The sequence below is a fragment of the Fulvivirga maritima genome (assembly GCF_021389955.1).
In the GTDB taxonomy this organism is placed as follows: Bacteria; Bacteroidota; Bacteroidia; order Cytophagales; family Cyclobacteriaceae; genus Fulvivirga; species Fulvivirga maritima.
Map to the genome: position 1 here is coordinate 1054901 of NZ_CP089980.1, position 57671 is coordinate 1112571.

Here is a 57671-nt window from a genome sequence, read left to right on the forward strand (position 1 = left end):
TTGCTCTGGAAGTAGTTTAGATGAGAGCTTATTCCTTAGGTTGTTTGAGTTTCAATCCTTATTCATCTGGATGTTGCTCTGGAAGACCCCCCGGTTCCGCCCCTTACATTATCTACATTAAGTTTCAATCCTTATTCATCTGGATGTTGCTCTGGAAGCAAACCGGTTTTTCTTATCGGGCTTTTTCCCTACAGTTTCAATCCTTATTCATCTGGATGTTGCTCTGGAAGTTTGATACATTCCTGAAAAACAATCCTAAGCCATCGTTTCAATCCTTATTCATCTGGATGTTGCTCTGGAAGAAATGATTACGGATCTAAAACAGCCATGGACATATTGTTTCAATCCTTATTCATCTGGATGTTGCTCTGGAAGGGATCATCTAAAGCCCCTAACTCTTCACTTTTCCATTTTTGTTTCAATCCTTATTCATCTGGATGTTGCTCTGGAAGTTATGGAAGCACTTAAGATTGACACATCTAAGCTTGGTTTCAATCCTTATTCATCTGGATGTTGCTCTGGAAGAGCTAGTTTCTGGAATTTACTCCTATTCAATGACTAGTTTCAATCCTTATTCATCTGGATGTTGCTCTGGAAGAATACCTTTAAAAACACTTAAAAAAGAATTGATAAGTTTCAATCCTTATTCATCTGGATGTTGCTCTGGAAGGATTTTGACCAATTCAGAGAACGTAAGAAAATACAAGTTTCAATCCTTATTCATCTGGATGTTGCTCTGGAAGAAGATTATTGGGAAAGAGGGTTGAAACAAAAAGTAGAGTTTCAATCCTTATTCATCTGGATGTTGCTCTGGAAGACCTAATAAGGGAATGTTTAACGTAAAATAAAATTGTTTCAATCCTTATTCATCTGGATGTTGCTCTGGAAGCAACATAGCTTTAATTTCCTCAAATAAATATTCAGGTTTCAATCCTTATTCATCTGGATGTTGCTCTGGAAGCCATCATCTTTTTCTAATATGGTTTTCAGTTTTTCGTTTCAATCCTTATTCATCTGGATGTTGCTCTGGAAGTGACAGAAGCTTAGTTATTACTTACGGAGGGACTGGTTTCAATCCTTATTCATCTGGATGTTGCTCTGGAAGACAAGTACCAAAGGACACTGTTCAGGTTATCGCAAAGTTTCAATCCTTATTCATCTGGATGTTGCTCTGGAAGTTGGCAAGGTCATCCAAAAAACAGTGAATATAATACGTTTCAATCCTTATTCATCTGGATGTTGCTCTGGAAGTATAGTATTCCACGCTAAAATAGGATATTAAATATGTTTCAATCCTTATTCATCTGGATGTTGCTCTGGAAGCTTCTGAGGAATATACTTTTACTTTTTTCATAAGTCGTTTCAATCCTTATTCATCTGGATGTTGCTCTGGAAGTCTTATTTTTTTCATAGTTCAATTTTTGAAGTAATGTTTCAATCCTTATTCATCTGGATGTTGCTCTGGAAGTGTAATCTTTCATGTACTAGCTTTTAACTACCTTTGTTTCAATCCTTATTCATCTGGATGTTGCTCTGGAAGTGACCATGATGTGTATTTTTCAACAACTTTTTTTGGGTTTCAATCCTTATTCATCTGGATGTTGCTCTGGAAGTCAACGAGATTCAACTGTAAGTGTAAGTGTAAGTGGTTTCAATCCTTATTCATCTGGATGTTGCTCTGGAAGCAATATACATTAGCCCCATTAGCCTCCCATGTGTCGTTTCAATCCTTATTCATCTGGATGTTGCTCTGGAAGTCTGAAATATATGAAAGTGATTGGACTCAATTAACTGTTTCAATCCTTATTCATCTGGATGTTGCTCTGGAAGCCATGACCGCGTAGCTAACTTACCTTCAATGTAAATGTTTCAATCCTTATTCATCTGGATGTTGCTCTGGAAGACAAATCCTGACCAAAAAAAATGGACTGATTCCCCGTTTCAATCCTTATTCATCTGGATGTTGCTCTGGAAGAAATTACACACTCTTTACTATCACGATAATAAGTTGTTTCAATCCTTATTCATCTGGATGTTGCTCTGGAAGTTATCTCCCTCTGTAATATTCGTAACCATCTTCAGTGTTTCAATCCTTATTCATCTGGATGTTGCTCTGGAAGTTTCATGAAGCGAGCATGAGAATGAGCGCAGAAGATTGTTTCAATCCTTATTCATCTGGATGTTGCTCTGGAAGTTTGAAAACTTCATATCTTACAGGGGGCAGACTTCGTTTCAATCCTTATTCATCTGGATGTTGCTCTGGAAGTCAGAGTCTAACCTTTTGTATAGAGATATTATTAGTTTCAATCCTTATTCATCTGGATGTTGCTCTGGAAGGCTAACAAAAGCATCGATAACAAAATCAATAAACTCGTTTCAATCCTTATTCATCTGGATGTTGCTCTGGAAGAAAAGGCTGATTTCTGGAAGCAGAATAAATGCGATTATGATAGTTTCAATCCTTATTCATCTGGATGTTGCTCTGGAAGCTTCCGTACCTGGAGCCAGCTTTTTGAGCTGATTATCGTTTCAATCCTTATTCATCTGGATGTTGCTCTGGAAGAGAAAGCAGGTGATAACATACGATACCGACAGGGATGTTTCAATCCTTATTCATCTGGATGTTGCTCTGGAAGCCGCCCTAATCATAAAACACTGTAAATTAGATAAATATAGACCAATTATGTAAATTGTTTTTACACTTTTCATCATTTCAAAGAACGATTTAACATTATTTCCTAAAAATCTCCGCCCTTTTAAAAACCTGACATTCAACAATTTAAACACCATCTCTATCATCATTAGAATAAATTAACAGGCGGATTACTTTATACATATATTCCTATACGTGCAATTTAAGCATCTACGCTTAAATTTTGTAGCTTTCGGATAATAGTTATTATTGATAATTCTCTCTATCTGTTCAATCGTTTCGCTAATTAATAATTTATCCTCACTTTTAATCTGCACTTCTACCAACTTATTTTTTGAACGGGTATAAACTATAAAACCCTTGTGCACTGGCCTTTTAAATTTTTCTTCTATTAATACGGCATAACAAAAGAGCTGTTGCTGATAGGTATTATAAATTTTGTCTTTATACTCTGCAAATTTATAGTCTAAAGGAGCCATTGTGTCATCATTTAAAAGTAACACCTCATCCACTTTTCCTCTAAGCACATCATTAGTTAAATACTGGTCCTGCAACTTTTCTTTAACACCTATTTTCTTTCTCAGATAATCTTTATTTCTTTCCAATTTCTCACTATGAACCTCACGACCCTTTATAGCCTTATAAAATTTCTCTTCATATTGAGGTATGGTAAGTACATATTCAAAATAAGTATATCTAGGGCAAAAAAGATGTTCTATAATATGTGAAGGCGTTATAGACATCATTTTAAAAGAAAAGCGATCTTATTTCATCAGTAACAAATTCCTTATCAAAGGCCTGCCCTAAAAGCACCGTCCTATTTAATTCTTCCTTAGACATGGGAAAAATATATACTGAATCTGTTTCTTCATCTATCAATTCTTCCAGAAGCAAACTCAAAGTATCCTGCTGATTGGCCGTAAGCATTCCGAGAAATACTGAATATTGCACCCTATAGAGTCCCGCATGCAAACAAGCTTTAGCTATTTTACCTCTCGGTTTGTCCTTCTTAATATCATACATTACCCAGGTAATCATTATAATTTTTCTATTAATCGATTAGCAAATTGATGAGCTTCCAACTGTAAAGCATTGGCTCTTGTTTGATTTCTACCTTTATACCTAATAACCTGTACATCAAAAAATTTGGTGAAATTCTCTACTAAAAAGGGCTTACCTTCCGCATTTAGAGTTACCCCTCCCACTATTTCATCAAAAAAAGATTTTTTTACCTTCTTGGTTGAAAACAGCACGAAAACACAGCGCTCAGCGTAAATTCTGTATGGTTCAATAAAATCAAAAACCAGGCTTTTCATATTATAATCATCTCTATGTAGAAACCCCACATATGGATCCAGGCCTGCCAACATCAATGAACGCTCTACCCTACTATATAGAATACCATAACAATAATTTAGCATTGCATTAAATGGATCTTTTGCAGGTCTAAAACTTCTTCCCTGAAAAGCAAATTCAGGGTGAATAGACTTACTCAGTGCTCCAAAATACAACCTGCCTGAATTACCTTCCATTGCCCTTATCATATCTGCATGCTCCTGCACAACACCTCCGTTAAGTTCCTTGATACGTAATCGATAATTAAGTATTTGATCCTGTTGATGTTGTAAATATGGCAGCAACGTTGATCTGTGCTTAGCCAAGTCTTGCAGATAGTCGGCCTGATTCTCCAGTTTTTTCATTATCCATTGCTTCACCCACTCCAATCCCTCCTCTCCTAGACTTGCCTCTAATTGCCGTTTTCTTATTTTCGTAGTACTACCTAATTTACTATGCCAGAACCTGCCCATGGGGTGCCCATCATTTTCCACTACCACAATATCTATATTGTGCTTTAACGCAAGAGCTACAGCATCAGTAGAAATAGCAGACCCTTTACTTACAATAAAGGAGGTAATTTTGTGAGCGGCAATATGATTAATCTTCACTTTCTTTTCTTCTTTATCTTTAACCTTTATCTCGAACATATCATCCTTTACATGAAGATATGTTCCGTAAGTGTTGATAAATATTTGCATAATAATACTAGACAATTAATGAATAGTGCCAAAACCTCTGGAAACAGCTTTTCCTATACCAAGATTCTTAGGCAGGTGAGCATTAATGGTGAATCCTCCCTCAAAAGCCAGCATATGATTATTTTTAAAATGAGTACTTTTCTCTTTTACCTTAACACTGGCCATTAAACGCTGATGTTCAACTAAGTGTACTCCCATATTTTTAAATAATGACAACACATTTCCCACTAAAATCTTATTTAACATATTCTGCTTTTCAGCTGAATTCAGCTGCATGTAAATACCGTAATTCTTCTGATTAAGCGCCATCCATAAGGTATGAAAATTATATTCCAAAAGATAATCGGCATATCCAAGCTCCATTTTTTTACTTTCTATATTCTTTGACCTAATCTCATAATATTGCCCCTCAATCTCCAACTGTTTAATTTTCAAGAACAATTGTACTAGTAACTCTGCCCCCTCTTCGATGGCCACCAGTGTGGGTACGCCATTTAATACTTTATACTGCACCAAAGGATATTGGTACCTTAAAGTACCGTCATTAAAATGATTATGTAAGAGTGGAGAATATTCTTTAAATACGGATCCGAAATATCCTCTAAGCTTGTGGGAATCGCGGGTTTGAAGCTGAATTTCCGGAAACTGGATTTGAGTCAATTGGATAAATTTGTTCCTATGTAAATTTGAAGGCCTCATTTTATTATCTTTTAATAAGTCTGAAAAGAAACATCTACATTCCTTCCATTATTATAAACTAATCCAACTTCAGCATCATATCTATAATTCACATATTTAAAGCCATCTTTATCTACTGTTATTTTTGCATTCTTATATCTACCTTTAGTAATTGATAATTCATACCTCACCTTTTTAGATCTATCAACATCGTCTAATTGTAATTCTTCATAAAAACAAATTGGAATAACGCTCACTGTATCCAACCCATCCCGCGTCATTGCGTCCTCACTTTCTGGAGGACAATCTCCTAAGAAGTAATATGTTGATTGAACCTTATTAAATGCCCCCCACCCTTCTTTAAAGCTTAACTTTTCTATAATGTCTATGTCCTGATATACTTCATCAACAAAGTTTAAAAAGTCTCCTTCTGTTATTCTAGTTTCGTTATGCCTATTAAGAACTTCAAATGTTTTATCTAAAATATCGGCTTCCGTATAAACATATTTTTGAGTAACCTCTGAGTGTAGATGAACAATCACCTTAGAATCCTTCTCTGACTTTCTTTTTCTATTTACCCTTCCAGCACGCTGAATGATGGCATCTATAGGCGCATTTTCTGTAAATAAAATATCAAAATCTATATCTAAAGAAACTTCAACAACTTGTGTAGCAATAAGAACTATAGATTTACCTTCTTCTTCAATATCTAAAATATTGGTCTCAATTTGTTGACGATCTTTCTGAATAAAACGTGAGTGAAAACAAATACAGTCTCTATCATTATTTTTAGCAAATGGCTTTAATTCTTCATATAAATCAATGGCTTGGTTAACAGTATTTACAACAATCAAAACTTTATCATAATTTTTTATAGCTTTTTTAACTTCAACCATATTTTCCTGGATTGGGATGTTTCGAACTTCAAACTGATTCCTGCTTCTTCCAAGTAGTTCAAAATCTTGAATAAGTTTATAGTTGCTCCCTCCCAATGCTTCAGCAAGTAGTTTCTTCAATTTTGTGGGCAGGGTAGCCGACATTATATAAAACTTTGCATTGAATTGCTCCCTTAAATATTTGATGGTCTGTAAAATTAATGCCAGTGTATAAGGAGAATAGAGATGGATTTCATCAATTACAATACGGGCATTCCTACAATGGAAAGTTTTTACTTCCCAAAATCCCAAATTAAATCCTTGGGTAAGTAATTGATCTATCGTGCAAATGGTAATGTTACTAAAAAATGTTTTATCTCTTAGGTATTTTCTAGACTCATAATCTTTGTCAACTTCTTTTTGGTAAAGCAAGGCGGAAGAATGTACAATAGAGCAATTTTCTTTACCAAAATATGCGATCAACCTTTTATATATTGCATTAGAAGTGACCCGCGTGGGCAGACAATAAATGATTTTATCAAACTCTCTCTTTTGTGAAGCCCAAATTAAACTTGCTTCTGTTTTTCCGCTTCCGGTAGGTGCAATTGCTAAAACATTCGATTCAATTTTACTATCTAACTGAAATTTTTTGAAAGCAGGATTATCCACTGTTTTACCTTCTTGTCTTAATTTGTTTTTTAAAGAATCTAATAATGTCTGGTTATCATAGATTAAAGGTTTTGCCAAGTTGAAATGTCCAGAAGCTGACCAGTCTGAAATGTTTAAAACTGCTTTTGCATAAATGTATTTTAGTCGATCTGGTGGCCTCCAATTATTTTTAAAATGATCAAAATACTTATGAAGAAAAAGATTTCTGTAAAGATTCGGTGTCACCAGAGAAAATCTCTCAATATTATCTCTAGAAGGTTTTTTAAACCTTTTCCCTTGCTTGTAGATTTTGGTATCTACAAACTCAAACCATTCCATCAAATCTTCTAAGATAATTTGAGTTTCTGAAGAATTATCTTTATTAATTAATTCTGAATTCAGCGGCTTGTGATGGGAGTATAGTGCAGCTACAAACTTGTCTTTTTTAAAGAAAAATTCTTTAGAAAAAAACCACAATATTATGCCCGAAAATAATTCGTGCCGCATCTTCTCATCTCCAAAATGGTGACCAAGCGAGTTTTGAAAATTCCGAGCAAGTTTCCCTGAATCGTGAAACAAACAGGTGATATATGCTGCTTGCCAAAAATCATCAGGTAAATCAGGTGTTCTTTTTTTCAACTTTATTAATGCTTCAAGTACATATTCCGTGTGTTCTATAAGCGTTTCAGTTTCAATTGCCCCAGTGTATCTGTTGGTTTGATATTTTGCGAAAATTTGGCTTAGCATAGTTACAGTTTGAAAAAGGGGATTTGAATGTCATTATATTTTATTCCTCTTTTTGCAAGTCCTTTTATATATGCTTCTTCACCAATAAATGAGAATTCTTTTCTCTTAACGACTTTTCTAATTCCATAATTTGAGTCGTAATGAAAAGCTACGGGTATTTCATAACTCAATGGGTCAACACTATCCCTCAAAGAAAATTCAAGACCAGTCGGTTGATCTAAAATTTCTTCCATCACATTTCCTTCCACAAGGCAATTACGCAGTTCGGTGCATTCAATAAATTCTGAAGTAATAGAAGTCTTAACCACTTTAGCCATTCCGTCTGAGTTGCCCAATGTCAAAGCAAAAACAGGTTGTTCAAGTGCTTCTTGGAGTTCTTTGATTTTGCTTGAAATTTCTGAGGCAAAGGCAATGTAAAAATGACCTTCAAAGAGAATCTCCCGAGTCAGGATATCCGAGATGTATTCCTTTCCTTTTAGTTTCTGATATTTCCATAAGTCATTTGATTTTCCTTGGTAACTTCCGTTTATTCCAAATTCAAAGTCAACATCAAAATAATCTTGGCTTTCTTTGGGGCTCAGCCCTAATGCCGCTCCGGCCAAACCAATAATTGTAGTTGGAGGTGGCAGTTCGTAACTTTTATGGAAGTTTTGAAACTCGGGGTTTCGGAAGGAACAACTTTGGCAAGCTAATTCTACAATTAAACACTGCATAATTACGCTTTATAATGTTCATGTACCCAGCTTCTTATTTTATCAAAGCCTTCACTAAGGGAATTCATTTCATCACTATTTTGAAAAATAGCAGATTGACCCGCTAATGTGTAATCTTCTACAAAGCGATCATAATCTTTTGCCACTTGTTTTAGTTGATCCAAATTGACTTTATTTCCGTCAGCAATCTGAACAGATTCTAAAAAAATAGGGTTCTTAGCTTTCATATAGGCTGCGGCTACAAACTTGGGCGATATATCTGCTAGAAAACGAGTTTGTCTTCCGCTAGACCATAGGTTCTGGAAAGCGTCAAGAAATCCTAAAACCCGTTTTGTTTTTTCTTCTGGAGCAAGTTCTCCATCTTCCTCAAAACCTTGCCCTGAACCTATTCTGTCTAACTCAATTAAAATAGTTCCTTTATAGAATCCCGAATGAATTTCAGTCTCGAAAATATTTGGCTCAACCCGTTTTCCTTCTTTAGTAAGTATTCCTTCTCCCATAAAATTGGTTCCATAATCCAAATCCCCTTTGTAGGGCGATAAACTAAGTAAACCTTCAACTCTTACAGGCGAAGTTCTATTAGTCCTTCCAGAGGCATCCATAAATCCAAAAAGATCATCATCAATAAATTCTTTAGGATCCAATGAAGTTACCACAGGTGCTTTTGGTGATTTTGGAGGCTCTATTTTTGAAAGTGGCCATCCTGAGGATCCTAATTGATCACGTAGAGCCCTTCTTATTGCCTGAGAAGATACATAAGGGAGTTGTTCTTCATTGGCTAAAGTTACTTTCTTGATTGGATTGATATTGTCAACTTCTTTATCAGCCCCGTTCAAAGAAGCAAAAGACACTTTGCTTAAATAGGTGATAGTGATACTGTTTGTTTTTAGTTCCATGTTTATACAGTTTTTTCAGTTTGTTTGAAAGGATGAATAGCGGGGTTTAAAATGTTCAATGCACCAATAATCAAAAATTGCTTTATTGTGTAATAATTTTGGTCGTTTATCTTATTGGCCAATTCTTCGTTTATTGATAGGCCGTATTTAAAATCCACCCTTATCAGCTCGTCCAAAAATTGTTTGTGGGTTCGGGCTTTTCGAAGTGAAATTAAATCCCCCCGCCCCTTTTTAGCGTTGGCAGCTTCACTTTGTGAAGCATCTTGATGCCGCATTTTTATTCCAATCTGCTTACCCAAATTAATGGCAGCGCTTTGAAGTGTTTCATCCATAGTATTAATTTTTGATTCATATAATTCAGTAAAAAGAAATAACTGTCTGTAATCTTTGTAGCCAATATGTTCATTGGAGCACAAGTAATTGAAGCACCTGAAAAGCAAATCTTCCATAGATGATAAAATACTTTTGTTTTCGAGTATTTCGCTTGCAATATAGTCACGTGCAATCCGCTCTAAGCGGAACTTGTTTTTTGCGTTGCGCTCGGCTGGCTTAATAATTTTCAAACTTGGCAACAGCCGGTTGAAAATGACACCTTTTTTTTCCAAGTCATAAAACAATTTAAAAAGGGGTGTTAAGCGATTTAAATTCTCATATATGGTTGGAAGCATGGTTTTACCATGAGCGTTGGCTTGAAAAGTTTCTAAAGCAAGTGGAGGAAGTTTGGTCATAATTGTTCCAAAAAGATCATCATCAGGAACTTGTTCCTCCGTTAAATTCCCGTATTTTTTTATGACCTTTTTGTAAAGCGAATATGCAAGTGATAAAGCGACTTCAAATTGTTCAGTGTATGTATCTTTTACTATTTCATCAGAAAATTTAATGTTCGATACAAACTCTTGATTCTTTATTTCAAGCCTTGATTTTGTTAAATCAATTTTACTGAGAAGCTCATATTGATGAGTTAGGTTATCTGATGAAATCAGATATATATAAATCGTTTCACGTAATTTATTAGGGTAGTGATAAAACGCATGAACAGGAGAGAACATACTTAAGTACCGAGCTTTCCAACTTATCTTTTTGTCACCTGCAAACATATGCGAGTTAAAATTTTGTAGACCAGAGAAAAATGGAGAAATGTTTGTAATATCAACCAACTCTTTAAATGACTCTCCCGTTAAATAACAATGTTTGTCCCCTGTCTCGATATAGACATTTTTTAATTTTGGTAAACGAGTAATTTTAGTATAGGGCTCATAGTAAAGTTTGCTCATTTTTTTTAGTCCAGATTTTTCGAAAAACATATCAAACTTTTCTAATTCTTCCAAATTACTCTTTGATAGCTTTTGGGAATTCGTCCAGCCATCCTCATTTCGTGTTACACCTTGGGCATTATTGGTCAGTAAGTGTGTTAATCCGTACGTATTCATTCTAGGAAACGGGATGAATTTATCTTGTTCACGACTATAAAAAATATTACAATCTTGAAGCTTATCCGCGTCCTCTTCCTGTTTAAGTGTATAGGTATTATACATGTCTACCCCCATCCAATAATAAAGTTCGTCCAGTAATTCAATGAGGTTCTCAGAATTTATTTCAAGTTGATGCTCTGTAAGGTCAAAACCAAAAAAGAATTCAAACCGGCTTTCTCTTTTTGCTTTTTGGAGATATGTATAAACCCCCAAAATCCCATTATTAAGTAATGTATGACCTGTTCGTTTAAATTGAATTTCTTTCATGGAATTTTTTCTCATCTAGTTACTGTTAAAAAAATAATTTCTTCATCAAGATCGAAGCTTAGAATCTTGTCACTTAATGCAAGCATTGTGATATTCTACATCTCATTCACTGCACTACTAAATAAGCCAACTCTAATTGATGGCACCATTCTGACGTGCATGTCATGACGGGACTCAATTCTAACTTTATTAATTTGCCTACACAGACTGCTTCTCTCTCCTCATGCGGGGCAAAAATGTCTCTTAAAAAATTCAATGAGTTAGTAATTGTAGTTATAATATCTTCAGTATCTATATCAGACAGAGCTGACAGTGAAACATCTCTTTTGGTCATAGGATTACATACTCTGTATAGCTTCCATAAGAGATAAGAAAAATCCCTTATTTCCTCAACACAATATAATTTATTTATAAAAGTCTTCGGGAGCAAATAAGCATCATTCGTAGTCAATTCAAACCTATCAAATCTTCCATTGAAGGGAATGAATTAAAGCCACCCCTCAATTTAAGCAAATACCTAGTGTAAGTGTGGAGCCCTTTATTATTGATATACCTCCTTATTCAATCTATATTTAAATTATGTAACTAATATACTAAAATCAGATATTTTAAACTTCTTTAATTTCCCAACAAAAGGATCTGGTTTCCGAACAATTAAATCAGGCTAAGAAAACACTAAGATTTAGGTCAATATACTTCTGCTACGCTTGCTTTACTCACAGCGCTGTTTAGAGATAGAGATCTAGAGAATAGATGAATGACTTTTAAGGAGCAATTACCCCTCTACCAATTTTAGAAGCTTAGATAGCTTCATTCCAAAATAATCACATAAAGCATGTAAAGTACTCACTGTAACATTTGACTTTGCTGTTTCTATTCTGCCAACATGTATGCCCGTATCATTGTACACTTCTTCTTGGGTAAGCCCCTTAGATTCTCGTATTCTTTTGACCTGAATAGCAATTTCTTTTAAAAGTTTATCATTTCTTATCTGCCCCATGCAGGCAATCTGATAATTAATAATGTTTTTTATAATGACATATTTGTCATTATAAAGATTAAATTGTACCTTGGATACAACTTATGTTACGGTTCAAGGAACTGTGACATTTTTTAATTAAAATCTTAGATTTGCGAATACTTCAAGATATTCGAAGCATTCGCACTTTGTCTCGTATTTGGGAACCTGGGAAATTTTCAATTGGACACGAGAAATAAGTGTAATGCTCACGCCAAAGGCGTGGGCTCGCTTGTTTGTGTCCAAAGGTCTCCCAGGACCTCCAAATACAGTAAGTGAGTCCCACGCCTCTTTTTTTATAGGTTTTTCTTCTTGCTTACTATGGAGACAGTCATTTATAAATAATACTGTTTGCCCATGATTCTGTCTTACTACACCTGGCTACACCGTCATCGCCCTCCTTCCTGAGTTGAAGTGGGAGCTCCGTTAGTTGTTTAGGTAGACCGGGAGGTGGTTATTTACTTAACGCCTTTCGGTCCTGTGCACCTGGCCGCTCCTCTCCTGCCATCTATTCCATTTTTCCTATCCTAAAACCTACAGCATGAAAAAATTGTACTCTTGCTGCCTGGCACAACTATGCCTTTGGTGCAGTAGACTCTTTTCTTTTAATCGCTCTCTGACTCATAAGCCTATCCTAATTCGTAAGTGGCTGTTGGTAAGAACCAGCACGCTTGACCGCATAGGCACTCTGGGAGGCCGACCTCACTCTTCCCTAGGGCCTTATGCCGTGGTGCTGCGCAATGCCCCCATGACTGACCTCATTCGCTACCTTAATGAGTATTATAATGATCAGGGAATCATCATTGAAGATGCTACCTGTTATGCTCAGCCAATTGATATCATTCTCCCCACCCGCCATGATGGGCTGGCTCGGGTGAGGGAGGTGCTACACATCTATGACCTGGACCTGCTGGAGGCTATTCCGCTTCAGCAGGAGGTCGTCTCACACCATAATGAATTTCTTACTTAAACCTATACATATGAAAACACTTTTATCCATTTTGTTTTGTGCTGGTCTTTATCTGGGGAGTGCATCCCTCAGCTTTTGTCAGCAGATGATGACTATTCACGGCAAGGTCATAGCCTCTACCGACAGTCTGCCGCTGCCCGGGGCTTCGGTCACTGTCAAAACCAGCCTCAAAGGCACTATTACGGATAGTAATGGTTCCTTCTCGCTGGAAGTACCTGAAGGCAGTATGTTGGTATTTTCTTATATCGGCTATGAGTCTCAGGAAAGAGCTGCCAGCAGCCATAATATGTTAGTGGCTTTGTCTGAGGATTACATGACGCTTGGTGAGGTGGAGATTTACTCTACCGGTTATGAAGAGGTGCCTGTAGAGCGGGCCACAGGGTCTTATGAGCAGGTCAGTGAGCAGCTGATCAACCGAAGTGTGGGAGCTGATATTATCAGTCGCCTGGACGGAGCCACCAGCGGCCTCTTGTTTGATCGCAGGCTGGTAGGCTCAGGTGCTACCTATGGTGATGATTATCGTAACCTGCGCATCAGAGGCATCAGCAGTATTAACAGCGAAACTAATCCGCTCATAGTGCTGGATGGCTTTCCTTATGAAGGAGACATCAACAGTATTAATCCTAATGACATTGATAATATCACGGTGCTGAAGGATGCGGCGGCAGCTTCTATCTGGGGAGCACGAGCAGCCAATGGGGTTATTGTTATCAGCACTAAAAAAGGGACTTTTCAGGAGCCGCTGCAAATCAATCTGGTAGCTAATGCCCGGATCTCTCAGGCACCGGATCTCTATGACAATCCTAACTATTTGTCTGCTCAGTATTTTATGGAGATAGAAAAGAGCTTGTTTGATCAGGGCTTTTATGACACTGACCTCAATAGTCTGTCTATGCCTGCGCTATCTCCTTTTGTAGAGCTATTAGCAGCACAGCGAGAGGGTGAACTCTCTGAAGAGCAGGTACAGCAGCAGTGGCAGGCATTAGAAACTGCCGATGTGCGCAAAAACGTGGAAAACCTATTTTATCAAAACGGGCTATCACAGCAATATGCGCTCAGCTTGCAGGGAGGGAATACCAAAAGCAGCTATTATTTTTCCGGGGGTTATGATGCTTTGCAAGCCAACGTCATCGGTAATGAAAGCGAACGGGTAACGCTAACGGCCCGCAATACTTTCAAGCCCATCAAGCAGCTACAGTTACAAACGGGCTTATTCCTGAGCAGTCAGCGGCGCCAGAACAATGGGCTGGCCTGGGGTGGTTACGGCTCCCGTTATCCTTATAATCAACTTATTGATGATAATGGTAATGCGCTACCGGTAGTGCGCGATTACCGCCTGCCTTATGTCAATCAGGCTGAAGAGGAAGGGCTACTCAACTGGCAGTACCTGCCGTTGGAAGAGCGTGACCTGATGGATAACACCATCAAGCAACAGCAGCAGCGCATCAACGTGGGCTTGCAATATGAGTTTTTGCCTAACACCAGCTTACAGCTTTCTTATCAGTACCAGCACCAGAGCAGTGAGGACACCGATCTGCGCAGCAAAGAGAGTTATTATGTGCGTAACCTGGTCAACCGTTTTACGGATGATGAGGGGGATCAACTCTTTCCATATAATGACATCTTGCAGGTAGGCCACCGTCAGGAAAAGGCGCATTCGGGAAGGGTACAACTTAGTACTTATCAGGTGTTCAGGGAAGAGCATGAGGTTTCTGCCTTAGCCGGAGCGGAGGTACGGCAGGTGCATATTCAAGGGCAAGGCTTTGAGTATTTTGGCTATGATGATGAGGTGCTCACCACCGTAGATATGATTGATTATATCACCTATCACTACACCCGCCCTAACGGCAGGGCTAGAATAGCGCCTCCTAATACCTCGTTGTCTGATCTTCTGAACCGCTATATTTCTTACTACGGCAATATGGCTTACACTTTTAAGCAGCGATACACGCTCTCAGGCAGTGCCCGCTGGGATGCTTCTAACTTGTTTGGAGTAAAAACCAATCAAAAAGGGGTGCCTTTATGGTCTGTAGGTGCCGCCTGGACGGTATCTAAAGAAAGTTTTATGAACCTCTCCTGGCTGCCTTACCTCAGGTTGAGGGCTACTTATGGTTATAATGGTAACATCAACCGGGAGGCCACGGCTTTTGTGACGGCGCGTTATCTCTCTTCTTATTTGACTGACTTTCAGGTAGCTGACATAGTGAGTCCCGGCAATCCGCAACTTAGATGGGAGAAGGTAGCGGTGTGGAACGCTGGTATTGATTTTAAGGCATTGAACAACAGGGTATCCGGCTCATTTGAATACTTCAGAAAGGAAGGGAAAGACCTGCTGGGCAGGCAGTCATTAGATCCTACCACTGGCTTTTCCAGCTTACAAGTGGAGGGCTTTATGGCCAACTATGCTAATACCAAAACGAAAGGCTGGGATCTCACCCTTAACACGCTTAACCTCAATGGTGCCATCAAATGGCAGACTGATTTTTTGGTCAGCTATGCGAAAACGCGTCTTACCTCTTTTGATGATGAGGCTAACAATAGTTCGATATATTCTTTCTTTAGAAACAGCACGCTGAAGCTAAAAGAGGAGGCACCGATAGATGCGCTATATGCTATTCCCTGGAGCGGTCTCGATCCTAACACCGGAGCTCCTCTGGTTATGGTAGATGGGCAAGAAAGCACGGATTATGAAACCTATTTCAACAACCTCACTTTCGAGGAGCTGAAAGAAGTAGGTCTGGTGGTGCCTCCTTATTTTGGTTCAATAAGGAACACCTGGTCCTACAAGCATTTTAGCCTGAGCGCTAACCTGACCTTTAAGCTCAACTATGTATTCAGGCGCAATAGCATAAGTTATCAGAGTGTATTTGATGGTCAGCAAATGGGGCATCAGGACTTTATGGATCGCTGGCAAAACCCTGGAGATGAAGCACACACCCAAGTACCTTCTATGCCTACGGTGAATGAGGCTTCCAATTTCAGGGATTATGCTTATAACTTCTCAGAGGTACTGGTGGAGAAGGGAGATCATATTCGGTTGCAGGATATCAGGCTGGGATATACTTTTCAACCGCAAGGGCAGCGTGCTTCCTGGTACAGAAGCATAGAATGTTATCTCTATCTCAATAATCTGGGCATACTATGGAGAGCCAATGACAAAGGATTAGACCCTGATTATCCTTATGCTGAGCTACTCCCGGGGCCTGTATATGCTATTGGTACTAATATTAAACTTTAATTTATCATGAAATCAATTTATACTTTTATACTCCTGCTACTGCTCTCTGCCTGTGATCAGGAGGAATGGCTGGAGATACGTAGCGACAAAAAACAGGTGGTGCCTTCTAGTTTAAAGGACTATCAGGCCATTTTAGATAATGCGCTGGATATGAATACCGCCACTCCTTCCCTGGGCGAGGTAAGTGCTGATGATTATTATATCACCCAGCAAGACTGGGAGACCATGACCAGTGGCGCTTCATTAATTCATCGTAAGGCTTACCTCTGGCAGGAAGATATCTATCAGGATGATGATCAGGTACCCAGCTGGAATATGCCTTACGCTACTATTTATTATGCTAATGCCGTTTTGGAAGGCATTAAAAAGGTAGAGGTAGCTCCGGATGAAAAGGCAGATTTCGACCGCATCAGAGGAACGGCCTTATTTCATCGTTCCTGGTGTTTCTTTCAATTGGCTCAGGTGTTTTGTCAGCAGTATGAGGCTGCTTCTGCAGCCAGTCAGTTAGGATTACCCTTGCGCACTGATCCTGATATCAATGTCACTTATCAGCGCAGTTCTTTGGAAGACACTTATCAAAAGATTATTGATGATCTGGAAACAGCATTGCCGCTACTGCCTGGCATCGCACAGGAATCTACACGCGCTTCAAAGGCTTCGGTTCAGGCCTTGCTCGCTAAGGTGTATTTGCAGACCGGAAGGTACTCACAGGCACTGCTGGCAGCAGATGAAAGTTTACAGCTATACCATGAGCTGATGGATTATAATGACCTTGATCCCTCTGCTTCTTATCCCTTTGAGATCCTTAACCCTGAAACGGTCTTTTATAACCGTATGCTTTATGTGAGCGAGGGGCCGTTGTCCAATGATAGAATGAGGATAGCCCCTGAGCTATACAACAGCTATGCTGAGCATGACCTGAGGAAGTCACTCTTCTATCGTGAAGCGGATGGTGATCATTTCTTCAGAGGCTCTTACAACAACGGCAACTTCTTTGCTATGTATTATTTCAGTGGTATAGCTACAGACGAACTCTACCTGATACGCAGTGAATGTTATGCCCGTACCGGAAAAGTGACTGAAGCGCTGCATGATTTGAATACACTTCTGCAGCATCGTTATGAACAGGGACATTTTGTACCAATAGCCATCAGCAATGCTGAACAGGCATTGGAACGGATATTACTGGAGAGACGCAAAGAGCTGGTATTCAGAGGCATCAGATGGCCTGACATCAAGCGTTATATTGCTTATGATGGACGAGACATAACGCTCCAAAGGCAGCTGGGCAACAGCACTTATTCGCTAGCTCCTCATGATCTCAGGTATACCCTGCCCCTTCCCTATAATGTGGTTTCAATTTCAGGAATAGAACAAAATGAAAGATAGCGCAATGAAGGTTATTGATATAGTTTACCTGATCAGTATGTTCGCCTTGCCAGTGCAGGCGCAGCAACAATCGCTTACCGTGGGTGAAGCCATTCCTAACGTCTCTTTGTATCCCTATCTCTCGGAAAAGGACACGGTAGAATTGTATGATTACAAAGGAAAATGGGTGATATTGGATTTTTGGAGTGCCTACTGTGGGGCTTGCATGAAGTCTCTAAAAAGAGTGGAGAAGCTGCAAAATGAATTTGATCAGGACATACAGGTCATACTCATTAACAATAGAGATGATCCTGAGGAGGTCATAGCGCACTTCAAGGATAAAGGCTGGGAAATTCCTGCTAACCTGCTCAGCACTACTCAACCGCTTGCAGATGCTTGGTTCCCGCATAATGGATATCCGCATCAGGTATGGGTCAACCCTCAAGGGGTGATCAAAGCGATTACCTCGGAATTATACGCCACCCCGGAAGTGATGAAAGGCATACTGTCCGGTGGTCCGGCTGCCATGCATTTGAAGCAAGATATCTCCTTAGAGCTGTATGAGCCTATTTTATCGTTGAGGGAAGGCTCTGTAAAGCCCTATTTCTATTCCGCTGTTACGCCTCGCTTACCCGATAATAATTCAAGCATTATTAATTACAGAGGCCATCGCTTGTATCATAACCTATCGGCTTTAAGTTTATTTAAAGAGGCGTATGAAATACCTTCTTTTAACACTAAGAATCATATTATTGTTGAGTTATCTGATTCTACGCGTGCCCGTTTAATAGCCCCCCATTCTGGCAGCACCTTAGATAGCATTAACAGTTATTATCAGTGGCAGCAAGACAATATCTATTGTTACTCATTCTATCTGCCTGCAAAGCTTTCAGAAAAGGAGCGCCTGGCTATTATGCAGCGTGACCTGAATTTGTTTTTTGATCATCACCTGGGTATTACCGCTCATATCGAAAAACGCTCCATGTCGTGTCTGGTATTATCTCAGGAAGATGATAGGAGCGCGCAGAGAGTCGATAGGAAAAATAATTCCTCTCAGAAAGAAATCACTATAGCTCAATTAACGCAGATGCTGGAAAGTAATCTCAGACAGAGCCAATGGAGGGTGGTGAGTGATCTGGAGGAGGAACTTACGGTAAGCATATCGCTTCAGGGAGATCTGAATGATCTGGATAGTGTAAAGCATCAACTCAAGCAGCAGGGGTTTAGGCTGATCAGGGAGGTGAAGGCATTACCTGTGCTGGTGATTTCTGACAAGCAATATCAGTAGAAATAAACAGGGGCTTCTGGCCCCTGTTATAGTACCTGCTAGTCTCGCATGGTTACCTGAAGATACAAGGAAGCAGCTCCCGCCTCTTCTATGTTGCTAATAGGTGGTGTGTCATCGCTCTCCAGCACACTATTATCAAATTCCACAGCACAATACTTATCCCCGGATACGCATCCAGGGTTACCCTGCAAGTGCGGGGTGATAATATTGCCTTGCTGATCGAGCTCAAACCAGGTGGTCTCCGCTTCAGCTTTTTCACTATTGAAGGCAAATACACTCAAAGCAGATAATAACAAAGCCACTACAGACAGTTTTTTAATTAGATTTTTCATAATTTTAATGTTAAGATAAAAACCAATTTTGTTTGCGCTGTCACTTCGGTAGACAGCACCTCCTGAAGCGACGGTCTCCTGGAGATAGTCGCTTCTTGTTTTCTCTTATCAATACTGATATTGAGGCCTTTACCCTACTCATCATCCATAAATATATTTTCCTGTGCTGGGTTCTCCTCTCATTTAAAGCCGTCACTAACCGCTGGATTCTCTCATTAAGCGCCCAATTTTTTTTACTTATGAGTGTAAGCTAATGATGTAAATTTTCCAACATATTATATATCCTGTTGCTAGCTTGTTAAGGTACTTTTCTTTTTTGCCTATGCCTGGTACAGCTATTGACCGACTCATCCTATTGCTGCTCTCTGAGAATGACGGCAGAGCACTGGAAGTGCTGCAGGATACCTATGGTCATGAGCTTTTTAAGATCACCATGAACCTGGTAGAGGTAGTGGCTGATGCCGAAGACATTATGCAAGAGACTTATATCACTTTATGGGAGAAAAGGCATGAAGATATCTCAAAACCAGACTGAGATGGATGTGGGAAGTTACTATCCCACTCTTCACCATTTGCCTGGCTATGGCCATGAAGCTTATCAGCCAAAAACAAAAAGCATGGATATTTTCGGATGTCATTCAGGAGAAGGCGCAATATGTCAAATGCCTATTATTAACCCCCCAGCCCAAAATTCTGATAGTCTGGAGCATGATCCTGCCAACTCCTCTCCTGTAGTGATTTCAGCAAAACCTTAGTTTTTAATGGGTTAGTGTTTTTTTTTAATAGGGTTTCTGCGGCCGCCACCTCTCATGCATAAAGTAATTATTTTTTAATTTATACTTGTATTTAAAATAACAACCATATAAAAAATAATAATATGAAAGAAATACTGTATTATATTACAAGAATATTTATAAGTCTATATAAAGAAGAAATAAAGGACTTTATCGAGAAACTTTTCATCTCTTGTAAAAGGATTATTTTATTCAATAAACAGAGGATGAACCAAAAATTGGCAGTTAATGCGTTTTTTATCTTGCATGGAGCCTTCTTGATTTGCTGTAGTATATGCTCAACAACCTATAGTTTCCATTTAGGAATGGAAGGAGGATTTGGAATGACTCAGTCCCTATTATTAGGCTTTTGCTTTTTGATGATGTTTGCTCCACTAGGTATTATCTCGCTTAAAGCGTCTAAAGTCTTTGGGTAAGGATATCCCCATCTAAATTGTTATTTGGATGGGGATTTCAACCTCTTTATAATGGAAAATAACTTATCATTTACTAATTACATACAATTAAGTAAAGCTCAGATATATCATCTATCACCAGAAGTATTTCCAGTATAGTAGCTCAAGGGAAATACACGAGGTGAAAAGAGGCTTTATAGAATAAAATGATTGACTCTTTTATTAACCTTCATTAAGTAAATCCCTAACTTTTTTCACCTTAGTCTCGTAATTCACTTTTTCAACCTTGAGATAAATAGCAGTACCAATAAGAAGCAAAATGAATAATAGAATAAGCGCACTTGCCCAGTTAATTATGGTAGCACGCTCCCGATCAATTTCAGCTTGTTTAATATCACGATAGTGGATCTCTATTTCTTTATCCAACAAAACCTGTAACCTTTTATAATCTAGTTGATCCACTAATTTAACCCTCAAATCATCTTGCTTTTTTCGTAAATCTTCTACCTTAAAAATCTCATTAATATTCACTCTCCCTCCTTTTGAAACTAAAGCTCTCTGGGATTTAGAAATCAAATTCAAACTTTGTATCAGGGATTCATTAATCACTTCTTTATCTGCTTGGGCTATAGCTCTATTAAAAGTTCTTATCGCTTCTGCGTGTTCACCCTGAAGTTGATAAAGCTCTCCTTCTATATTTAAGCTTAAGATCGAATTTGCTTCATCTAAAGAAATTTGACTCGCTAATTCATGAGCTTTGTCCAACCATTTTCTTGTTTGATTAAACTCTCCTTTTGCATTATAAATGTTGGCAATATTCAAGTAAATTAAGTGCTTTTGACGATCTGAAACATTACTCATTGCCAGAGCCTTTTCACTATATTCTACAGCTTTATCATAATCTTGTTTGTTATAAGCCACATTACCTAACTTATTGCAAAGGTTACTCAACTCCTCACCATACTCTTTCCCTGACTTACTTAGACTATTGATTGACTCATTATAATAAGCAGTGGCTTCATTCCATTCCTCCAATTTATACTTACTCGTGGCTATATTTTTTTGAGCATGTGCAAGGTAATACCAGTCTCCAACCTTTTCATAGAGGGACGCAGCTTTCTGAAAGTAAGGTAAGGCCGAATCATATGCCTTTATACGAAAAAAAATATCTCCAATATTATGAATGGCATCAGCATTTCTTAGATGATCATCTATACTAGCAAATAACTCAGAAGCAGTAAGATAATGATCTATTGCAAGCTTGTAATCGCTATTTAAATTAGCTATAAAGGCTTTAGAATATTCCCCACGAGCCTGATAGTAAATATTACCATGCTTTTGAGATATAGACAATAATTGATCTACGTGCTCTTCGGCCAATGAAAGATCCGTGGACTTATAATCTTTATACAACTCAAAATGTATGGACATACGAGCTTTATCATCCAAACCATTGCCGCTTAGTAATTGCTCTAATCCTTTAGTGTCCTCAGGCAATTCCCTTTTATACATTTCTTCTGGTTCTGTACAAGAAATTATTGCCACTGCTAGAGCAATACAATAATTAAAAAGCTTAAACCTTAAAAGTTTCATTAGATATAGGTTAGGTTGAATTAAGTGTTAAATCTTCGATTATCTTACATAAGTAAAATATACATTAATAGTAAGCTACAACGATTATTCCCTGTTCCCAATGGGTTCAGATTTGTCTCCTCCTGGCTCTGTTGGCAATTCCTTTTTACTGATCTCATCAAAGGGATCATTACATGAAGACAGCAAACCAAAGCTTACCATTATCACCAACAGAAATAATATTTTGAATATTTTCATTGAACTGAAAGCGTTTATACTATGTATTGATTTGTAATATAATTAAATGCTTAGTTTTCTTAATAGGGATAGAATATTAAATGGTGGTTTTGAAGGTAATGACATCAATAAAACCTGTGTTATACCTTCAAATATTAAAAGAAAAGCTCATAAAAGCACATAAAATAGCTCTAGGGGGAACTACATCAGTTAGTCTTATCGAAGGATTACTAAGGAAGTCACTATTGCTTCCATACAGCTTCCTGTTTTATGCTTATAACTTAAAGCTTTTAAGCCTTGAAACCTTCTTCCTTTATTAATTACTACCTAAGCTTCTCCCTCAACCCCGCCATATCTCTACTGATCTTTTGCTTTATCACTTTAGCATAAATTTGTGTGGTACTCAATTTCGTGTGGCCAAGCATTTCACTCACGGTTTCTATGGGGATATCATTTGCTAAGGTTATAGTAGTTGCAAAGGTGTGCCTGGCAGTGTGGAAGGTGAGATTTTTATTAATTCCGCAAAGTACAGCCAGCTCCTTTAAATATTGATTAGTCTTTTGATTGGAATATACTGGCAGGCATTTGCCTTCACCTTTCATAGGCAAATCATTGCGGTGTTTATACTTCTTTAAAATACTTAATGCTTTCGGCAAAAGCGGTACTGAAAATAGCTTATCAGACTTTTGTCGTCTACCTGTAATCCACAATTCATTATCCACTCCTTTAATAATATTATCTGTCGATAAATTCAAGGTATCTATATATGACAACCCGGTATAACAGGCAAAAACAAACACATCTCTTACTAACACCAACCTATCTTTAGTCAGCTTTACACTTTCTATATGCTGCAGTTCATCATGATTTAAGTAACATCTTTCCGTCTTCCTAAATTTCAGTTGGTATTTAATAAACGGGTTTTTAGTTATCCACTCTTCCCGTAAGGCCAGATTCATCATTTTACACAACCTTTCCATATGCTTCATTGTACCATTCTGCGTACAGGGTAAGTTCGATTGCAAAGGATTATTTCTGATATACCTTTCAAAGGATTTAATAAAACCATAATTCAACTCTTCCAGGTAGATATCCTTTACTCTAAGTCTGGATTTAAGAAATTTACGAATATACCTTTCAGTACTCCGATAGTTCTTCATAGTGCCTTCCTTAAGCTCGTAGCCCATTTCCCGATTATGATATTCTACAAGTTGAAGTAAGGTATTACGCTGCTGATCCTGCCCGGTATACCTGTTTTTAATGGCATCTGCTGTAATTATCTTTCGTTCCTTTTCCAGCTCTTCTATACATTCATATAATCTATTACGCAGGGTACCCAAATAGCTATTTAAAATATCGCTCCCTTTGCCAGATTTACGCACTCGGGACTTCACAGCATCCCAATCTTCCAGATGTACCTTGCGCTTGATAGACATATCCACAGAGTGTCCATTAACCGTAATACGCACATAAATAGGCACCTGACCGCTTATTTTCTTATACTTCTTAACATAAAAAGAAAAACCAAATGTTGACTGACTCCTCATATAACATAGTGTTTAATGTAATTTGACTTTATTTGTGCCCTTTTTAAAAAAGGGCACAGAAACGGAGGTCATTTAGAACCAATCGAGTTCATTCAATAAAACTCAACAAATTGATTATCAATACATTAATTCATCATCAACACTAAAAATAGCAATAAAAAAGGGGGCACGAAAAGGGCACATTTTTATTGATTTTCTTTGTGTTTAGTTGGTGGGGTAATAACAAAAAACCCCTTAAAACATATGTTTTAAGGGGTTTTGGTTTTTGTTGTTGTAAAATCGTCGGGATGACTGGATTCGAACCAGCGGCCCCCACGTCCCTAACGTGGTGCGCTAACCGGGCTGCGCCACATCCCGTTCCTTAATGGGCTGCAATTATACTGAAATTTTTATTTTTTATCGCAAAGGATTGACTAATCCTTTTTCTTATTTTTCAAGCCCTTAAAAAACCGAGCCCAATTAAAGGGATTCAGCAGTGGATTGGGCCTGGGGCCGAATCTATCGTTTTGATACATTGCCCAGTTATCCATATAATATCGATAGTTTACGTAGCCATCCATGGGTGTGGTTTGCATCATAAGGGCTAGTAATTCATCATTCAGGTTTTGTGAGTTCACATCTTCGCTCACCGGCAAGTTCAGCGCCAGCACAGCCTCTTTGAAAATCTCCTCTGTGGGGAAAGGCATAATTTCCACCGTCTCCAAAAAGGTGGTATCAGAAATCAACTCTACCAATATCGTAAGGTTATCTCCTTCGGTATCGGGCACTCTATAATATTGCTTTTCGAAGCCTACTGCACTAATTACTATCTCATCTCCTACTAGTGTAGGCATGGAAAAGTAGCCCACCCTATTGGTAGAAGTTCCTCTACCGGCCTTAGGCACATAGACATTTACCCCGGGCACTCCGGCTACACTGTCTTCTCCCAAGATAATTCCTGATAATTGTATCACTCGTTTTTTACCTTGAGCCTGAGTGTTTTGTGATGAAAACAACAGACCTAAACAAAGTATCAACATTAAGAAAATAAGGGATGAATTATTTCTGTGGTGGCTTTTTATAGTCATCAAAACGGGCATTGTGCAAAATTCCGAAGTTATCAATTGAACGGTAAATTTCCTTATAATGTTCACTAATTATTTTTTAAATTTGATAATATACATCTTTTACTCCGTTGTAAATTTATGAGGTTAAAAAATTTCAGCTTGTCGTTTGGTTCCCAAATATTCAAATCCTGTTCTGATGAATCCAGGCTTAGGATACTTTTCCTCATATTTCAAAATAAAGAGATGTGCATCTCTGATTTAGAGCAAATTCTAGACTTCACACAAACTAAAACGTCTCGACATCTTATTTATTTAAAAAACTCAGGTATAGTAAGTACCCGCAAGCATGATCAATGGGTTTTTTATCACCTTAAAGATGAGGTCTATGACATTATCAGTCAGATATTCCAGTTTTTAGAAAAAGACCAACCTTAAAAATTGACCTACAGACTTATAAAACGATGTATTCTAACCGGGAGCTGGCGCTTAACAAGCTGGAAACCAAAAACTGGCAACGTGAATGAACTATAAAGCCATATTCTTCGACCTCGATCATACTTTATGGGATTACCAAAAAAACGCTTCCGAAGCGCTGGAAGAGCTATATAAACAGTTTGACTTATACAGGCTGGGGGGGCTTTAGCAGCAGTGCATTTATAGAACGATTCACCACAGTAAATTACGGCCTTTGGGATCAGTTTAATCATGGCCTCATTGATAAAGACAAACTTAGAGAAGAACGATTTCATAAAATACTTCATCATTTTAAGGTGTTGGATAAGCCGCTGTCACTTAAAATATCAGATGCTTACCTGAAGCTATGCCCCACCAAAACGAACCTTTTCCCTTATACCCATGATGTGCTCACCTACTTGCAAAGTAAGTATCAACTTTATATACTCACCAATGGCTTTAATGATGTACAGCAGATAAAGATCAATAGCAGCAATCTTACTTCTTATTTTAAGGGTGTGATCACCTCTGACAGTATTGGGTATAAGAAGCCTAACAAAGAGATTTTTGATCATGCTTTAGAGGTAGCTGGCATTGCTAATTATGAAGGACTCATGGTGGGAGACAACTTGAATGCTGATATTAGAGGAGCCCGAAATGCTGATATTGCTTCTATTTACTTCAACCCGGAGCGTAACCGCCATAAGGAAAAGCAACTTACGGAAATCAGCTGCCTTAGTGAACTTATGAATATTTTGTAACAATCAGGCGATTAGTTAAGTTATTAAAGTAGATTTACTAGTGAAAAAAATTTTGTAATACTAAATAATTAACTTAAGCAATGCCTAAAGGAATATACAAGATACCTACTCCAACCAATGAACCGGTATTATCATATGCACCGGGAACAGCAGAAAGAGAAACGCTAAAAAAAGCGCTGGAAGAAACGAGAGCAAAGGAAGTAGAGGTACCTATGTACATTGGTAGCGAAGAAGTAACTACCGGAAATAAAATAGCGATGACCCCTCCTCACGATCACAAGCATGTGCTAGGGTATTTTCATGAGGGAGATTCATCTCACGTAGAGCAGGCCATAAATGCAGCATTAGGTGCAAAAGAGGCTTGGGCTTCTCTTAGCTGGGAACACAGAGCCAGCGTTTTCCTTAAAGCTGCTGATCTTATTGCCGGACCTTACAGAAATAAAATAAATGCTGCCACCATGATGGGGCAGTCAAAAAATGCTTTTCAGGCCGAGATCGATTCAGCCTGTGAGATAGTGGACTTTTTAAGGTTCAACGCACATTTCATGCAGCAGATCTATGATGATCAGCCTTCTTCTTCTCCTGGTGTATGGAATAGAACAGAATACAGACCTCTGGAAGGTTTTGTATTTGCCATCACTCCTTTTAACTTCACTGCTATAGCGGGTAACTTACCTGCCTCAGCAGCATTAATGGGTAACACCGTAGTATGGAAGCCAGCATATTCTCAAGTATATTCTGCTAACATAATCATGCAGGTATTTAAAGAAGCAGGTTTACCTGATGGGGTAATCAACCTTATATTTGTAGATGGACCAGTAGCAGGTGATGTAATCTTTAATCACCCTGAATTTGCAGGTCTACACTTTACAGGAAGTACTGCCGTATTCAAACAACTATGGAAAACTATAGGTCAGAATATTGATAAGTACAGAACATACCCTCGCATAGTAGGAGAAACCGGTGGTAAAGACTTTATTATGGCTCATAAATCAGCCGATGCTAAACGTCTGGCCACTGCCATAGTAAGAGGTTCATTCGAATTTCAAGGACAGAAATGTTCTGCTGCCTCAAGAGTGTATGTGCCATCTAACCTATGGGAAGAAGTAAAAGGTTATATAATCGAAGACATAAAAACACTGAAAGTAGGTAGCCCTGAAGACTTCTCTAACTTCGTTAATGCAGTTATTGATGAGAATGCTTTTGATAAGATAGCTGGTTATATAGATAAAGCCAAGGCTAATGATATGAATGAAATCATTGCTGGTGGTGGATATGATAAGTCTAAAGGATACTTCATTGAACCAACAGTTATCGAAACTAAAGATCCTCAGTCACTTACCATGTGTGAGGAAATTTTCGGCCCTGTGGTAACTATATATGTTTACCATGCTGAAAACTTCGAAGATACATTGGAGCTGGTAAACAGCACATCTCCTTACGCACTTACTGGTGCTATTTTCTCTACTGACAGATATGCCATTGATTTAGCCGCGAAAAAACTCGTACACGCTGCTGGTAACTTCTACATCAATGATAAGCCTACAGGCGCAGTAGTAGGTCAGCAACCATTCGGAGGAGCCAGAGGATCAGGCACTAACGATAAAGCAGGATCTGCATTAAACCTATTAAGATGGGTTTCTTCCAGAACTATTAAAGAGACATTTAATGCTCCTACTGATTATCGCTACCCATTTCTTGGAGAATAGTTAAAGCTATTTATATATCAAAATGCCATCTGAACTATTCAGATGGCATTTTTCGTTTATAATCAATTAGTTACCCAAACTAAAAGACGAAATATTTACAAAAAATAAATGTTTTATATTATTTTTGAAGAATACGATATGGCTAGTAAACATTTTCAACCTTAAAGCATTTAATACTTATAACTTTGTACTAACGTCTATGCCTGGCTTTACTTTTAGTAAAGTGGATCATTACAGAACTAAATGGCCACTTACAGATGATATTATTGATTTAAAGTTTCCTTCTGAACTTGAGAGTATGGATGAAAATTTGTTAAAAGATAGCTTACTCATCTTCATTGTAGAAGACGATCCTATGTTTCTTCAAATTTTAAATACTCACTTTAGCAAACTTCAACTCAAATTACCTAATGATACTCTGGTTAAATTCAAAATCAGAAATTTTGCCACTGGCCAAAGTGCGATCAACCACCTGAACCTAAAGCCTGATATTATTTTGCTCAATTATTTCATTAATCACGGCTTGCCTAATGCTCTGAGCGGACATGAGACCCTGCGTGAAATCATGGAAATTAACCCTGAGCAAAAGATAGTAGTATTGAATGACCTGCCGTTTGACATCAGCCATGCCTTTGTAGAAAATGGCTTAAGAGATTACATTATTCAAGACGAAGAAGCTCTGAATCACCTCAACGAAGTACTATTTGATGTCTTAAAAAACGTTAAAAAATCAGCTCAATAGCGAATTTTAAGCCATTTATTAAACATAGGTCATTAATATACGTTTCTCTATATGAATTTTAGCAAAGAGAAACCTGGTGGATAATTCGAAACAAAGCGTAAATCAAATAATACTCACTACATGGCTAATGATTGCGCTGCTTATAATGTTTGGAAGTACGGGCACCTCATTGTACTTTATAATACAATTTATTATTAGTCACCCAGCTCATAATAAAGCTTTTATCTTAGGAGGTCTTTCCTGCTTTCATGAAACGCTGAACATTCAAACTACTGTTAAAAACATTATCATCACTACCACAGAAAATTGGGGGTTGATAGCAAAACATCGCTTCACTACTTCTGTTTGTGGAAATTGTTTTATCCACCACGTTTCTATCCCTGCCCATTTTAAGCTTGCAGGTAGCACAACCATTAAACCTAACTATAATCAACTATTGGTACTCTCATAAAATATGAGAAGCACATACCAATACCCTAGAAAATGAAAAAACACTTTAAACCTGATTGGTTCGATTATTTCCTAAGTGCAGGAGCTTTTACCATCCTATTAATCTTTTGCTACCCTCTGTACAGCGACGACATTAGTTTGCTGCCCGTAGTAGCGGCCTTCTGTCTCATAGCAGCTTACCTATTGTTCTATAGGCTTACCAGAAGTGTAAGAAAACGAAACAAGTTAATAAAGCTGGAATTTTCTCAAGAATGGAGAGATATTCTTAATGATAAAGTGAAATTTTACCGTGGATTAACTGAGAAAGACAAGTCTAAATTTGAAAGGGAAATCAATATATTTATCTCAGAAAAGCTTATCACAGGCATTGAAACCGACATTACCGACACAGACCGATTGTTAGTAGCTAGCAGTGCTATTATCCCCGTATTTGCTTTTCCTAACTGGAACTATGATGACCTTACTGAAGTACTCATATATCCCAACTCTTTCAACCACGAATATCAGCTAGAAGGCAAAGGACGTAATATTTCAGGAATGGTGGGCAATGGTGTAATGAATGGAAAAATGATCCTTTCCAAAAAGGATTTGCACTACGGTTTCGAATATCCGCAAAGCAAATCTAACGTTGGAATTCATGAGTTTGTACACCTTATAGATGACTCTGATGGTAGTATTGATGGAATTCCTGGTCTATTAATGGAGCATAGCTATGCCCAACCCTGGCTGGAGGCATTACAGCGAGAAATTGAAAAAATAAGAAAAAATAAATCTGACATTAACGCCTATGGAGGCACTAGCAAAGAGGAGTTCTTTCCCGTTATTAGTGAATACTTCTTCCAAAGGCCAAGGCTATTCAAGCGTAAACACCCTAAATTATATAAAATGATGAACAAAGTATTTAGGCAGGATCCGGTAAGCAGACTCAAGAAAAAAGTAGCCCTAAAAACAAAATAGTTAATACATGCGCAATATATTCATTTTTTGGAAACCTCGTTCTAGTAAGCCTAACCATTGCTATCTTCTTTATTTGGCCTCCCATCATCTGGACATTAGCTATCATTGGCCCTTTTATTTTATTGGGCATTTATGATCTTCTACAAAAGAAGCATACCATATTAAGAAACTTCCCTGTACTGGGCCACTTCAGGTATTTCTTTGAGTTGATATCTCCTGAGATTCACCAGTACTTTGTAGAGTCAGACACCGATGGTAAGCCTATTGATCGGAATCATCGAGCTTACATTTACCAACGCGCTAAATTACAGACAGCCACACACCCTTTTGGCACTCAGCTAGACCTGAATGAGCCTGGGTATGAATATATGCATCAAAGCATTTATCCAGCAAAAAAACTGGATGATTTCCCTAGAGTTACTGTGGGCGGGCCAGATTGTAAATCTCCTTATTCGGCCAGTATTTTTAATATATCTGCCATGAGCTACGGAGCTTTAAGTAAAAATGCGATCACTGCCCTCAACATTGGGGCAAGGGAAGGTCACTTTTTTCATGACACAGGCGAAGGAAGTATCTCTCCATACCATCTCCAAGGTGGTGACTTGGTATATGAAGTGGGCACAGGCTACTTTGGCTGCAGATCAGAGGATGGTAATTTTTCTCCTGAGAAGTTTAAAGTGCAGGCAGAGCGCCAAGAGGTGAAAATGATAGAAATAAAAATATCTCAAGGAGCCAAACCGGGTCATGGCGGAGTATTACCAGCCTCTAAAAATGATGAAGAGATTGCTGAAATAAGAGGCGTAAAACCACATACTACCGTCCTATCTCCTCCAGGACATTCTGCATTTAATGACGCTCAAGGCTTGTGCTATTTCATTAAAGAATTGCGAGACCTTTCCAAAGGTAAACCCATCGGCTTTAAGCTATGCATAGGTAACAAAGATGAGTTTATAGAAATATGTGAGGCAATGCGTAAGACAGGCATCAAACCTGATTTTATTACTGTAGATGGCGCTGAAGGTGGTACAGGAGCGGCCCCCATTGACTTCTCTAACTATGTAGGCATGCCATGGGAAGAAGCTTTAATATTTGTGGTAGATATGCTCAATGGTTACGATCTCAAAAAAGACATTAAAGTAATAACCGCTACCAAAATATTTACTGCCTTTGATATATACAAAGCCTTAAGCATGGGGGCAGATATCTGCAACTCCGCGAGAGGAATGATGCTGGCACTAGGTTGCATACAAGCTCTAAAGTGCGATACTAATAACTGCCCCACAGGTGTTACTTCTAACAAACCTCACCTAAGAAAAGGATTGGTAGTATCAGAAAAATGGAAGAGAGTGAAAAATTATCACCAAGAAACCTTAAAAGATTTTATTGAACTACTCTCAGCCTCTGGTAATAGCTCCATAGAACAACTCAACAGAACACATATTTATAAGCGTACTTTCAATAACAACTTGCTATCTTTTGAAGAAATATATCCTAGTGTAAAAGAGGGTAAGTTAGCTCGCTAGTATTTACCAAACGTTCTGCTTCTCCTTAAGGTCATCTTTACTTTGGGCTTGTCTCCTACCGGAGCTAATTCTGTCTGCATGAATTTGAGCAACTTATGAATAAGCTCATGACAATTATGAAAGCGATCCTTACATTTAATGGCATCATATTTCGCCAACTGAGCACTGAAAGCCATTTCTTCCTGATGGCTGGCATCTATGTAACGATTAACATTAAAAATCAACTCTCCTTCACCGGAAGACACTTCTACCATAAACTTTAGTGCAGGCTTTTGAATGATAAGTTTATCCATAATAATTAGCGTTTGTTGTATGTAGGTATTAGATACAACCACACTTCAATCGAAAACGTTTGCAAAACTCTAATTATTAATAACTCCCATTTCTCAATTCGTTTTAGGTGACTTTCAGAATCCTTTATAAAAATAAGGGAGAATGCTTCTTAATTGAACATTCGCCCTTATCCATGATTTAAAATAGATACTATTTTTTGTAAGCCTCTTCCTGCTTTTGATAGTAATCCTTTAAGATAAAAAAGGCCTTTTTCTTATCCCCTGTGTTTGATATCAATCCCTTTCTATTCCAGAAGTTTTGATATACTGAATGCGGTCTTCTGGGAGACCTGAAATCGACCAGAATCCAGGGCGTCATACCCCTAAGCTGTTTAATTTCGGTAAGTAATTTTATCTGATTGGTATAAAGGTCTTCCTGATACTCTTCTGACCACCTCACTCTATCTTCGCTGTGAAAACCTCCTAAAGCACCTGCCCCAAATTCAGAGATAAAAACAGGCTTATCAATATCAAATTCAAATTTTATTTTACTCAACTCTGAAGGAGTAAGCCAATACCAACCTGCATATTCATTAAAACTAACTAAATCAATCTTATCTACCAGCGGATCATCACAGGTCCAAACCATCTCACCTTCCTTTTGGGATACCTCTAGCGCAGCGGCCACTAACCTGGAATCATCTAAAGACCTCACCTTATCCGCTAGGCCTCCCATAAATTTCATCCTAGGCTCGCTCACAGGCGTTTCATTTCCTACCGACCAAATCATTATAGATGCTCGATTTTTATCTCTAACTATCATATCTGTAAGTTGAGCCTCCGCATTTTTATAAGTAGCCTCATTCTCCCAAGATATAGTCCAGTAAACAGGTATTTCCGCCCATACCATCAAGCCCATTTCATCGGCCAGCTTCAGCGCTTTTTCATCATGCGGATAATGGGCCAGTCTGATAAAGTTGCAATTGAGTTCTTTAGCCCACTGAAATAACATTCTAATATCTCCCTCTCCCCTAAGTCTTCCTGGTAAGAATGGATTTTCTTCATGCATAGAAATGCCTCTTAAAAACACTGACTTTCCATTTAACAAAATATCAGTCCCCTCTGTGGTAATAGTTCTGAACCCTATTTTATCTAACACCATATCATTAGAAGAACTTATTTGCACCTCATATAACTTAGGGTTTTCAGGGCTCCAGTAAACCACTTTTTTCACAGGAATAGCAAATGAAGCATAGCCATTTCTATCTACAGCAATAGCTTCATCTACTTTCAGCTCAGGAATAGCAACCTTCACTTCACTTTCCTCCCCTTCCACCTTCACAAAACCGCGAATCTCTTTATTATTTGCAGGGTTTAGTTTTAGTTGATAATCCTGAATGTAACTATCAGGAGTATTGATGAGCAAAACATCTCTGGTAACACCTCCGTAATTCCACCAATCAGTATTTACAGTAGGCACTTCGTCTTGATGCCTGGTATTATCAACCTTCAGCACTATGAAGTTATCCCCCTCATGGAGCAGGTCAGTTACTTCAAACTGGAAAGGTGTGAAACCTCCTTTATGTGTGCCCAGCTTCTTACCATTCAGATATACATGAGCTTCATAATTAACGGCACCAAAGTAAAGCCAGTATTTTTTACCTTTCTCGGGGCTTATCTCAAACGCTCTCTGATACCACACCGTACCCTCATAGAGTTCCAGTTTTTCTACCTGAGAATTCCAATCTCCAGGAACATCAAGAGTAGGAGCATGATCAAAATCATACTCTATCAAAGACATAGGATTATTTTGCTTTAGATTATCATAGTAACCACCCTTTTTGTTACCTATCTCGTCAAAGGCTTTTCTTCTATAATTGTAATATCCGTTTTCATAAGGATCAGCAATATAATGCCAAGGCCCATTAAGGCTAATATGATCACGGCTATAAGGGTTTTGTAGTAAAGAACTCTGTGCTCTCACTGCTGTAGAAACAACAAACAAAAGCAGCAGTATATTAAGATATTTCATGAATTGAGGGTTTATTATAAGTGATAATTAAAGATAACAAACATCACTCATTTAACCCTCTTTAAAGATAGTCTTCTGCTCTCTCTACTTCTTGTTTGTAATCTGTTTGCAAGTCGGCATGCAGCTTTCCATAAGCTGCTTTTATTTTCTTCACCTGCGATTGATACATATTCTTGAGCACACTACCCCCATGAATATTTATGTCTCTTTTCTGCACCCCTAAACAAAAATAAAGCAGCAGCTCCAACTCCGTTCTTTTCTCACCAGAATAACGGATATACTTATTAAGCTGCCGTAGTATCTTTCTTATATTCTTCTTGGCATAATAGTAGGAATGAGTATTCACTTCATCCAGGGCATCATCTACATATTCTTTTATCAGATCAATGTAGGCATCCTCATCTGGAGCTTCAAAAATGAGGTAAGTAAGTAGTTCTTTATTATCCTTCTTGAATTTAGCCAGCCTTAGCAACATAGCTGCCATCTGCTCGCTATCCATTTCTCTAAGTTCCTTCTTAATATCTACTAAGCTTGCTGCTTTCATCTATATTTTAATTAATCAACGTATTGGCATGTGCTCGTACATGCTCTTTCACTTCCTCCTGAAATTCCTGCGGAGTTTTAGCGGTATGTTGCTTAAAGAAACGACTAAAATAAGATCGATCATTAAAGCCCAGATTAAACGCTATTTCTTTTATGGTATTCTCACTATGGATTATTTGACGTTTTGCCTCCAGCACCACTCTCTCATGAATGAGATTTGTGCCTGTTTTGTTCAACTTATCTTTGAGAACCTGATTTAACCTTTTCGCACTTATACCTAGCTTATCAGCATAAAAATCAATATTCCTTTGCTCTAAATAATTCATTTCTAATAAAAGCATAAACTCATACACCCGCTTTTCATGAATATCATGCTTGGTAAAATGCTGCTCTTTCAATTGAATAAGTTGCAATAAAAACACCTTGAGCAAGGCCTTGATCATAGTCATATTCATAGCAGAACGCTTATACTCTTCATTCAGCAGGTCAAAAACGGTAATAAGACCTTTTGAGCTTTCTTCATTTACCTGCAAACAAGAAAACTCACCCTGAATATTGAACATACGAAATACATCCAGCAAAAACTCTTTTAGGTCTCCCTCCAAAAGCTCTCTTTTAAAGGAAATTAGCACCCCTTTCTTGCCTGCCTTGTTGAGCTGATGCACCCGGTAAGGAGGAATAAGATAAATCCAATCTCCCCTTAAGGTTTGAAAATCATGCTGAGGAACATGCAGTGCCTCCTCATCATGCAACCATACTATTTCAAAAAACTCTCTTCTTCCAGGATCATCCAGATAAGAAGGAGGACACTGATCCAGATTTCGAATAAATAAAACCTTATCACTTAGCATATTCTCTACTATTTATTATCAACCTAAAATCGACTCATTTCCAAATTGTACCACAATAATAGACAATATCACCACCAACTCTTTCAATATTAGCAAATTGTACTACACATTTATCTGATCGTGTACAAAGGCCCCCTTAAGGCCTCCCTACCTTTGCCCCATTAATAATTAACGGAATTTTCATCAACTCATAAACATGAATACATCCACCACTACTGAAGCTAAGGCTATACAAAATGCACTGGAAATGATTCTTAATGAGCACCAGGAACTATCTAAAAGGCTCACTTTTGAACCAATAACTTCTATAATACCTGCATTAAACGAAGCTAAGAATATTTTCCTGATTGGAGCAGGACGCACAGGCTTTATGATCAACGCAGCGGCTATGCGACTGATGCATTTAGGATATTCTGTTTATGTGGTGGGAGAAACCACTACGCCAGCCATAGGCGAAGGAGATGTGCTTATAGCCGCTTCAGGATCAGGCACTACCTCATCTATAGTAAAGGCAGGAGAAACGGCTAAAAAAGTAGGAGCTACTTTGATATGCTTTACAACTAATGCTACTTCTCCGCTAGCCGAAGCAGCAGATTATACTGTAACCATACCTGCTGCTGGCAAGCAAGACCATAACACCAAAGTGTCTTCTCAATATGCCGGCAGCTTGTTTGAGCAGGGCTTTTTATTACTGTTCGATGCGCTAATCCACGAGCTATGGAATATAGATGGTAGCTCCGCAGAAGAACTATGGACAAGACACGCAAACATGGAGTAAATCTCATTTAACAATAAATATAATTTCGAAATAAAATAACTATATAACATTATGGCCAAATTACAAGTAGCAATTGACTTGCTTACCACAGAAGACGCCATCGCTTTGGCAACTAAAGTAGCACCTTACGTAGACATCATCGAATTAGGAACTCCTCTAATCAAGAGTGAAGGCCTAAGCGTAATCACTGCTATGAAATCAGCTTTCCCTGATAAAATGATCTTTGCTGATTTCAAAACTGCTGATGCTGGTGGTCTTGAAGCTGAAATGGCTTTTAAAGCAGGGGCTGATTACATCACTATCTTGGGAGCTACTGGTAACTCTACCATCTCAGGAGCTGTAGAAGCTGCTAAAAAATATAATAGAGCGGTAGTAGTAGATACTATCGGTGTAAAAGACAGAGTGAAGCGTGCTCAGGAAGTAATTGCTCTCGGAGTAGAATTCGTAGAGCTACATGCTGGGTTAGATGAGCAGGCTGAGCCTGGTTACTCTATTCAGGTTTTAATAGATGAGGCTTCAAGAGCTGGAGTACCTGTATCTATTGCTGGTGGAGTGAACATCAATAACATAGAAGCAGTTAAAAATTCAGGTGCTACTGTAGCTGTAGCCGGAGCTGCTATTTATGGTCAGGAAGATCCTGCTGCTGCCGCTAAAGCTTTAAAAGAAGCCTTAGCTTAAGTTAAGTTACTAAGCATTATGCTTATTTTATTATGGGCCTCATATCTTACGATGTGAGGCTTTTTTTATGTTCCGCCTATAACCGCACCTCTCCTCTAAAACAAAAAAGAAGGCTATGCCACTCTCCCTTCTTAAATCAGTCGTAAATTTGTGAAGTATGGGAAATGCTCACGCTTAGCGTCTTCCATGATCAATTAATATAAAAACAATTCTCGTGACGAAGAAAAAATTAAGCTTTTTAGACCAATACCTAACCCTGTGGATATTTCTGGCGATGATAGTAGGTGTCGGCATCGGCTATCTTTTTCCCTCCTCATCTGCCTTTATAAATTCTTTTAGCAGCGGTAGCACCAATATTCCCATTGCCATTGGTTTAATATTGATGATGTACCCACCTTTAGCTAAGGTAAACTACAAGCTGCTACCACAAGTATTCAGGAACACAAAAATACTGTCTATATCTCTTTTGCTTAACTGGATAATAGGCCCCACTCTAATGTTTGTTTTAGCCCTGATATTCTTACAAGACTATCCTGAATATATGGCTGGGTTAATACTGATAGGCCTGGCGCGCTGTATAGCTATGGTGCTGGTTTGGAATGACCTGGCTGAAGGCAGCAGTGAATATGGAGCTGGTCTGGTAGCTCTAAACAGTATATTTCAGGTCTTTGCTTATAGCTTTTACGCCTGGTTATTCATTACCAAACTGCCTCCTCTTTTTGGTTTTGAAGGTGCCATAGTAGATATATCTATTGCCACTATAGCTGAAAGTGTGGCCATCTACCTGGGTATTCCATTTTTAGCAGGATTGCTGAGCCGGGTAATATTGGTGAAACTCAAAGGTGAAGAATGGTATAAGGCAAAATTTATTCCTACCATTTCACCATTAACGCTGATTGCATTGCTCTTCACTATAGTAACCATGTTTTCCCTCAAAGGAGAACTCATTGTGCAGATTCCTATGGATGTTATCCGCATTGCTATTCCACTATTGATCTACTTCGCACTCATGTTTTTAATCGGCTTTTTTGTAAGCAAAGCGATGGGTGCTGAATATGATAAAAATGCTTCTATAGCCTTCACCGCTGCTGGTAATAACTTTGAGCTGGCAATAGCAGTAGCCATAGCTGTATTTGGCCTCAACTCAGGCCAGGCCTTCACTGGGGTAATAGGACCACTGGTAGAAGTACCCGCACTCATCATACTAGTAAGAGTAGCTTTTTGGCTGAGGAAGAGGTATTATGGAGGGGCAGAGGGTACTCCGGGGAATTGAAAGTATCAATAAATTAAAAAATGTTAGCCTTGCTTTAACTAATAGTTCTAACAAGACTAACATTTTAATTCTTCTAATTACTGGTATAAATGTTAAATTCTGAAATTACCAAGTAATCTCCTATCCACCCATTAACATGAATCCTTAAAAAACGCGCGTCTATAGGTTCATAAAATTTAATGTACTGTAAAGAAGATGATGTAGATAAATCAGCTGTACCAATGCTTTCCCAATTACCTTCCTCTACTCCAGAGGAAACAGTTACGGAGGTTAGAGAATAATTTCTACTGTAAGTATGCAAGCTCAGTTCTGAAATATTAGAATATTCTTGTCCCAGATCAATAGTAATAGTAGCCTCTTGCGGAGGAGTAACATACCAATATGATTGGGCACTCCCATTAAACATATTAGACATAGTTCCATAGCCAATTGGGATGTCTAAACTGGCAGTCCAAAGTGAACGATCATCTACAGCAACTCCTTCAACATCACTTTCCTCCACATTATTATAAAGATTAGTAACTTCAGTATTCACCATTAAATACAATGTATTTCTGTTTTCACTTATAGTGGCATCTCCTGATTGCACTGAGCTTAATGTTAACGGCAAAATGTAATTCGCTTCCGTTAGCTGCACATATGCTTCAACAGGAATTGACACAGTCATTGAATCTGCAGATATAGTTGCTCCACTAGGTATGGTTAATGTATTTTGAACCAACTGTGCCACACCATCTGGAAGGGCACTATACTCAGTTTCATTCACTTCATTATACGCATCTACCAAAGAATTATCAGCTTGTATACTCACTGTAATGGGCGACTCTGAAGGCATGGTGCTTCTTATAGGAAAAGAAGCCTGCACACTACCAATACTTCCTAAAGGAGTATGGATAATAGAAAATGGGAAAGACATATATTCACCAACGGTATAACTTCCTGAATTTAAATATACACGAGTTGTTGACTCCCCTTCTACATCAAAAGACTCATCATCATCACAGGCTTGTAACATTAAAAACCCTATAGCTAAAAGGAAAAAGGCAGCTATTTTTATATTAAGATTATTTTTCATGTTTTTAGATGTTCTGGGTTTAAAATCAATTACTACATCTGTTTTCCTCATCAGAAATCCAGTTTACATACTCGCTTTTATCGTACAGATTGCCATTTTGCCAAGACTCAGACCAATCCATATCATATCCATTACCAGAAACATCGTGAAAAACATGACCTTCACCTTCGTTGAGCTTCCAATAAGCCAAAAGTCCTTCCGATTCCGGGGCTACTCCGCATAATCCTAACTGCAACTCACTAGAAGAAAGTGCTCTATCCCATAAGCGGATTTCGGCAATACGCCCCAAAAAGCGCTGTCTATATGGATAAGAAGACTCAGCAGAACCACTATCAAACCAAGACATGCCTAATTCTAATCGCTGAAACACTGTACCTGTTGTACCTGCAAGCTCTACATCTCTCACCCCATCAACATACATGGCATAAGTACTACCATCAAAAGTTAAAGAGATAGTGTACCACTGACCGGTATTAAATCTGGTATTTGATATAAGACCACCTCCAGGACTTACCCACTGTAATGAATTGATATCCTGTCCATTCTCACCAAATCTCAATAAATTAGTTATTGATTCATCTAAAGGACAGAAATTACTTAACCTGCTAATAGGTTCATTACCAGGATGCCACTCATTTATGTAGCATTTAATTTCATAGGTATAGTTATTTAATTCTACTGGCTCATCAGCATAATAATTACCATAAAAATTCACATTACTCATATCTAATGAGCTAAAGGCTATTATTCTAGATATACGCAAGTATATGGTTCTTGATGACTCTAATACAGCCATACCTCCACCAGAAGTACTTTCGATAGTAATTGGTATGATATAAGTCCTGCCCTCTTCAAAGGCATCAGTAGAGACTACACTTACCTCTACACCTGTAGAAGAAGCCTCTCCTGCCGGAATAACGGCCTGTGTGTTTTCTAAACTAACCGCTGACTCAGGCAGAGCATAATAACTTGTATTATTATCTTCGTTATAGGTATCAATTAATGAATTATCTAACCTAAAGTTTACCGTAACATCTTCAGGCACTAAATCTGTTGCTGAAGCTGTCACTATATACGAAGAAGGAGCATCTTCCACCACAAAACGAACCAGCGGATCACGATCTGTACCGGTAACCAGAATTACATCATCACCAAAATCGAGGTCTCCTTCACAGCCTGCTATTAGAATAAATCCAATAATAAAGCCCAGAGTTATATTAATATGTCTATTTATCTTCATATTGTTTATTTTAATCTTAGGTAAAAGAGCCGTTATCTAATGGCCGGATTAACAATTTGAATGCTCCTTCTAATATGATAATAAGGTATGCCTGTATTATTCTTATAAGAACGACCTATGTAAAAAGCGCCAAAGCCACCCTTTTGACCTTCTACAGGATTCCACCTGGCCATACCTTCTAAAGAATACATTCTGGATCCATCTGTAGTCAAAGTGTTACCATCGGCTTCAATAAAAGGTGATCCTCCATCTTCTGCCCAGCTACCAAAGTTTTCTGTAACAATAAATTTTTCAGGTGCCGTCCAGCTTATTTGATCATAATAACTTTGTAATCTAGCCGCTGAATGCTCTGTAAAACTTTGCGTATAAGCCTGACGAATGTAAAAATCAACATAAGGATCTGTTTCAGGATCAGGATATTGTGAGTAAAAGTCAACAATTAGGAGCTTATCAGGATACTGCCCTTGAGGGCCAAAATACTGACCTACATACTCCACCAGTTTAGTAAATTCTTCACCCTGCAACCAATCGCCTTCTGGCTCATAATCAAGATCAACACCATCAATATCAGAATCTAACACCTGATCTACTAAATATTGACCATATACTGCAATACCTTCATCGGTATGATTAGCCGCAAGGTCATACTCCGTTCCGTCTCTAAGGGTAATAACACCGTTCATTCTGGTAATGGTAGGTGCTACAAATCTGGTTCCCAATGTTTCCTGTGCATAGCGCATATCTTCATAAGCCACAGGTGCATAATCATTACTTTCCGGGTCATTATTCGGAATGCCCATCCATAATGAACAAATATCCAAGCTATCAGGTAGCCCTTTTATACGCTCGCCCCATGAGGCAGGATCTTTGTAGCCTTCTACTCCTTCTAATGGAGCATAAGCGGCATACCACACAAAACTTATTACGTGATCAGATTCCTTATAAGCCCTAAGGTTTTCAAAGTACTGCTCATCGTAAGTTTTCATATTCTGGATACTTAAAGGCTCTACCTCTGTATCACAACCAGCTATGATGAGCAAAGCAAATATTATTGTACAAAAGCCTATCAATTGTAATTTCATGATATCAAATTTTTTGTTCATCCACTTCATTATTTATTATCCCACCATAGTCGTGTACCTCCATTATCAGGACCTCCTAATAAAGAAACACCTACCATAACTCCAGCTTGATTGTTTATATATTCAGATTGAGGATAAATGATCCTACGTACCTGATCCTCGGTATCAATGGTGCCGTTACTATTGTTATTTACCACAGGAATTAGCCTAGGATAACCGGTTCTTCTAAACTCTGCCCACCCTTCAGGTCCATCAGGGTAAATAGCTATCCACTTTTGAGTAATTATTCGTTCAAGATTTTCTTCAAAAGAAGCGGATTGATCCCAGGCAATAGTAATATCACTAGGCGCATTAGCATTAAAGTCTGATCCAACGGCATTATCTTCAAATGCAATTGGTACACTCTCATCATCTGAAATATACTCATCTACTCCACCTGCATTATTTTCTTCAAAAGAAACGCGAATACCTGCTTCATAAAGCTCTTGAGCCGAACCTCCCATATTCCACCCACGTAGAGCCCCTTCAGCTCTCAAAAAATAAGATTCTGCTGCAGTCATCCATACTATTTCGGTACTACTGTTGTTAACATTCAAATTAGAAATCTCATCATTTTTATAGCGCGTCCATGAAGAGGTTTCTATCCCCAACCTCACTCCATGATACTCTCCATCATTAGCTATAGTAAAATATGAGGCCCTCCTCGGGTCATTATAACCATTCATATAAGCATCCATAGATGCACTCATTCGCACCTCGCCTGAATTAAAATTATATGCGATATCATAGAGTGGGTGATAATAGGTCAGGTCAGCAGAATGCTTTAGAGTAGCTCTATCATTAACTTCTGTTAATAGACCTATGGGGTTATTAATTGATTTTTCTGCTTCTTCCTGAGCCAGTGCAGGATTTGCATACACTACACGCATAGCTAGTCGTAAACGCAAAGTATTAGCAAACCTCACCCATTGAGTAACATTACCATCATATATATTATCATAGTCCGCCAAAATGGTAGCATCGGGATTACCAATCACAAAATTGGTAAGATCATCTATCGCATTATCTAACTCTTCAAAAAACCTAATATAGATATCTTCTAAAGCATCATAGTCATTTTGTACTGAACCAGTACCAAAATCGAGATATGGTAAAGGGCCATAAGCATCTGCCACCCTATGCATTCCTTCCACTTTCACCACAGTAGCGAGGGCTGCCACTTCTGAAACCCCTTGTTCTTCAGAAATCCTTACAATATATTCCCAAGTGGGCATCAGATTGATAAAACCTGAAGTAAAAGTAGATTCTACCCAACTAGTTATGAAATAATAAGATCCATTATGCACACCATTATACCAAGATCCTGTAGGAGCCATATAACCTGAATACAAATCGCTTGAAAGACCTTGAGATACCTGATAATCACTACTTAAGTTATCTCCATCATCAAACAAAACCACATTATGTTGCATTTGAGAAAAGAATGCACCTGTTCTCAGGTTATCATGAGACAGCATCTCTTCTGTAGCCTCGTGCGGGTTTACATTTATTTCATCAAAGGAGCTAGTGCAGGACATTACCAATACAACCATAAGACACGTCCAGATATACCTATATTGCTTTAATGTTTTGTATAAACACATATTAATCAAAGATTTAAGTTTATTACAATTTTAAATTAACAGAGAATCCCATACTTCTTAGACTGGGCATCATAAAGTAATCCACTCCTTGATAATATGTACCTGTGTTAGCGGTCATTTCAGGATCAAAAGGAGCTTTATTATAGATCATCAGCAGATTTTTCCCCACAAAAGAAACAGTCATGCCTTTTATCCATTTTTGGAAAGTAACAGGCACCTGATATGAAAAAGTGACCTCACTAAGTCGAACATTTGTAGCACTATAAGTATATTGTGACCCAATACCTCCATTTACTCCCCCTACGGTTTTGTAATATTCCATGGCAGGAATTCGTTTACCATTCACTAATGCTCCGCCGGCTTCTCTAGCCTCAGCTGTTGTAGCCGAGGTTCCAAAGGCATCCATCAATGCTTGAGTATTAGAAACTACAACTCCCCCTACGCGGGCGCTAAACAAAAAGCCTAAAGAAAATCTATTCCAGCTGATATTATTACCCAAACTCATATAATATTTGGGCGCACTATTTCCCGCTCTGATGTAGTTATTGGATTCAGCTTCTACTGCCTGCGTGGAAGGGTCAACGAAAATAGCACCATGCTCATCTGCTCTTAAGGTATTTACATAGATATCGCTAATAGATCCTCCTTCTCGAAGTAACATTTTATAACTACCTGTACCCCCCATATCCAATTCATCGAGCACCACCAAATCACCAGTAATCGGATTTCTCCAACCAGGTAAAAGCTCTATTATTTCATTTCTGTTAAGAGTATAAGTAAGATAAGAATGTAGTGTCACTTCACCTATTGACTTATTGTAGTTAGCCGTCACTTCTATTCCCTTATTATCCACCTGACCAGCATTTACAATTACGCTGGTATAACCGGATGTGGTGGAAAGAGTAGGTTCAAAAAATTGATTGTAAGTACTCGATTGATACAATGTAGCATTAACACTTAAGCTATTATTAAATAATTCTACATTTAATCCTGCTTCCCAAGCCTTTGTTCTTTCAGGTTTCAAATCGGTATTTGGAAGCCTGGTTTGAGTTTCTGGATACCCTCCTGTTAAAGAATAAGTAGGAATAGTAATAAATATATCTGGTTCATTTCCTACCTCAGAATACGACGCTCGCAACTTTATTAGGGAAACAACACTAGAGTTAATATTAAAAATATCAGACATGATACCAGTAACGCCTACAGAAGGGTAGAAAAATGAACTTGTATTGGAACCTGCCAAAGTTGAAGGCCAATCATTTCTTGCAGTGAGATCGAGATACACTAAATTTTGATACCCCAACTGAACACTAGAAAACACGGCTTGTTTTTTAGTTTCATATCCAGATTGTGATCTTTCTGCTGTAGCAGGCATAACATTAGCATAAGTAAATAAATTAGCTACTCCTTGAAGGTTGCCTCCATACATATTTTGATCATAGCTTATATTTTCAAAATTAGTACCGATAGTGGCATTCAGGTTAATATTATTATTAAATACATTTCTATCAATATTCACCAAAAACTCCCCATAGATCTGACGTGTACCTGTTTCGTTTAATGAGTAATAACCATTTTCTGAAGCAAAAAGGGTATTAGTAGAGGCATTAAACTTTTCCTCATAAGTATCTCTACTTCTATCCATTTTTATCCTTGAAGACACATTAACACCTTCGGCAACTTTATATTTCAAGCCCAAATTAGTCATATATCTTTCCTTCTGGTTGTTAAAATTATTGCGTTCAGTAATCCAGTATGGGTTTTGAAGAGATACACCCTGATCTCCATAAGGCCAAAACTGTGTTTGAAAGTTTCTGGAAGCATTATACCTCTCAAAAGTCTTCACCTTTTCAAAATCATCTCCGGGAGGGAACAGATAAACTGCCACTAATGGGTTAAAATATTGCCCTTGGGCTGTCATGTTTTGCTCTTCTACGTAACTAGACATAAAGCCAAGATCCATAGTAAGGTTATTAATCAGCTCAGTGGAGTTACGAACTGAAAAATTATACCGATCATATTCGTTATTATGTACAATACCTTTACCATTAACACTCCCTGCAGAAACATAGGTTTGACTGCGCTCAGAGCCTGTGGATAGACTTACCGAGTTAGTAACATTAACTCCCGTCCTAAAAAAGTCTTCAGGGTCATAAGAAGAAGGAGTCTCCAGACGCTCTCCCCAGCTATCATAACTCTCGCCCCCTCTCTCCGTTACACCATAGGTATTTTGAAATTCGGGAAGAACTAATGGCGAGAGAAATAATGTATTATTAGTAATATTAATGGAAGTATGATCTTTATTTCCCTTTTTGGTAGTAACCAGAACCACTCCATTAGCTGCCGAGCTACCATATAGTGCGGCAGCGGCAGCACCACTTAACACGGAAATACTTTCAATATCTTCAGGGTTTAGATTAGATATACCATCACCTGTTTGTCCCGCTCCAGAATACAAATCTGATGGCTGATCTACTGACAAGTTAGGCATAGGGATACCATCAATTACATACAAGGCATTATTATTACCTGATATGGATTTAGCTCCCCGCATAACCACTCGTGATGAGCCTCCCATTCCGGCTGAAGAACTGTTAATCCTTACTCCGGCAATTTTACCATTAAGGTTATTAACAAAGTTAGCGTCAGCTACCTGGTTAATGGTTTCTCCTGAGAGCTCCTGAACATTATAGGTTAATGATCTTTCCTCCTTTTCAATACCCATGGCAGTTACTACAATCTCATTTAAAGATTCTATACTGGGCACCAAAACTATCATCAGCTCGGTCTGATTGCCTACAATCACTTCCTGTGTTTCATACCCTATAAAGCTAAACACGAGAGTAGCATTCTCATCTTCCACTTCTACAGAGAATTTTCCGTCCAAATCAGTAACAGCTCCTCTAGTGGTACCTTTAATGAGTACGCTCACTCCTGTTAAAGGCAGACCATCATCTTCTGAGATCACCTGCCCCTTAACCACTTCGGCTTTACGATTTACTTCTCCAATTAGCTTAGCGCCAGAAGGAGCTTTTTCGCCGCCCTTCTTTACACTAATATTATTGTTGAGTTTATAAAACTGCAGATTAGTAATATTAGAAATCCTAAGCAATACACTTTCTACAGACACATTTCCGGGAGAAATGCGGATTTTTGGCAAATTCTTAAACTCTAATTCACCATACACAAAAACAAACTCGGTTTGTTTTTCTATTTCATCAAATATTTTTTCAACGTCAGCCTCTTCAAAGTCAATATTAATATAAGTCTCTGAAACACTCTTTGACTGAGCCTCTACAGTTTCAGCTATTAGCGCCGAAAAGCTTGTAAAAACGATGAAAAACGCACAAGTTGATAATTTAATTGTCTTCCAAATAACTGGTAGAATTTTACTTTTCATATTTTCGCATCTTACATAATTACCTTATAAATGTGGCCACCTTGTTGTGGCGCATGGGTACGAACCGGGAATGGCAGTTCCCGGTTCTTGTTGAGGGTTTTAGTTTTTCATTTTCACATAGGCACTATTTTTTAAATTCTATATTCACCTTTTTATTGGTTCTTTTAAACTCAAATTCCAAGGCAAATCCGATACTTTTCAATACACTTTCCAGATTGGCATCTTTAAAAGAGCCACTTACTACAGGAGCAGGATTAGGCTTATTTACTAATTCAATATCCACATCATACCACCGTTCTAGCACTATCAGCGCTTCATCTATGGCTGTTTTATTGAAGTGAATTATTCCTTCTGCCCACAATGCCGAAGAACTATTCTCCCCTACCCGTTTCATCAATGTATCAGTGCTATTTACAAATGTTGCTGACTCGCCCTTATTTAAGATCAACTCTGCTTTTTCTGCCTTCACATTTACTTTTCCTCTCAGCAAACTCACCTCTGTTTTATCTTCAGGATCGAAAGCATTAATATTAAAGACTGTACCGAGTGCGGTAACATCTACCTCTCCACAGTTGACTATAAAAGGCCTTTCCGTATCTTTTGCCACCTCAAAAAGGGCTTCTCCCTTTAAGAAAATCTGGCGATCTGTAACACCATAAGACGCACTATATCTAATTTCACTTTCAGAATTAAGCGTTACTATACTACCATCTGGCAGCTGAGTGGTTAACTTATCTCCACTAGCCGTCATTTTGGTTATAAAGCCGTCATCAGCATTCGCCCATGGAGATCCTTCTAAAAAAAGAAGGCCAAAAACTGCGATTAAGACTATTGCTGCAGCTGAATAAACCCAATACTTACGCGAAGAATCATTATTCTTAGCAGTAATTATTTTGTTAATTCTCTCATGCACCTCACCGGCCTTTTCGGCTCCAGGATCATATGAACCTCGCTCCCATTTGGTTTCCATCAATTCATCTACTTGGTCAGCATTTTTAGGATCCGTTAACCACTTCATCACCACTTCCGTCTCTTCTTCCGTACACTGCTTTCGGAAAAATCTATCTAGCACATCTTTATTAATAGGATTCATTTGAGCTGTTTACATTAGTAATACAAACCAAAGCAGAGTTTACCCCCACTCTTGTGTTTAAGATTATTTGATTTTTTTTGGGAAAGGATATTTAGGCCGCAAAACAGCCTTAGGAGAAATCAATAGTTTCCTATTCTTTGATAGACCAACTCCAGAGCTTTTTTCATCTGTTTCTCTACAGTACCAGCAGAAATATTTAAAAACTCAGCGATCTCACGGTAGGTCAAGCCCTTGATTCTGTTAAGGGTGAAAATTCTTCTTCTCTTTTCAGGAAGATCAGCAATAGCTTGGTTTAAAACTTTGCGAGTCTCTTTAAAATTGATTCTTTCTTCAATTGTATTACAAGAGGTTTTTTGATACAGAGTGTACCTATCGATACGTTTTTTGGTAGAGTCATTATACTTAAGCTTATTCAAAGCCAGATTTTTGGCTATCTTAAATAGCAAAGCATTTAATGATTTTTCAGTATCTAATTCTCCTCTTTTTTCCCATAGTTTAACGAAAGTATCCTGTACTATTTCCTCCGCATCTTCAGATGAAACGGAAAACGAAAATGCAAAATGAAAAACCTTTCTATAATATAAATCATAGACAAAATTAAACGCTAAAATATCTCCATTCTTAAGCCTTTTAAGTGACTCGATATTTACAACATTATTATCCATTTTAGTAAAAGAGAGATAAGGTGACCAACTAAAAAAGACACTGACTGAATACGTGTCAAATGCTATTTTAATTAAAAATAATCTATAGCAAAGTGTCTCAATCTAGTAATACTTTCATTAAGCTAAAAATATTGATAAGCACATGTTTGCGCTCACTTATTTTGCGTGCGCGCAAACACCAGTAATACACTTAATTAGTTTTGTTATATTTATTGATGTTATTAAAACATCAATAATCCATGATACAAAAAGAACTTATGACTCATATTAACCGAATTAAAGTGTAATTTTGATTGTTTACTAAGCACTTAAGACAATAAAACCAAATTTTATTTTGTCAAAAACACTACCCCAAAACTCATCCCGCTATATTATTTCATAATATATTAATATTTAATAAAATGCCTGCCAAATCAATAAAAATAATTGAAAATATTTTAGAAACACCTTGTCTACAGGTTTACCAGCGCCCTTGAAGGCTGGATATAAGTTCAGAGTTTTCAGTAAGATTTAGAAGTAAGCCATCCTCTACAAGCATCAAAAAAAGGATAACCCAAAAGACCAACCGAAGGATCGGAAATCAACGACTCCGAACTCAGCCGTTTGCTTTTATTTAGCAGCCACCATCCCTTTCTTAATCATACTAAAGGCCTTTTTATAAGCATCATAAAGGGCTGTCATCTGATCAGTAACATTTACCCTAGATTCCGAGCCTTCATCTTCTTGTATGATTAATGGATTGATAGAAGTATGCACCAAAAACTTAGCTTCTATGCTTCTAGAATTAACATGATAAATATCAAAAAGCACATCCGCTTTATTAGACTCATTATCGGTGTTATAAGGTGAGTTGTATTGATTCAGGTCATTTTCTGTATACACGCCATAATTTGCTCCTTGCTGCAAATTATTTACCTGAGCTCCAATTATATACCTCACGCCCAAATGCTCACTAATTTCCGCCAAAGTAATGGTGTCAGAAAGCGTTAAATGATCAAGCATATCCTTGCTTATACCCGCTTTTATGAGATTATATTCTTCTTCTGGTAAATAGAAAAGTCTGGCTTCAGTATCTTTAAATTGTGCTTTAGTCTGCTCATACAACTGTTGAGACCAGTAGCCTGCAATCCCCTTCGTGGGAAGAATCAAGATTCCTGAATTTTCAATAAGCCTGGGCGTACCATAGTAGTTGGTGATTTTCGTGTTAACACATGATGTGATTAACAATACTGCCATTACAAGCAGCGACAACCTTAAAATATTATTCAAAATGATATTAATTAATATATTATTACAGATAATTAAGACTAAATATATTAATTATTTTACATTAAATAATATTTACAAATCAAATAATAAACATGCTGGACTACTTCCGCTTTTTGAATAATTGCCCTTGCCTGAAAGCATCAGACAATGCAGCAGGTATTTCAGCTTCTGCATCTATCACCTTAGCTTTAGCTTCCTGAACACGAGCCATCATCTCCTGCTCTTGCGCTATAGCCATAGCACGCCTTTTCTCAGCTTTAGCATTAGCCACACTCAAATCTGCCCGAGCCTGATCTATTTGTAGTTTGGCTCCAATATTCTCTCCTATATTAATATCAGCAATATCAATAGACAGTATTTCAAAAGCTGTACCTGCATCTAACCCATTAGCCAAGACTCTGCTAGAGATCTCCTCGGGCTTTTCCAGCACCTCCAGATAACTTTCTGCCATACCTATGCGCGATATCACCCCTTGGCCTACACGAGCCTGAATAGTAGCCTCTCCAGCCCCACCCACAAGCGTTTGAATATTAGTTCTTACCGTTACTCTGGCCTCTGCAATCAGCTGTATACCATCTACAGAAACTGCCGTAATGGATGGCACCACTATGATATACGGTGTAACTGAGACCTGCACCGCCTGCAACACATCTCTACCCGCCAGATCAATAGCCGCAGCCTGCTTAAAATTCATGGCAAGATTAGCTTTATCTGCCACTATTAAGGCTTTAATTACATTTTGCAGATTACCATGCGCCAGATAATGCGTTTCTAACTGATTAGTAGTAACATCTGTAATACCCGCTTTTGTAGCCAATATTAATGATCTTACTATAAGTTTAGGTGGCACCTTTCTAAACCTCATAAATACCAGGTCTAAAAGATTAACCCGAACACCTGAAAAAATAGCAGTAACCCATAAGTCAATAGGGAAAATGAAGAAGAACAACCAAAGACCTATAATTATAGCGGCAATGACGATTATAGTTGCAACAGGCATAAGAATGTGTTAATGGTAAATAGTTCTCTAATGTAGCTGAAGTTAATTGACTTTTAATCAAAAAAGTGAACTATAAATTACCCCTTACCAAGATGAAGTGTGATTGGTAAATTAAACACAAGCGTCAATTGACCTTGTTAAATAAGGAAAATAAAGCCAAGCGGTTAAAGCCTATTCTTTTGACAACCATTCCTCCCGAAGCATAGCATACACCACATCGTCAACATACCCCCCATAGAGAGAAAAGCACCCTAATTGGCAGCCGACATCAATCAACTAACTCTTAAAGTGACATAAATCGAACCGCAGTCTAATAGATACACTGGCACGATTTGAACCTAAATCATTGACATACACCTAACCGAAATGGGCAACATAAATCAAACTGTTCTTTCCTCGTATTTGAACCCTGCAGCAAACCATAATTTTTCAGTTCTATTAGGCCCAGTTTTAAGCAACTAATTTTGGAATATTGTCTTCTCTATTTGACCACTCAAAATATTTAATATTATACTCTTCTAATGCTCTTTGTACTTCAGAAGAAATCTCACTTTCATCATTTAGTATTAACAGTCCTTCTGTCTCAGGTCTTACTAAACGGGTATCTTCAAGCATCCACATTACACTCTCGATTCTATCTTTTCTTGGTGTGTTGATAGCTTTTATAGCAATTTCTTTTCTTTGCTTTATTTTAGGTAATGTAAAATCAAATTTATGGCTAAATCCACTTTTACCAATAAAAGTAGTATCTCTAACATAAATAACATCTCTCAACTCGAAGAAAGTGATTACATCTTCAATAAAAAAACTTTCTACTTTGGGTTTAGCAAGGACGAACAAGTCATCAATGGAAAGAATTGCTTGTATTACTCTGTGTTTTACTTGTGGAAAATTTTTAGTGGTCGTTTTTGCTATTAACTCATTGTTTTCTGTTCTTAAAATCCCAAAAGATCGCAATATTATATCAAGTTCCTTAGCCCTTTTTTCACTTCTATCAATGTCAATCCCACTTAATTTCAATTCACTAAGTGTTACACCAGCATCTGAAATAGAAATACTACCGTCTGACTCTTTCCTAAGATAAATCTCAATCATATCGTTTTTATGATTTAAAAAAGGAGTTATCACCTCATGCCAACCATCACCAACTTCCCTCAACGAGATTCCTTTCTTTATCCAGTCAACGTACGAATTTACAAGTTCTATCATCTTTGCAATTTACTAAAAGATGAGATTTTTAACTACCTTAACCCGCAAGTCTTCCACCTTACAGTAAGTGAAAAATTTTATCATTTTCTCATATAAGCCATCTTCTTTTGTAATACCCATCTCAGGGACTTTAGACAAAGGCAATGCCCACCTTTCACCAAAGCCATCCATATAAAAGTGTATATGGTCTTCTCGTAAACAGACATATTCCTCGAAACCATAAAAAATTTTGTCTGGTGCAGGGGCCGGAGGATTTGTATGGTTACCCATAAAATCCAATCTTCGTATTACGTAAGTCTTCTTATACCTCAGTTGTAGTGTAGCCTTATTGACGATTTTATTTTTCCTACTTATATCTGATTGAAACTTAATTCTGCCAGTATCATTTTGCAATTCAATTTCCAAATATTCGCCTTGCGTTGGGAACTCTACACTTGCTGAATAACAAGGGTATTTTGCTACATCAAATAAAGTTTTGACTTCTGACGGATTCAATTCCATGATTTACGTTTTACAATTACGCCCATCCGTATAAGAGACACAAAAATCTCTTTTTGATTTATATAAATTTTAATATACATAAATCAAAACACTAAACATTATAAAAATTAATCTTTTCACCACATAACTCCCGCTTAAAAGCTTCAACATCCAAAGTCAAAAACTAGTACAGCGTCCAAAAAGCAAAAGAATGATTACAGATAAGAAAGTAAAACTCACCCTCAGAGAAATGAAAAACAGAAAGGCTTAAAACGAAAAAAGCCTGACTTTCGTCAGGCTTTTGCTCCCCCTCTTGGGCTCGAACCAAGGACCTACTGATTAACAGTCAGCCGCTCTAACCAACTGAGCTAAGGGGGAGTGTTGTGTGTGTTTCCCTTAAATGGAGTGCAATTCTACGCCATCAATTTTTAATATGCAACAATTAATTTCAAAAAATTTTAAGATTTTTTCTTAAGCCTCATTTATTGAATTTTAACTATAATATAATTGAATAAAAACCAGCAAAACTCAACTCTTCCTCAAAAGCACCTTTAATAGGCTCTTTCGGCTCTTATCAAACTAAAAAGACATTTTTTCATTTCTAAAACCATCAAATACAGTCATTATGTCATTTATTTACATCTTTTTTTAATATTTAATGTCATTATGTCTTCTTTTTATATTCCAAATAACTCAAAACCAAGATTGGTACAGTTTTCAATAATGAGTAAGTATAAATCGAAAAAAATTTCAAGAACTTAAAACATAATAACACCATGACACTAGTAAGATACAACCCTCTAAACAATTTCGTTTCTGGAACATTTGGTGACATGATCGAAAACTTCATTAGAGAAGGCGCCAAAGGACAAGAAGCTTATACTCCTGCCGTGGATATATTCAAAAATGAGAACTCAATAGAGTTACATCTTTATACACCAGGCATCAGCAAAGAAAATATTAAAATAGATTTAAATGAAGATTTGCTAAGCATAAGCGGCGAAAGAAACTTAACAGAGGAGTTAAAGAAAAATGCCACTCAGATAGAATCTAAGTATGGCACTTTTAAAAGGTCTTTTAAGCTTTCTAAAGACATCAACATAGAAAAGATAGATGCCTCTTATGACAATGGTATATTGAAGGTAACACTACCTATCAATCCTAAAAAAGAAGCTCGAGTAATTAAAGTCAACTAATTCTAAAACGAAAAAGGCAGCCCAAGGGCTGCCTTCTTCTTATATGATTGATATACTAGTTTTCCAGATTATTTCTTAATATAAAATCAGAATAGGCTAATTTATAAGTATCTACTTGCGGCGCCATAGCTATCGCTTTTTCATAGCTCACCATAGCATCTATCAGTAAATCATTCTCCTCATAAAAACCAGCCAGAATAAACTGATTTAAAGCATTCTCTTTATCTATCTCTTTAGTAAGATCAGTCAGAGAATCATTTATCTTCTCTGCTTCTTCCTGTTTCAGCTTTTTCAAAGCAAAAGTTTTAGAAGTACTACCTCCATCTGCACTGCTTACACTGAAAAGTATTACATTTTGTTTCGCTATACGAGCATCAGATAAATCTACTGTAATACTATTATCATTACTTTCCAGCTCAAGAAGTGTATCCTCAAACATGTTTTTAAAAGTAACTACGTATTTAGATTCGGTGTACAAAGAATCCCATCTAATAACTACTTCATCATTAAACACTTTGCCAGAACTTGGCATATATACTTTTATAACATTCTGCTGAGCATTGGTTATTTCTCTGGTTACAGATCCGGTAGATTTCAACCTGTTTTTCTGTGTTTCTGCTGTCATTTTACTTAAAACGAAATCAGCATATTTACTAGCCACACTAGAAGTGCCTCCTCCTACTTTGCTTTCCAGGTCTTTAACCTTATATGTACCGGCTGTTTTTAGCTCTAAAGTCTTTCCTGACTTATGCACCAAACCCACATAGGCACCTTTAGATAACACCAGGTCATCCATAGCTTGCAAGGCAGCTCCGGTTTTCACCTCTTGCCATTCTGAACCACTTTTAAATTTATTCTCTCCTTTATTAGCTAACACTTTAAAAGTATAATTCTGCCCATGAGCTACTCCTACTATTAGCAAGAGTAGAATTAGGTTAAGGAGATTAAATTTCTTCATGGAAATTACGTTTGAACATTTTGCTATTTTGATTAAACAACCTTACATTGCTGGGTTATCATCTATACAGCTTTACGCTTTATGGTAAACAGTTGCTTTCTCTTTTCTTTATTGAAGATATTTTTCACTACTCCATAATAAACCTCAAGCGCATCTCCGGCTAACGCTATGGCTGCCAAAGTAATAACCAGATTAAGCTTAAAGCTATAAGCACTGAACACCATCACTATTACAAATAGAATAAGGCCGATTTCGAGCAACTGAATCGTTTTAGTAATACCATCATACCAGTCTGGCAATCGGTAGTAGATGTAGGAAAACAGCACCACATTAACAAAACAAATAAGAATGGCCAACACTATTCCGAAGCCCTCTTTATCATTTAAATCATTAACATAATCTTCATTTAAAATCATGGAAATAATATTAGCGTGCACCACCACTCCATACATATCAGGATTGGTCTTGCCTGCATACTTTTTATTAAGTGGAGTAAAAAACTTATCATCCCACGAGGTATCGAAAAAGTCCTTACCCATATACCCAAACAACACTATTTTATCCTTAATAAGTCCGGGCACAAAATTTTCTTTCAGCACATCATCCACATCCAGCGCATAAAACCTGTTAGGATAATCCGTTCTGGTAAAAGGATCTATGATATTACCCCTATAATTAATCACCTCACTAGCGTTACCTCTTTCTAAAAAATTAGAAGCCTTTTGAGGCGCGTATAATTGAGCAATTTTCACGGCAAAAGCCTCATTACTCTCCTTTTTCACTTTTCTCTGCGGAGGGAAAGCCCGGCAAGTCTTAAAATCTTCCTGCGTTTCGGCATCAGTAAACAAATTAGCAAACCCATGATAAGCGCCGCCTCCAAAAATAGGATGAGAAGTGTGCAAGGAGTCAAAATAATCATCTCCAGGATGCTCAATAGCAAATTGCGGAGTCTGAAGCAGCTCAGAAACCAGCACCAGGCTATCCACCTCATCAAGCACATTACTTAGAAATACATCTCCTAAAGTGTCTGACTTAAGGCCATCAAAAAATATGTCTACACCTACTATTTTAGGATCATACTTATTAATGATTGAAATCTCATGCGCCAATTCAGCCCTATTGAGATAGCCGATATTTACAACTACAATGTTGGTATCAGGAAGTGGATCTTCCCGAAGGTTAGAAAAGGCGACATCAGTAATATCCATATCATCCAGCGCCTCACCAATAGGATCAAATGCATCAAAAATTTTAAATTGAGTAACATTAAAGATGATCCACATAATAGAAAAAACGAAAATAGTAGCTAGTATGGAGTCGATCCAGAATTGCTTTTTCATGAAGCCTGTATTGAGACAATTAAAAGTGTAACAATAGTAAAAATCACTAGTGTCCGAGAAAAAAGATAGGGGCCTCTGAATAATTTCAAGAGTGCCCCATAATGTGTATTTTCGGTTTACCACAACAAAAAATCACACATGAGTAAAAATACATATTTCTACGGACAGCCAATCTTTTCTCAACTATTATCGCTGATAGATAAATCGGTGTTAAATCAAATAATATCAAAACACCAATCTGACAGATATTACAAGAAATTGAATACTTGGCATCACCTAGTAAGCATGTTATACTGCTGTTTCAGTGGGGCAAGTGCTCTCAGAGAGCTTACTACGGGGCTTTTGGCCTGCCAAAACAAACTGATCCATTTAGGTATTCAATTTATACCCAGACGTTCCACTTTATCAGATAGCAACAAAAAACGCAGTAGTATAGTCTTTGCAGACATTTACATGAAATTGTTTAAAAAGTATCGGCACCTTTTGCCGGACAGCCGCTTGAGAATGGAAGTTCTCAATAAACTTTATATTGTTGATTCAACGATTATTAGTCTGTTTAAAGATATTCTCAAGGTAGCAGGACGCCCTAGAAAAGATGGCAAAAGCAAGGGAGGCATTAAAGCTCATGTAATGATTCATGCGGCAGAATTAATGCCATGTTTAGTACGGTTGACCAAGGGAAGTCAGCATGATCATACATTTTTAAAGCAATTACAACTCCCAGAAGGATCCTATGTGGTGATGGATAAAGGGTATATCGATTATAGACAATACGCACAGTGGAGTCATCAAGGGATATTTTACATTACCAGAATGAAAGAAAATGCCAGATATCAATCAATAGATGAGCTAGAACTGCCTGAAGATAAAGACTTTTGTGTACTTAAGGATGAAAAAGTTGTTATCAGTTTCAAGACTGATGGACAAGTGCAAGAGCTTCAAAATAGAAGAATAGCCTATTATGATGACCTCAATAATAAATTATTAGTGTTTATGACCAATAATATGGAGTTGGAAGCAGCCACAATAGCGGCCATTTATAAATACCGATGGCAGATAGAGCTTTTATTTAAAAAGCTGAAGCAGAACTTTCCTCTCAAATATTTTCTGGGGGACAACCAAAATGCTATTGAGATCCAAATTTGGAGTGCCCTGATCTGTCTATTATTGATGGAAGTAGTCCGAAAACAGATCAAAAAAAGATGGGCCTTTTCTAATATGGTCTCATTGGTAAGGTTTCACTTGATGGCCTATGTTCACCTTACCCGCTTTCTAAACAATCCAGACCTAGAACTTCAAAAAACAATATATAAAACCAATCAATACCCTTTATTTAGTCCATAGAGGGCTCACTTTTCCAGATTAGAAGAAAACCACTTTATTTTTGCTTAGAATCGCTAAAATTTCTTAGACCAGAGTTTAGTCGGACACTAGTGAGTAAAAATATAAAAATTAAGCAGTTTTAGATATTATAATTTAATTTAATGCCATTGAAACCCCACCTATGAAGCCAAGAAGAAAACGGTTAGCAATCAGTGAATATGTAGAAGGCATCCTTTCTGGCAACAAGGTGATACTTAGCCGGGCCATTACTTTAATAGAAAGTCAACTTGCATCTGATTTTGACTTAGCAGAGCAGGTAATGGAACACATACTACCTCATACCGGCCACTCCAAAAGAATAGGCATTACCGGTGTACCTGGTGTAGGTAAGAGCACCTTTATAGAAACCATAGGTCTGATGCTAGCGGAAGAGGACAAGCAACTGGCCGTACTGACCATTGACCCCAGCAGCCAGCGAAGTGGCGGCAGCATTTTGGGTGACAAAACACGAATGGAAAAACTCTCCAACCACCCCAATGCCTTTATACGACCTTCCGCCACCGGCAATTCATTAGGCGGCGTGGCTAACAAAACCAGAGAGACCATGCTCTTATGCGAAGCCGCCGGGTTTGATCACATCCTTATAGAAACTGTGGGTGTGGGGCAATCAGAAGTAGCCGTAAAAGGCATGGTAGACTTTTTTCTGCTACTCATGCTGGCCGGCGCCGGAGACGAGCTACAAGGCATAAAAAAAGGTGTTATGGAAATGACCGATGCCATTGCTATTACAAAGGCAGATCAGGAGAATATTACAGCCTCCAAAAGGGCGAAGGCAGAATATAAAAACGCGTTACACCTCTTTCCGCCAGCTGATACAGGATGGCAG

Annotated in this window: 51 protein-coding genes, 2 tRNA genes, 1 pseudogene and 1 CRISPR repeat array (2 of these 55 running past the window's edge); of the genes and pseudogenes, 20 read left to right on the forward strand and 34 right to left on the reverse strand. The window is 37.9% G+C overall.

Going from position 1 to position 57671, the window contains the following annotated elements:
- Nucleotides 1–2636: a CRISPR direct-repeat array (repeat unit 37 nt; unit sequence GTTTCAATCCTTATTCATCTGGATGTTGCTCTGGAAG) (it extends 2202 nt beyond the left edge of the window).
- 187 nt (nt 2637–2823) lie between these two features.
- From cas4 to LVD15_RS04310, 10 genes are all read right to left on the reverse strand, one after another.
- Nucleotides 2824–3399 carry a CRISPR-associated protein Cas4 gene (cas4, locus tag LVD15_RS04265; protein ID WP_306416856.1) on the reverse strand — a complete coding sequence of 192 codons (576 nt, stop codon included), beginning with the start codon at nt 3397–3399 and terminating at the stop codon, nt 2824–2826.
- Nucleotide 3400: 1 nt separating this feature from the next.
- Nucleotides 3401–3691: a CRISPR-associated endonuclease Cas2 gene (cas2, locus tag LVD15_RS04270; protein ID WP_233779082.1), complete on the reverse strand. Its 291-nt coding sequence runs from the start codon at nt 3689–3691 to the stop codon at nt 3401–3403.
- Nucleotides 3691–4689, reverse strand: coding sequence for a CRISPR-associated endonuclease Cas1 (gene cas1 / locus LVD15_RS04275; RefSeq protein WP_233779083.1), 999 nt, complete (start codon nt 4687–4689; stop codon nt 3691–3693). The genes cas2 and cas1 overlap by 1 nt, the downstream gene beginning before the upstream one ends.
- Nucleotides 4690–4704: 15 nt before the next feature.
- Nucleotides 4705–5349: a CRISPR-associated endonuclease Cas6 gene (locus LVD15_RS04280; protein WP_233779084.1), complete on the reverse strand. Its 645-nt coding sequence runs from the start codon at nt 5347–5349 to the stop codon at nt 4705–4707.
- 50 nt (nt 5350–5399) lie between these two features.
- A complete protein-coding gene (gene cas3, locus LVD15_RS04285) occupies nt 5400–7637 on the reverse strand; it encodes a CRISPR-associated helicase Cas3' (RefSeq protein ID WP_233779085.1) in 2238 nt (745 codons plus the stop codon).
- Nucleotides 7638–7639: 2 nt separating this feature from the next.
- Complete coding sequence (cas5, locus tag LVD15_RS04290; RefSeq protein WP_233779086.1) at nt 7640–8350, reverse strand: CRISPR-associated protein Cas5; 711 nt, start codon at nt 8348–8350, stop codon at nt 7640–7642.
- Between the two features lie 2 nt (nt 8351–8352).
- On the reverse strand, nt 8353–9246 hold the full coding sequence (gene cas7i, locus LVD15_RS04295) for a type I-B CRISPR-associated protein Cas7/Cst2/DevR (RefSeq protein WP_233779087.1): 894 nt from the start codon (nt 9244–9246) through the stop codon (nt 8353–8355).
- Nucleotides 9247–9248: 2 nt separating this feature from the next.
- Nucleotides 9249–11000, reverse strand: a complete 1752-nt coding sequence (locus LVD15_RS04300; RefSeq protein ID WP_233779088.1) for a hypothetical protein — start codon at nt 10998–11000, stop codon at nt 9249–9251.
- 91 nt (nt 11001–11091) lie between these two features.
- Entirely contained in the window at nt 11092–11319 is a 228-nt protein-coding gene (locus LVD15_RS04305) for a hypothetical protein (RefSeq protein ID WP_233779089.1), read from the reverse strand.
- Nucleotides 11320–11760: 441 nt separating this feature from the next.
- Nucleotides 11761–11985 (reverse strand): helix-turn-helix domain-containing protein, encoded by a 225-nt coding sequence (locus LVD15_RS04310; RefSeq protein WP_233779090.1) that lies wholly within the window; start codon nt 11983–11985, stop codon nt 11761–11763.
- Nucleotides 11986–12544: 559 nt separating this feature from the next.
- On the opposite strand from LVD15_RS04310, the gene LVD15_RS04315 reads away from it, so the two are divergent.
- From LVD15_RS04315 to LVD15_RS04330, 4 genes are read left to right on the forward strand one after another with little or no spacing between them, the layout of a single operon-like run.
- Nucleotides 12545–12973 carry a hypothetical protein gene (locus LVD15_RS04315; RefSeq protein WP_233779091.1) on the forward strand — a complete coding sequence of 143 codons (429 nt, stop codon included), beginning with the start codon at nt 12545–12547 and terminating at the stop codon, nt 12971–12973.
- 10 nt (nt 12974–12983) lie between these two features.
- Nucleotides 12984–16211, forward strand: a complete 3228-nt coding sequence (locus LVD15_RS04320) for a SusC/RagA family TonB-linked outer membrane protein (protein WP_233779092.1) — start codon at nt 12984–12986, stop codon at nt 16209–16211.
- A 6-nt stretch (nt 16212–16217) separates the two neighbouring features.
- Entirely contained in the window at nt 16218–17600 is a 1383-nt protein-coding gene (locus LVD15_RS04325) for a RagB/SusD family nutrient uptake outer membrane protein (RefSeq protein WP_233779093.1), read from the forward strand.
- A complete protein-coding gene (locus LVD15_RS04330; RefSeq protein WP_233779094.1) occupies nt 17590–18867 on the forward strand; it encodes a TlpA family protein disulfide reductase in 1278 nt (425 codons plus the stop codon). The genes LVD15_RS04325 and LVD15_RS04330 overlap by 11 nt, the downstream gene beginning before the upstream one ends.
- Before the next feature lie 38 nt (nt 18868–18905).
- Here LVD15_RS04330 and LVD15_RS04335 read toward each other — a convergent pair whose 3' ends face one another.
- Nucleotides 18906–19199, reverse strand: a complete 294-nt coding sequence (locus tag LVD15_RS04335) for a hypothetical protein (RefSeq protein WP_233779095.1) — start codon at nt 19197–19199, stop codon at nt 18906–18908.
- 322 nt (nt 19200–19521) lie between these two features.
- Between LVD15_RS04335 and LVD15_RS04340 the strand changes: the two genes are divergently transcribed.
- From LVD15_RS04340 to LVD15_RS04350, 3 genes are all read left to right on the forward strand, one after another.
- Nucleotides 19522–19734, forward strand: coding sequence for an RNA polymerase sigma factor (locus LVD15_RS04340; protein WP_233779096.1), 213 nt, complete (start codon nt 19522–19524; stop codon nt 19732–19734).
- The gene (locus tag LVD15_RS04345) at nt 19709–19954 is read left to right on the forward strand and encodes a hypothetical protein (RefSeq protein WP_233779097.1); all 246 of its coding nucleotides are present in this window, start codon (nt 19709–19711) and stop codon (nt 19952–19954) included. The genes LVD15_RS04340 and LVD15_RS04345 overlap by 26 nt, the downstream gene beginning before the upstream one ends.
- A 122-nt stretch (nt 19955–20076) precedes the next feature.
- Entirely contained in the window at nt 20077–20409 is a 333-nt protein-coding gene (locus LVD15_RS04350; RefSeq protein ID WP_233779098.1) for a hypothetical protein, read from the forward strand.
- 201 nt (nt 20410–20610) lie between these two features.
- Here LVD15_RS04350 and LVD15_RS04355 read toward each other — a convergent pair whose 3' ends face one another.
- The 5 genes from LVD15_RS04355 to LVD15_RS04375 form a co-directional block, all read right to left on the reverse strand.
- A complete protein-coding gene (locus LVD15_RS04355; RefSeq protein WP_233779099.1) occupies nt 20611–21981 on the reverse strand; it encodes a tetratricopeptide repeat protein in 1371 nt (456 codons plus the stop codon).
- Nucleotides 21982–22065: 84 nt separating this feature from the next.
- Complete coding sequence (locus tag LVD15_RS04360; protein ID WP_233779100.1) at nt 22066–22218, reverse strand: hypothetical protein; 153 nt, start codon at nt 22216–22218, stop codon at nt 22066–22068.
- A gap of 302 nt (nt 22219–22520) precedes the next feature.
- Nucleotides 22521–23744: a site-specific integrase gene (locus LVD15_RS04365; RefSeq protein WP_233779101.1), complete on the reverse strand. Its 1224-nt coding sequence runs from the start codon at nt 23742–23744 to the stop codon at nt 22521–22523.
- 282 nt (nt 23745–24026) lie between these two features.
- Nucleotides 24027–24101: transfer RNA gene (locus LVD15_RS04370), tRNA-Pro, on the reverse strand.
- Between the two features lie 56 nt (nt 24102–24157).
- On the reverse strand, nt 24158–24763 hold the full coding sequence (locus LVD15_RS04375; RefSeq protein WP_233779102.1) for a carboxypeptidase-like regulatory domain-containing protein: 606 nt from the start codon (nt 24761–24763) through the stop codon (nt 24158–24160).
- Nucleotides 24764–24928: 165 nt separating this feature from the next.
- Between LVD15_RS04375 and LVD15_RS04380 the strand changes: the two are divergent.
- The 7 genes and pseudogenes from LVD15_RS04380 to LVD15_RS04405 all read left to right on the forward strand — a co-directional run bounded on the left by LVD15_RS04380 (nt 24929) and on the right by LVD15_RS04405 (nt 31385).
- Nucleotides 24929–25314, forward strand: a pseudogene (locus LVD15_RS04380) (ArsR/SmtB family transcription factor).
- The gene (locus LVD15_RS26815; RefSeq protein ID WP_255763383.1) at nt 25311–25433 is read left to right on the forward strand and encodes an HAD family hydrolase; all 123 of its coding nucleotides are present in this window, start codon (nt 25311–25313) and stop codon (nt 25431–25433) included. The pseudogene LVD15_RS04380 and the gene LVD15_RS26815 overlap by 4 nt, the downstream one beginning before the upstream one ends.
- Nucleotides 25405–26004: a YjjG family noncanonical pyrimidine nucleotidase gene (locus tag LVD15_RS04385; RefSeq protein ID WP_233779103.1), complete on the forward strand. Its 600-nt coding sequence runs from the start codon at nt 25405–25407 to the stop codon at nt 26002–26004. Before LVD15_RS26815 ends, LVD15_RS04385 begins: the two co-directional genes overlap by 29 nt.
- An 80-nt stretch (nt 26005–26084) precedes the next feature.
- Nucleotides 26085–27713 (forward strand): L-glutamate gamma-semialdehyde dehydrogenase, encoded by a 1629-nt coding sequence (gene pruA / locus LVD15_RS04390; RefSeq protein WP_233779104.1) that lies wholly within the window; start codon nt 26085–26087, stop codon nt 27711–27713.
- 124 nt (nt 27714–27837) lie between these two features.
- The gene (locus LVD15_RS04395) at nt 27838–28455 is read left to right on the forward strand and encodes a helix-turn-helix domain-containing protein (protein WP_202242264.1); all 618 of its coding nucleotides are present in this window, start codon (nt 27838–27840) and stop codon (nt 28453–28455) included.
- 483 nt (nt 28456–28938) lie between these two features.
- Entirely contained in the window at nt 28939–29862 is a 924-nt protein-coding gene (locus tag LVD15_RS04400; RefSeq protein WP_233779105.1) for a M90 family metallopeptidase, read from the forward strand.
- A 122-nt stretch (nt 29863–29984) separates the two neighbouring features.
- Nucleotides 29985–31385: an FMN-binding glutamate synthase family protein gene (locus LVD15_RS04405; protein WP_233779106.1), complete on the forward strand. Its 1401-nt coding sequence runs from the start codon at nt 29985–29987 to the stop codon at nt 31383–31385.
- Here LVD15_RS04405 and LVD15_RS04410 read toward each other — a convergent pair.
- The 4 genes from LVD15_RS04410 to LVD15_RS04425 all read right to left on the reverse strand — a co-directional run bounded on the left by LVD15_RS04410 (nt 31382) and on the right by LVD15_RS04425 (nt 35083).
- On the reverse strand, nt 31382–31678 hold the full coding sequence (locus LVD15_RS04410) for a hypothetical protein (protein WP_233779107.1): 297 nt from the start codon (nt 31676–31678) through the stop codon (nt 31382–31384). The genes LVD15_RS04405 and LVD15_RS04410 overlap by 4 nt on opposite strands.
- 190 nt (nt 31679–31868) lie before the next feature.
- The gene (locus tag LVD15_RS04415) at nt 31869–33689 is read right to left on the reverse strand and encodes a glycoside hydrolase family 2 protein (protein ID WP_233779108.1); all 1821 of its coding nucleotides are present in this window, start codon (nt 33687–33689) and stop codon (nt 31869–31871) included.
- 61 nt (nt 33690–33750) lie between these two features.
- Complete coding sequence (locus LVD15_RS04420; protein WP_233779109.1) at nt 33751–34233, reverse strand: hypothetical protein; 483 nt, start codon at nt 34231–34233, stop codon at nt 33751–33753.
- Nucleotides 34234–34240: 7 nt separating this feature from the next.
- Nucleotides 34241–35083, reverse strand: coding sequence for a helix-turn-helix domain-containing protein (locus LVD15_RS04425; protein WP_202242250.1), 843 nt, complete (start codon nt 35081–35083; stop codon nt 34241–34243).
- A 196-nt stretch (nt 35084–35279) separates the two neighbouring features.
- Here LVD15_RS04425 and hxlB point away from each other — a divergent pair, with 196 nt between their 5' ends.
- From hxlB to arsB, 3 genes are all read left to right on the forward strand, one after another.
- Nucleotides 35280–35861, forward strand: coding sequence for a 6-phospho-3-hexuloisomerase (gene hxlB / locus LVD15_RS04430; RefSeq protein WP_233779110.1), 582 nt, complete (start codon nt 35280–35282; stop codon nt 35859–35861).
- A gap of 51 nt (nt 35862–35912) precedes the next feature.
- Nucleotides 35913–36539 (forward strand): 3-hexulose-6-phosphate synthase, encoded by a 627-nt coding sequence (hxlA, locus tag LVD15_RS04435; protein WP_202242246.1) that lies wholly within the window; start codon nt 35913–35915, stop codon nt 36537–36539.
- A 214-nt stretch (nt 36540–36753) separates the two neighbouring features.
- The gene (gene arsB, locus LVD15_RS04440) at nt 36754–37812 is read left to right on the forward strand and encodes an ACR3 family arsenite efflux transporter (protein ID WP_305038979.1); all 1059 of its coding nucleotides are present in this window, start codon (nt 36754–36756) and stop codon (nt 37810–37812) included.
- 73 nt (nt 37813–37885) lie between these two features.
- Here arsB and LVD15_RS04445 read toward each other — a convergent pair whose 3' ends face one another.
- The 12 genes from LVD15_RS04445 to LVD15_RS04500 form a co-directional block, all read right to left on the reverse strand.
- Complete coding sequence (locus tag LVD15_RS04445; RefSeq protein ID WP_233779111.1) at nt 37886–38938, reverse strand: BT_3987 domain-containing protein; 1053 nt, start codon at nt 38936–38938, stop codon at nt 37886–37888.
- A complete protein-coding gene (locus LVD15_RS04450) occupies nt 38913–40127 on the reverse strand; it encodes a BT_3987 domain-containing protein (protein WP_233779112.1) in 1215 nt (404 codons plus the stop codon). Before LVD15_RS04450 ends, LVD15_RS04445 begins: the two co-directional genes overlap by 26 nt.
- Before the next feature lie 32 nt (nt 40128–40159).
- Nucleotides 40160–41209: a glycoside hydrolase family 18 gene (locus tag LVD15_RS04455; protein WP_233779113.1), complete on the reverse strand. Its 1050-nt coding sequence runs from the start codon at nt 41207–41209 to the stop codon at nt 40160–40162.
- A 29-nt stretch (nt 41210–41238) separates the two neighbouring features.
- Nucleotides 41239–42852, reverse strand: a complete 1614-nt coding sequence (locus LVD15_RS04460; protein WP_233779114.1) for a RagB/SusD family nutrient uptake outer membrane protein — start codon at nt 42850–42852, stop codon at nt 41239–41241.
- A 22-nt stretch (nt 42853–42874) separates the two neighbouring features.
- Nucleotides 42875–46252: a SusC/RagA family TonB-linked outer membrane protein gene (locus LVD15_RS04465; RefSeq protein WP_233779115.1), complete on the reverse strand. Its 3378-nt coding sequence runs from the start codon at nt 46250–46252 to the stop codon at nt 42875–42877.
- A 124-nt stretch (nt 46253–46376) separates the two neighbouring features.
- Nucleotides 46377–47345, reverse strand: a complete 969-nt coding sequence (locus tag LVD15_RS04470) for a FecR family protein (RefSeq protein ID WP_233779116.1) — start codon at nt 47343–47345, stop codon at nt 46377–46379.
- A gap of 119 nt (nt 47346–47464) precedes the next feature.
- A complete protein-coding gene (locus tag LVD15_RS04475) occupies nt 47465–48010 on the reverse strand; it encodes an RNA polymerase sigma factor (RefSeq protein ID WP_233779117.1) in 546 nt (181 codons plus the stop codon).
- Between the two features lie 609 nt (nt 48011–48619).
- Complete coding sequence (locus tag LVD15_RS04480) at nt 48620–49246, reverse strand: hypothetical protein (RefSeq protein ID WP_233779118.1); 627 nt, start codon at nt 49244–49246, stop codon at nt 48620–48622.
- 133 nt (nt 49247–49379) lie between these two features.
- Nucleotides 49380–50279, reverse strand: coding sequence for a flotillin-like protein FloA (gene floA / locus LVD15_RS04485; RefSeq protein ID WP_233779119.1), 900 nt, complete (start codon nt 50277–50279; stop codon nt 49380–49382).
- 450 nt (nt 50280–50729) lie between these two features.
- The gene (locus LVD15_RS04490; protein ID WP_233779120.1) at nt 50730–51488 is read right to left on the reverse strand and encodes a DUF1828 domain-containing protein; all 759 of its coding nucleotides are present in this window, start codon (nt 51486–51488) and stop codon (nt 50730–50732) included.
- A 12-nt stretch (nt 51489–51500) separates the two neighbouring features.
- Complete coding sequence (locus LVD15_RS04495) at nt 51501–51989, reverse strand: DUF6978 family protein (protein ID WP_233779121.1); 489 nt, start codon at nt 51987–51989, stop codon at nt 51501–51503.
- Nucleotides 51990–52272: 283 nt separating this feature from the next.
- A tRNA-Asn gene (locus LVD15_RS04500) sits at nt 52273–52346 on the reverse strand.
- Nucleotides 52347–52744: 398 nt separating this feature from the next.
- Here LVD15_RS04500 and LVD15_RS04505 point away from each other — a divergent pair.
- Nucleotides 52745–53164, forward strand: a complete 420-nt coding sequence (locus LVD15_RS04505; protein WP_233779122.1) for an Hsp20/alpha crystallin family protein — start codon at nt 52745–52747, stop codon at nt 53162–53164.
- 55 nt (nt 53165–53219) lie between these two features.
- Here LVD15_RS04505 and LVD15_RS04510 read toward each other — a convergent pair whose 3' ends face one another.
- Together LVD15_RS04510 and LVD15_RS04515 are read right to left on the reverse strand one after the other, a co-directional pair.
- Nucleotides 53220–54122 (reverse strand): hypothetical protein, encoded by a 903-nt coding sequence (locus tag LVD15_RS04510; RefSeq protein ID WP_233779123.1) that lies wholly within the window; start codon nt 54120–54122, stop codon nt 53220–53222.
- Between the two features lie 62 nt (nt 54123–54184).
- Nucleotides 54185–55462 (reverse strand): CHASE2 domain-containing protein, encoded by a 1278-nt coding sequence (locus LVD15_RS04515; RefSeq protein WP_233779124.1) that lies wholly within the window; start codon nt 55460–55462, stop codon nt 54185–54187.
- A gap of 138 nt (nt 55463–55600) precedes the next feature.
- Here LVD15_RS04515 and LVD15_RS04520 point away from each other — a divergent pair, with 138 nt between their 5' ends.
- Entirely contained in the window at nt 55601–56806 is a 1206-nt protein-coding gene (locus LVD15_RS04520) for an IS4 family transposase (protein WP_233777304.1), read from the forward strand.
- 160 nt (nt 56807–56966) lie between these two features.
- Nucleotides 56967–57671, forward strand: the 5' portion of a protein-coding gene (gene meaB / locus LVD15_RS04525) for a methylmalonyl Co-A mutase-associated GTPase MeaB (protein WP_233779125.1). Its footprint extends 279 nt past the window's final position; 705 of the gene's 984 nt are visible here — the first part of the coding sequence; its start codon is at nt 56967–56969; the stop codon falls past the right edge of the window.

What these genes read in the sequence shown, in the direction of transcription:
- LVD15_RS04315 (WP_233779091.1), top strand. Translation starts at nt 12,545, where the DNA reads ATGAAAAAATTGTACTCTTGCTGCCTGGCACAACTATGCCTTTGGTGC.
- LVD15_RS04350 (WP_233779098.1), top strand. Translation starts at nt 20,077, where the DNA reads ATGAAAGAAATACTGTATTATATTACAAGAATATTTATAAGTCTATAT.
- LVD15_RS04410 (WP_233779107.1), bottom strand. Translation starts at nt 31,678, where the DNA reads ATGGATAAACTTATCATTCAAAAGCCTGCACTAAAGTTTATGGTAGAA.
- LVD15_RS04360 (WP_233779100.1), bottom strand. Translation starts at nt 22,218, where the DNA reads ATGAAAATATTCAAAATATTATTTCTGTTGGTGATAATGGTAAGCTTT.
- LVD15_RS04420 (WP_233779109.1), bottom strand. Translation starts at nt 34,233, where the DNA reads ATGAAAGCAGCAAGCTTAGTAGATATTAAGAAGGAACTTAGAGAAATG.
- LVD15_RS04510 (WP_233779123.1), bottom strand. Translation starts at nt 54,122, where the DNA reads ATGAAGAAATTTAATCTCCTTAACCTAATTCTACTCTTGCTAATAGTA.
- LVD15_RS04340 (WP_233779096.1), top strand. Translation starts at nt 19,522, where the DNA reads ATGCCTGGTACAGCTATTGACCGACTCATCCTATTGCTGCTCTCTGAG.
- LVD15_RS04470 (WP_233779116.1), bottom strand. Translation starts at nt 47,345, where the DNA reads ATGAATCCTATTAATAAAGATGTGCTAGATAGATTTTTCCGAAAGCAG.
- LVD15_RS04365 (WP_233779101.1), bottom strand. Translation starts at nt 23,744, where the DNA reads ATGAGGAGTCAGTCAACATTTGGTTTTTCTTTTTATGTTAAGAAGTAT.
- LVD15_RS04310 (WP_233779090.1), bottom strand. Translation starts at nt 11,985, where the DNA reads ATGGGGCAGATAAGAAATGATAAACTTTTAAAAGAAATTGCTATTCAG.
- LVD15_RS04475 (WP_233779117.1), bottom strand. Translation starts at nt 48,010, where the DNA reads ATGGATAATAATGTTGTAAATATCGAGTCACTTAAAAGGCTTAAGAAT.
- LVD15_RS26815 (WP_255763383.1), top strand. Translation starts at nt 25,311, where the DNA reads ATGAACTATAAAGCCATATTCTTCGACCTCGATCATACTTTATGGGAT.
- LVD15_RS04375 (WP_233779102.1), bottom strand. Translation starts at nt 24,763, where the DNA reads ATGTTGATACTTTGTTTAGGTCTGTTGTTTTCATCACAAAACACTCAG.
- LVD15_RS04320 (WP_233779092.1), top strand. Translation starts at nt 12,984, where the DNA reads ATGAAAACACTTTTATCCATTTTGTTTTGTGCTGGTCTTTATCTGGGG.
- pruA (WP_233779104.1), top strand. Translation starts at nt 26,085, where the DNA reads ATGCCTAAAGGAATATACAAGATACCTACTCCAACCAATGAACCGGTA.
- cas2 (WP_233779082.1), bottom strand. Translation starts at nt 3,691, where the DNA reads ATGATTACCTGGGTAATGTATGATATTAAGAAGGACAAACCGAGAGGT.
- LVD15_RS04335 (WP_233779095.1), bottom strand. Translation starts at nt 19,199, where the DNA reads ATGAAAAATCTAATTAAAAAACTGTCTGTAGTGGCTTTGTTATTATCT.
- cas5 (WP_233779086.1), bottom strand. Translation starts at nt 8,350, where the DNA reads ATGCAGTGTTTAATTGTAGAATTAGCTTGCCAAAGTTGTTCCTTCCGA.
- LVD15_RS04445 (WP_233779111.1), bottom strand. Translation starts at nt 38,938, where the DNA reads ATGAGGAAAACAGATGTAGTAATTGATTTTAAACCCAGAACATCTAAA.
- cas3 (WP_233779085.1), bottom strand. Translation starts at nt 7,637, where the DNA reads ATGCTAAGCCAAATTTTCGCAAAATATCAAACCAACAGATACACTGGG.
- LVD15_RS04305 (WP_233779089.1), bottom strand. Translation starts at nt 11,319, where the DNA reads ATGACCAAAAGAGATGTTTCACTGTCAGCTCTGTCTGATATAGATACT.
- LVD15_RS04345 (WP_233779097.1), top strand. Translation starts at nt 19,709, where the DNA reads ATGAAGATATCTCAAAACCAGACTGAGATGGATGTGGGAAGTTACTAT.
- cas4 (WP_306416856.1), bottom strand. Translation starts at nt 3,399, where the DNA reads ATGATGTCTATAACGCCTTCACATATTATAGAACATCTTTTTTGCCCT.
- LVD15_RS04450 (WP_233779112.1), bottom strand. Translation starts at nt 40,127, where the DNA reads ATGAAGATAAATAGACATATTAATATAACTCTGGGCTTTATTATTGGA.
- cas1 (WP_233779083.1), bottom strand. Translation starts at nt 4,689, where the DNA reads ATGCAAATATTTATCAACACTTACGGAACATATCTTCATGTAAAGGAT.
- LVD15_RS04505 (WP_233779122.1), top strand. Translation starts at nt 52,745, where the DNA reads ATGACACTAGTAAGATACAACCCTCTAAACAATTTCGTTTCTGGAACA.
- LVD15_RS04355 (WP_233779099.1), bottom strand. Translation starts at nt 21,981, where the DNA reads ATGAAACTTTTAAGGTTTAAGCTTTTTAATTATTGTATTGCTCTAGCA.
- LVD15_RS04300 (WP_233779088.1), bottom strand. Translation starts at nt 11,000, where the DNA reads ATGAGAAAAAATTCCATGAAAGAAATTCAATTTAAACGAACAGGTCAT.
- LVD15_RS04480 (WP_233779118.1), bottom strand. Translation starts at nt 49,246, where the DNA reads ATGGCAGTATTGTTAATCACATCATGTGTTAACACGAAAATCACCAAC.
- LVD15_RS04425 (WP_202242250.1), bottom strand. Translation starts at nt 35,083, where the DNA reads ATGCTAAGTGATAAGGTTTTATTTATTCGAAATCTGGATCAGTGTCCT.
- LVD15_RS04330 (WP_233779094.1), top strand. Translation starts at nt 17,590, where the DNA reads ATGAAAGATAGCGCAATGAAGGTTATTGATATAGTTTACCTGATCAGT.
- hxlB (WP_233779110.1), top strand. Translation starts at nt 35,280, where the DNA reads ATGAATACATCCACCACTACTGAAGCTAAGGCTATACAAAATGCACTG.
- hxlA (WP_202242246.1), top strand. Translation starts at nt 35,913, where the DNA reads ATGGCCAAATTACAAGTAGCAATTGACTTGCTTACCACAGAAGACGCC.
- LVD15_RS04460 (WP_233779114.1), bottom strand. Translation starts at nt 42,852, where the DNA reads ATGTGTTTATACAAAACATTAAAGCAATATAGGTATATCTGGACGTGT.
- cas7i (WP_233779087.1), bottom strand. Translation starts at nt 9,246, where the DNA reads ATGGAACTAAAAACAAACAGTATCACTATCACCTATTTAAGCAAAGTG.
- LVD15_RS04515 (WP_233779124.1), bottom strand. Translation starts at nt 55,462, where the DNA reads ATGAAAAAGCAATTCTGGATCGACTCCATACTAGCTACTATTTTCGTT.
- LVD15_RS04495 (WP_233779121.1), bottom strand. Translation starts at nt 51,989, where the DNA reads ATGGAATTGAATCCGTCAGAAGTCAAAACTTTATTTGATGTAGCAAAA.
- LVD15_RS04455 (WP_233779113.1), bottom strand. Translation starts at nt 41,209, where the DNA reads ATGAAATTACAATTGATAGGCTTTTGTACAATAATATTTGCTTTGCTC.
- LVD15_RS04490 (WP_233779120.1), bottom strand. Translation starts at nt 51,488, where the DNA reads ATGATAGAACTTGTAAATTCGTACGTTGACTGGATAAAGAAAGGAATC.
- LVD15_RS04465 (WP_233779115.1), bottom strand. Translation starts at nt 46,252, where the DNA reads ATGAAAAGTAAAATTCTACCAGTTATTTGGAAGACAATTAAATTATCA.
- floA (WP_233779119.1), bottom strand. Translation starts at nt 50,279, where the DNA reads ATGCCTGTTGCAACTATAATCGTCATTGCCGCTATAATTATAGGTCTT.
- LVD15_RS04325 (WP_233779093.1), top strand. Translation starts at nt 16,218, where the DNA reads ATGAAATCAATTTATACTTTTATACTCCTGCTACTGCTCTCTGCCTGT.
- LVD15_RS04520 (WP_233777304.1), top strand. Translation starts at nt 55,601, where the DNA reads ATGAGTAAAAATACATATTTCTACGGACAGCCAATCTTTTCTCAACTA.
- LVD15_RS04415 (WP_233779108.1), bottom strand. Translation starts at nt 33,689, where the DNA reads ATGAAATATCTTAATATACTGCTGCTTTTGTTTGTTGTTTCTACAGCA.
- LVD15_RS04400 (WP_233779105.1), top strand. Translation starts at nt 28,939, where the DNA reads ATGAAAAAACACTTTAAACCTGATTGGTTCGATTATTTCCTAAGTGCA.